Below are 57671 nucleotides of genomic sequence, written 5' to 3' on the forward strand. Positions count from 1 at the left end.
GCCAGGGAAAGGCATTTGCAGCTCGGCGTTACCGATCAGGCGCGACGCACCGCCCAAGGTGTCGTTGGTGCGCGGGTCCACCGCGCCCAGCGAGGAGCTCTGGTAACCGCGCACAGAACCGATGCCGCCGGCGTAGAAGTTCTTGAAGACCGGGTAGTTCTTGCCGCCGAAGCCGCGGCCGTAGTCAACCTCGCCTTTCAGTGCCAGGGTGATCTTGTTGGTCAGCGGCTTGTACCACTGGGTTTCGTAGACGGCGCGCCAGTACTTCGACTCGCCGATCGCATCCACTTCCAGGTTGATGCGCTGCATATAACCCAGGGTCGGCGTCATGGCGGAGTCGCGGCTGTCGCGCGCCCATGCGGCTGTCAGCGGCACCGAGTAAGCGTTGACCGAACCGACACCATTGGCCGGGCCGCCCAGGTCGCGCACGTACTGCTTGAAGTAGGTCGGCGACGAATCATCGGTTTCCACGTTCGACTTCTCCAGGCCGATACCGAAGAAGACGGTATCCTGCTCGGAGAACGGCACGCCGAAGCTCACCCGGCCGCCGGTCTGCTTGATGGTGTACAGGCCGGTGTTGACTGCCGGCGGGCGGAAGGTGCGCAGGTAAAGTTCGTAGCTGCGCGAAATGCCGTCCGGCGTGAAGTATGGGTTGGTGTGCGAGAACGCGATGGTGCGGCTGTATTTCGAGGTATTCAGTTCCAGGCCGACGGTGTTGCCCGAGCCGGCGAAGTTGGCCTGCTGGATCGCTGCGTTGAAGGTGAACTTTTCCGCCTGCGAGAACGCGCCGCCGATCTGGAAGTTGCCGGTCGGGCGCTCGACCACGGACAGGTTGATGTCCACCTGGTCGGAAGTGCCCTGCGCTTCCGGCGTGTCGACCGTGACGTCCTTGAAGTAGCCGGTGCGGTCGACGCGGTCGCGCGAAGCCTTGATCTTGGAAGCGTCGTACCAGCTCGACTCGAACTGGCGGAACTCGCGGCGGATCACCTCGTCGCGGGTGGTGGTATTGCCCGAAATATTAATGTGGCGCACATAGGCGCGCTTGCCCGGGTCGATGAAGAAGGTGAACGCGACTTCGCGCTTGGCCTGGTCGATTTCCGGGTTGGCATTGACGTTGGCGAAGGCGAAACCGAAAGTGCCCAGGCGGTCGGTGATCAGCTTGTTGGTGGCGGTCAGCAGCTTGCCGGAGTACAGCTTGCCCTTCTGCAGCAGCACCAGCTGGCGCAGCTCGTCTTCGCGGCCGAACATTTCGCCTTCGAACTTGATGTCGGAGACGGTGTATTTCTCACCCTCGGTAATATTGATGGTGATGTAGATGTCCTTCTTGTCCGGGGTAATCGAGACTTGGGTGGAATCCACATTCATCTCGATATAGCCGTGATCCAGGTACCAGGACTTCAGGGTCTCGATATCGCCATTCAGCTTGGTCTTGGAATACTGGTCGGACTTGGTATACCAGCTGAACCAGCCGCCGGTATTCAGGGCGATCTGCTCTTTCAGCTCCTTGTCGCTGAAAGCCTTGTTGCCGACGATATTGATCTGCTTGATGCGCGCCACTTCGCCTTCATCGACTTCGAAATCGATGCTGACGCGGTTACGCTCCATCGGCGTCACAGTGGTGGTGATTTTCACGCCGTACAGGCCGCGCGACAGGTACTGGCGCTTCAATTCCTGCTCGGCGCGGTCGACCGACGCCTTGTCGAAGGTCTTGGCTTCACCGACGCCGATATCCTTCAGCGCCTTGACCAGCATGTCCTTCTCGAATTCGTGGGTGCCCTTGAAATCAACCTTGGCGATGGCCGGGCGTTCTTCCACGATCACCACCAGCACATTGCCGTCGCGCTCCAGCTTCACATCCTTGAAAATCCCGGTCGCGTACAGGGCCTTGATGGTGGCTACGGATTTGTCGTCACTGAAGGTTTCGCCCACGCGCACCGGCAGGTAGCTGAACACGGTACCGGCTTCGGTACGCTGGATGCCTTCGACGCGGATATCCTTGACGACGAACGGCTCGGCGGCGATTGCGCTGCCGGAGCAGATAGCCAGGACGGCTGCGCCTACCAGGGTGCGGCGGAATTGAGGAGCGATACGATCAGTGTGTAATTTCATCGGCAAATCGAAAAAAATTAAAGCAGCCGGGCCAGGTCGTTAAATATCGCCAGCGCCATTAACGACACCAGCAAACCCAGTCCAATACGCTGCGCCATTTCGCCAAAGCGCTCGGAAACGGGGCGCCCGGTCAAAACTTCCAGCGAATAATACAGCAAATGCCCCCCATCCAGCATAGGAATTGGCAGCAAATTCATAATGCCCAAGCTCACGCTGATAAAGGCGACGAAGGCAATAAACGGCTCGGCTCCCATTTTCGCCGTTTCACCGGCGTATTCTGCAATGGTCAGCGGGCCGGTAATATTCTTCAGCGAGACTTCGCCCAGGATCATGCGGCCCAGGATCCTGAAGGTCATCGTGCAGATTTCCTTTACCTGGCGCACGGCCTTGGCGGTCGCCTCGATCGGGCCGTAATGCACCACCATCGTATCAACTGCACCCACCAGTTCGGCCTTGATCTTACCGACTGTTACATGGCCTTTGCTGTTTGCCTGCCTGTCTTCCACCGCATCCGGGGTCAGCTCCAGCTGCAGCTGGCGGCCCTCGCGCAGCACGGTGACCGCCAGTTTGCGGCCCGGGGAACGCAGCACCTCGGCCACGAAGCCGCGCGCATCCTCGACCGGCTGGCCATCGACAGCGACAATCACGTCGCCTTTCAGCATGCCGGCGCGACGGGCGGCGCCGCCCTCCTCCATGCGGCCGATGACGGGCGGCGGACGCATCAGGTCCAGGCCGATCGCGGACGGAACATCGTCCTCCAGGTTCACGCTGGCGGCAGCATCGGGCGGCAGGGAAAAGTGCACATGGCCGGAGCCGGGGCGCTCGACCACCAGATTCAGGCTTTCCTTATGGATGGCGGACTGGATGACGGCCCAGCGCAGCTCGGACCAGCCCTGCACCGCTTCGCCATTGACGAACTTGACCAGGTCACCCCGGTGCAAGCCTACGGCGGCAGCGGCAGTCGCCTTGGCCGGCTCGGCGATGCGGGCAGTCGGCTCGCGCACGCCGCTCATATACAAGCCGGCATACAGCGCGATAGCAAGGAGGAAGTTGGCGAGCGGGCCGGCGGCCACGATGGCAAAGCGTTTCCAGACGCTCTGGCGGGTAAATTCGCGCGCCAGGTCGCCGGCAGGCAGGCCGGATATATCGCTTTCGCGCGCATCCAGCATCTTGACGTAGCCGCCCAGCGGGATGGCCGACAAGGCCCATTCGGTCTGGTCCTTGCCGAACTTGCGCATCCAGACGATGCGGCCCATGCCGACCGAGAAGCGCAGCACCTTGACGCCGCACCAGCGCGCCACCAGGTAGTGCCCAAACTCGTGGATGATGATCAGGGAGCCAAGGCAGACGACCGTGGCGAGGATGGTGCGGAAGGTGTCCATGGGCTTCTGGGATGCTTATCCGGCGATAATCCGTTCTGCGGCGGCCCGCGCCAGCGCGTCCTGCGCCATCACGGCCTCGATGCTGCTTGCCGCGCCATGCGGCAGTTCATCCATGACCTGGGCAATGACCCGGTCGATGCGGCGAAAGCCGATGCGTTCGTCGAGGAAGGCTTGCACCGCCACTTCATTGGCCGCATTCAGCAAGGCCGGGGCGGTGCCGCCCGCCCGCAGTGCTTCGAACGCCAGGGCCAGGCAAGGGAAGCGGTTGAAATCGGGCTTCTCGAATTGCAGGGTGCCGACCTGGGTCAGGTCCAGCTGCGCCACGCCGGAGGCGACGCGCTCGGGGTACGCCAGGGCGTGCGCGATCGGGGTGCGCATGTCGGGGTTGCCCAGTTCCGCCAGCACGGAGCCGTCGTTGTAGGACACCATCGAGTGGATGACCGATTGCGGGTGGATCACCACTTCGATCTGTTCGGCCGGTGCGCCGAACAGCCAGTGAGCCTCGATCACTTCCAGGCCCTTGTTCATCATGGTCGCGGAATCGACCGAGATCTTGCGGCCCATGACCCACTTTGGATGCTTGCAGGCTTCGTCCGGGGTAACGTTTTCCAGGGAGGCGACGTCGCGCTTGAGGAAGGGGCCGCCGGACGCCGTCAGCAGGATCTTCGTGACGCCGGCCGCCGCCGGCACGCGGCCATAGCCTTGCGGCAGGCATTGGAAAATCGCATTGTGCTCGGAGTCGATCGGCAGCAGCACGGCGCCGCTTTCGGCCACGGCGTCCATGAACAACTGGCCGGACATGACCAGCGCTTCCTTGTTGGCCAGCATGACCTTCTTGCCTGCGCGGGCGGCGGCCAGAGTCGGCGCCAGGCCGGCGGCGCCGACGATGGCCGCCATCACGGCATCGGTTTCGGCGGCAGAGGAAACGGCGCACAACGCCGCTTCGCCCCACTCCACTTCGGTGCGGCAGCCGGCGGCGCGCAGCAAGGCGCCCAGCTGGGCGGCGGCGGCGGCGCTGCCCACCACGGCGCGTGCCGGGCGGAACTGGATGCACTGGGCTGCCAGTTCTTCGACGCGGCTATGCGCGGTCAGCGCGTAGACGGAATAACGGTCCGGATGGCGCGCGATGACGTCCAGCGTGGAGACGCCGATCGAGCCGGTGGCGCCGAGAAGGGTAATGCGTTGCATGGAATTCCTTAGAACAGCCTAGGGGTGATCAACGCAGCGATGGGCAGCACCGGCACCAGCGCGTCGATACGGTCAAGCACGCCGCCGTGGCCAGGCAGCAGGTTGCTGCTGTCCTTCATGCCGGCGCGGCGCTTGAGCATGGATTCGAACAAATCGCCGACGATGGAAGCGGCGACGATTAGCACCAGCACGGCCAGCATGATGCCCCAGCCCATGCGCTCGGCCAGGCGCACCGCGAAGGTGTCTTGCAGCAGCGGCACGGACGGCGCCAGCAGCACGGTGCCGACAGCCAGCAGCAGTACGGCGACCAGGCCGCCTACCGCGCCTTCCCACGATTTGCCCGGGGAAATGGTCGGCGCCAGCTTGTGCTTGCCGAGCGCCTTACCCGAGAAGTAGGCGAAGATGTCGGCCGCCCACACGATGGCCATAACCGACAGCAGGTAGACCGGACCGCGTGCGAACAGCAGCAGGATGGCGACGAAGCAGGACACCAGGGTCACCGCATACACCATGCTCAGCATGGTGTTGCCCATGCCTTCGGCGGGCGGCAGGCCCAGTTTCAGCGCGGGTGCAAAGCGGATCAGCCAGATGGCGGCGCCGATGGCCAGCCAGAACGTGGCCTGCCCGAGTCCTGCGTTAAAGAAGAAGGTGTACACGAACGCCGCCGCCCATGCCGCCGCCACCACAATCGCGGCGCGGTTCTTGAACAGGCGGAAGGCTTCCCACACGGCAGCGGCAAAGAAGACGGCCACCGCCACGTTCACCGCCGGCTGGTAGCCGGAGAACAGGACTGGCAACAGTACCGCCAGCAGCAGGACGGCGGTAATCACGCGGGTTTTCAGCATTGTTATGAGCTCTTATTAGCTTTTCTTAGCTACCTGGTCGCCAGTGCGGCCAAAGCGGCGTTCGCGGCCCTGGTAGGAGGCAATCGCCTCGTCCAGGCGTTCGGCATTGAAGTCGGGCCAGTAGGTGTCGGTGAAGTGCAATTCCGTGTAGGCCAGTTGCCACAGCAGGAAATTGGAGATGCGTTCCTCACCGCCGGTGCGGATGAACAGGTCCGGCTCCGGGGCATACGCCATCGACAGGTAGGGCGCCAGCTGCTCTTCCGAAAAATCGGTCGTGCCCGGATGCTCGGCCACCATCTTGCCGATTGCCTGCATGATATCCCAGCGCCCGCCATAGTTGGCGCACACGGTGACGGTCATGCGGGTGTTGTTGGCGGTCTTGCGCTCGGCATTGGCGATCATGTCCTGCAGCTTCTGGTCGAAGCGCGACAGGTCGCCCACCACTTTCAGGCGGATATTGTTCGCATGCATCTTCGACACCTCGCGCTCCAGGGCGGTCACGAAGAGCTTCATCAGCAGTGAAACCTCCTCTTCCGGCCGGCGCCAGTTCTCGGAGCTGAACGCAAAGACGGTCAGGTACTCGATGCCCCGCGCGGCGCAGGCCTCCACTACGGTGCGTACCGCCTCCACGCCTTTGACGTGGCCTGCCACGCGCGGCAGGAAACGCTTGGTTGCCCAGCGTCCGTTGCCGTCCATGATGATCGCCAGGTGGCGCGGCACCTTGGGCGCATCAGGAACTGCGGTTGTCGAACTCGAATATTTCATAGGTGCGTAAACTAAAAATCCGGGGAGGCAGGGGCAATGCCCCTATCCTCCCCGGTTTCGGGACCTTAAACGGTCAGGACTTCTTTCTCTTTTTCGGCGACGGTCTTGTCGATGTCGGCGATGAACTTGTCGGTCAGCTTCTGCACTTCGTCAGCTGCGCGGCGCTCTTCGTCCTCCGAAATAGCCTTGTCCTTCACCAGCTTTTTCAAGCCTTCGTTGGCATCGCGGCGGATGTTGCGCACGGCGACCTTGGCGTCTTCGCCTTCGCCCTTGCACAGCTTGACCATTTCCTTGCGGCGCTCTTCGTTCAGCGGCGGGGTCGGCACGCGGATCATGTCGCCTTGCGAGGCCGGGTTCAGGCCCAGGTCGGAATCGCGGATCGCTTTTTCAATGACGGCGCCCATTTTCTTCTCGAAAGGGGCTACGCCGATGGTGCGCGCGTCGACCAGGGTCAGGTTGGCAACCTGGTTCAGCGGGGTCGGGTTGCCGTAGTAGTCAACCATCACATGGTCCAGGATGCCCACGTGGGCGCGGCCAGTGCGCACTTTGGCCAGGTCGGCCTTGAGCGTTTCCAGCGACTTGACCATGCGGTCCTGGGTATTCTTTTTAATGTCAGCGATAGACATTGCTGCTCTCCTGTTGCAATTACTTGAAATATTTTAAACGTGAACCAGTGTACCCTCTTCCTCGCCCATAATCACGTTCATCAACGCGCCTGGCTTGGTAATCGAGAATACTTTGATCGGCAGTTTCTGGTCGCGGCACAGCGCAAAGGCAGTGGCGTCCATGACTTGCAGGTGCTTGGCGATCGCTTCGTCGAAGCTGATCTTGTGATACATGGTGGCGTTCGGGTCCTTCTTCGGATCGGCGGTGTAGATGCCGTCGACCTTGGTTGCCTTCAGCACGATTTCCGCGCTCACTTCCGAACCGCGCAGCGCCGCTGCAGTATCGGTGGTAAAGAACGGGTTGCCGGTGCCGGCGGCGAAGATGACGACCTTGCCCTCTTCCAGGTATTGCAGCGCTTTCGGGCGCACATAAGGCTCGACCACCTGCTCGATGCCGATGGCCGACATCACGCGCGCGGTCACGCCCACATGCTTCATGGCGTCGGCCAGGGCCAGTGCGTTCATCACGGTGGCCAGCATGCCCATGTAGTCGGCGGTGGCACGGTCCATGCCCTGGGCGCCAGGCGCCACGCCACGGAAGATGTTGCCGCCGCCAATGACGACCGCCAGTTCAACGCCCAGCTTTGCGACTTCGGCGACGTCCGCCACCATGCGTTCGATGGTGCCGCGGTTGATGCCGTACGGGTCATCGCCCATCAGGGCTTCGCCGGACAATTTCAGGAGGACGCGCTTGAAGGCTGGTTTTGACATGAGCTGGGGCTCCTTTTAAATGTTTTGTTCGGTGTGGCTTCGGCGGCAATGATAACGGAAATGCCATTGTCCACCGTTTGATTCGTGATTGAAAGCCTTAAAAAAGCCTTAACAACCCAAAACCGGCAAACCGGTGTCTACCCCACAGGGTCAGACACCCACCCGCAACTGCCGCGTAGCAAGTGTCAGACCCTGCGGGTCTGACACTGGTTTACCGGTTTTGGCTGAAGCAGGCTTAAAAAAACGGGCCTTGCGGCCCGTTTTCTTGATTATGCGCCTTTGGAGGCAGCCATCTGGGCTGCGACTTCCGCCGCGAAATCGTCAACTTTCTTTTCAATGCCTTCGCCAACCACGTACATGGTGAAGCCCTTAACGGTGGTGTTAGCGGCTTTCAGCATCTGCTCGACGGACTGCTTGTCGTTCTTCACGAAAGCCTGGTTCATCAGCGATACTTCTTTCAGGTACTTGGCAACAGCGCCATCGATGCGCTTGGCAACGATGTCAGCTGGCTGGGCTGGCTTGCCGGCAGCAACAGCGGCAGCAGCGTCTTCGTCCGACTTGGCCTGGGCAACCGAACGCTCTTTGGCGATCAGGTCAGCAGGAACTTGCTCGGAGGACAGGGCAACCGGCTTCATTGCTGCGATGTGCATCGCCACGTCCTTACCAACTTGCTCGTCGGCGCCGTCGAACTCGACGATTACACCGATCTTGGTGCCGTGCAGGTATGCAGCCAGCTTGCCGGTGGTTTCGAAACGCTGGAAGCGACGGATCGACATGTTTTCGCCGATCTTGCCAACCAGGGCAGCGCGCACTTCTTCCAGGGTCTGGCCATTGCCAGCTGGCAGGGCCAGCAGGGCAGCAACGTCAGCCGGGTTGTTTTCAGCAGCCAGCTTGGCAGCCAGGGCAGCCAGGGCCAGGAAGTCGTCGTTCTTGGCCACGAAGTCGGTCTCGGAGTTCACTTCGACCAGGGCGCCGATGTTGCCGGCGATGTGGGAAGCAACCACGCCTTCAGCGGTGATACGTGCGGAAGCCTTGGCAGCCTTGCCGCCCAGCTTAACGCGCAGCAGCTCTTCTGCTTTGTCCATGTCGCCGCCGGCTTCGGTCAGCGCTTTTTTGCATTCCATCATTGGCGCGTCGGTCTTAGCGCGCAGTTCACCTACCATTGCTGCAGTAATTGCTGCCATGTGATTCTCCTGTATTCGGTTGGGGATTCAGTCCGGGGCGGCGCCAAGGGCAGCCTGCTCATCCGGGTAATTCTGTTTAAAAAAAAGGGGGAGCTGGTGGGCCACCCCTTTCTCAAGCTGAAGCCGTCTTGCGACGGCCAGGCAATTAAGCCTGCTCGTTAACTTCTACGAACTCGTCGCCAGCTGCAGTCTTGATGGATTCCAGGACTTCAGTGGTAGCGTTTGCACGACCTTCCAGGATCGCGTCTGCCACGCCGCGGGCGTACAGGGTGATCGCTTTGGAGGAGTCGTCGTTACCAGGGATAACGTGGGTCACGCCTTCTGGGGAGTGGTTGGTATCGACCACGCCGATCACTGGGATGCCCAGCTTGGCGGCTTCGGTGATCGCGCCTTTGTGGTAGCCAACGTCAACCACGAAGATTGCGTCAGGAACACCGCCCATATCCTTGATACCGCCGATCGACTTCTGCAGCTTTTCCAGTTCGCGACGGAACAGCAGAGCGTCTTTCTTGGTCAGCTTTTCAACGGAACCGTCTTCGATCGACGCTTCCATGTCTTTCAGGCGCTTGATCGAGGTCTTGATGGTCTTGAAGTTGGTCAGCATGCCGCCCAGCCAACGCTGGTCAACAAACGGAACACCTGCGCGCTGAGCTTCAGCAGCGATGATGTCGCGAGCCTGGCGCTTGGTGCCAACCATCAGGATGGTGCCACGGGAAGCGGAGATTTGACGGATGGTTTTCATCGCGTCCTGGTACATGGCCAGGGTCTTTTCCAGGTTGATGATGTGAATCTTGTTGCGGTGGCCGAAGATGAACGGAGCCATCTTTGGGTTCCAGAAACGGGTTTGGTGACCGAAGTGGACGCCGGCTTCCAGCATTTCACGCATCGTTACAGACATTATTTACTCCAGGGTTGGGTCTGGAATCCTCCCAGTCACCCTTGCGGGCACCCTTGTTGGGGGGATTCGGGTTTATAAAATGAGAAAATTTACTACTATTGCAAGACGCTAGGTCAGGCAACCATAAATTTTAGCGTATCGGTGGGGGCTCACGCAAGCGTGTTGCAGCCTTCCGCACAGTGCGCCGGGCGGAATTTTAGTGCAAACTTGATAATAAATACAAAGTTTTGCGAAATATTTGTGTTTTTTTGTCGCGAACGTGTCGATCCGGGCCGCGCTGGCGCGTCGTGCCTATACCAACCCACCCAAACCTGGAGACTACTGAAATGACTACGAATACCATCAAGCTGCACCGCGTACTGCGCGCCTCCCCTGACCGCATCTACAAGGCATGGACCACCGCCGCAGCCTTCAACAAATGGCTGCCACCGAACGGCTATGTGGGCGAGGTGCATGAAATGAACCCGAACGTCGGCGGCAGGTACCGCATGTCCTTCGTCGACCTGGGCACCGGCTTCACCCATTCGTTTGGCGGTGAATACCTGGAACTGCATCCTGGCGAGAAAATCCGCTACACGGCCCAATTCGACGATGCGAACCTGCCGGGACAGATGCAGACCACCGTCATCCTGCGCGAGGTGTCCTGCGGCACCGAGGTCGACATCACGCAGGAAGGCGTGCCGGCCGTGATTCCTGCCGAGCAGTGCTACCTGGGCTGGCAGCAGTCCCTGGCCTTGCTGGCTTTGCTGGTCGAACAATAAGGAGGCGGCCATGGGTACTCCATCCTCCTACTTCCCGTCGATCGAAACAAAGTACGGTAAGCCGGTCGAGCATTGGCTCAAGCTGCTCAAGGGCATGAAAGGCATGAAGCACATGGACATGGTGGCGGCGCTGAAGGCCGACCACGGCATGGGCCACGGCCATGCCAACGCCCTGGTCGCGCATTTCAAGGCGGAAAGCAGCAAAGCTTGATCCGCAACTAGACGGTGGGTGGGTAGCGTCGCCAACATGGGGCATCACTTCGAGGTGCCCTCATGCACTTGGTTGACATCACTCCCCTACCCGCCGCACATGAAATCATGGAGCCGGCTACCAAACAGTCTATAGATTCCTGTGACGCGCGCGCTGAAGCACGTGAAGCGGCGGCACGTGAGCGCGAGCTTATGCGACAGAAGAACTTTAATCGGCTTGATGGCGCAATTGCAAGCCTTAAGGGAACAGTAGTCACCACTGGCATAATCGCCACCCTGAGCACTGTTTTTGGTGTTGCGGCCTTTAATGCCGCCCTTATGCGGAATGTATTTGCCGCTATCGAGCTAGGACAAAAATCATCTCCGGCACAGGTCAAGATGCGGGCCGATGTCGATGAAATAAAAAGGCAGCTCGCCGAAGCGCGAGCTGCCACTGAACGCTGACCGTATTATTTGCTGACGGTCAGGGTGTAATTGCCGGAGCCGCTGTACGAGTACACGGTGATGCGATAGTAGGCCAGGGCCGCGGCGTAGTTGATCGCTTCGGTCGACGTCGGGCTGGTCGACGAAGCTACCTGCACCCATGCGCTGCCATTCCATTTCTCCAGCTTCAGCTCAAAGTCGGCATTCGACGGGCCGGACAGGTTGGCCTTGATCGTGCCGCCGTTGTAATAGAAGTATGGCGATGGATGGATGGCGGAAGCATTGGCGCCGGACAGGTAGCCGCTGTACACCTCGCCGCCACCGGTGCCGTCGCCCTTCACCACATCAAACGAGATGGTCTGTGCGGCAGGGCTGATGTTGGCCAGGCCGAAGTTGGAGCCGGCGCCATTCCACCAGCGCGAGTTGGTGCCGCGGCTGGCGTAGTTGTTCGGGACGGTGTCGTAGAAGGCCTTGTAGATCGCGCCGTCGTACAGGTCGGTCGCGTCGCCACGGTTGGCGCGGTATTCCGGATCGCGGCGGCCATCGGCGTGTTCCATCTGCACGTACGGATGCCACTCGTCCGTGTTGGTGCCTGCCGGGTCGACGTGCCACACGGCCAGGCCGGAACCCGGCTGGTTCGTGTTCTGGTTGGACTTGTGGATCGCCTCGATGTAGAACGCTTCATCCATCTTGGCAGGATTGGTCCAACGATACAGGCCGTGCGAGCCGGAGGTGTGGCTCAGGCGCCCTTTCGGAGCGTTGGCGTTCAGCGCCGGATTCAGCTCGGTCACCGTATCCCAACCCGCCAGGTAGCGGAAGAAGCCGTTCGGTTGCACCGGACGATACTGGCTTTGCGCACCGATGCTGCCGTAACCCATGATGCAATAGCTGGCGGCCGAGCCTTCCGAGCTGCCGTCATAGTCGTACAGGTCGGGCCAGCCCATGACCAGGTGACCGGTTTCGTGCGAGAAGGTGCCGATCGACAGGCTGCTGCCCATGTTCGTGATCTGGTAGTAGCCGGTGCAGACGCCGTCCGCGCAGAACTGGTTGCTCAGCCAGCCCATGTGCGGCCACAGCCCCTTGGACCAGGCGCTGTCCGCGCCGCCGGCGTAGAAGAAGTTCAGGCCGCGGATGCGCTTGTTGGCGTCCACGCTCAGCGTCGAGAAGTTGAAGCCTTGTTTGAACTCAAGCCAGTTCAGCGCTTCGCGGATCAGTTCCTGCGAGCGCACGCCAGAGTTCAGGCTGCTGTCGGCGTAGTACGATTTGTTGTACTTGGCACGGTAGTACAGGGTTGTGGTATTGGTGTAATCAAGCTTGCCGCCCGAGACGGACTGGAAATAGCCGCGGATCGACTGCGCATTGCCGAAGCCGGTATATGGCATGTCGTTCAGGAAGGAATTGACCTGGGTTTGGGTGATCGTGCCCGGCACGTCCGGGAAATCGATGATCACGGTCAAGCCTTTGACCTGGCCGGTCACGGCCGCCAGGGCCTGCGGCGCGCTGGCCGAAGCGACCGCGGACTTGCGGGCCGTTTCCACGGTGCGGCCGGTCATCTGCTGGAACTTCTCCTTGGCCTTGCGGGCGCGCGCTTCCTGGCTCAGGCCTTGCTGCTTTTCGCCGCCAGGGGCAGCGAAGCTGCGTTTCTGGGCGTTCGTCGCCAGCACGCCGGTGGAGACCAGTTCGTCGCCGGCGGCATTCACCTTCGCATAGCACAGGCCTTTCTTGGCGGCGTCGTAGACGACCAGCGAGCCGTCGTCGGTACGCTGTTCGGCATAGTAATCGTTACCGTCCAGGTGCACGCGCAACTTCTCGCCGTTCGGTTGCTTGAACTCGTAAACGCTGTCTTTGTAGGGGATACCAGCCTGTGCCAACAGGCTGGTTAACAACATAATTGCTGCAGTTGCTACTTTCAAACGCATTTCAATCTCTCCGTTTCTTGTTGTAAAGAAAGGAAAGTAAATCACGCACGATTGTGCAAGTCTTGATGAATTTGTAAGGCGATCGTGCAGAAATCGGCACAATCGCCTAAGCCCATCAGGTCACCGAAAATGCCACCGGGCTGGCCAGCGAGGTATAGCCGTCGTTGTACAGGAGCCAGGCGGCATAGCTGCCCGCCGCCAGGCCGGAAGTGGCAAACGCCGCCGTGCCGGCGCCCGTGGTGACGTATTGCCAGGACAGCGACGCGGTCGCACCGGGCGTCACACCGCTACGGTAGATCCCGATCCAGTTCTTGCTGTTTACCTGCGCGGCCGGCACGGAGTAAGCAAAACTGATGGGCGTGCCGCGCGCTACCGATGCCGCGCTGGCCGACAAGGTCGCCCGCGGACCCGCCGCGGTGCGCCCCAGCACCGGGTCCGTCCGGCTTGCCAGGCCATTCTCGACGCGGCCGGCCATGCGGCGCAGGTATTGCGCGTCAAAATCGCAGCTTACGCTCAGGTCATACCAGCCGTAGCTGGCGCCAACCGGCACGTTTACCGTCGCTTGCTGGCCGGCCGCCACCGTGTGGCTGGTCGCTGCGCGGCCGTAGGCGTTGTCGGCCAGGCGGAAGGTGGCGGCGCGGCCGCCCTCCAGGTTGGACAACACAACATCGACCGACATCGTTGCCGCATTTGCGTTCAGCCACACCTCCGGGCGGGCGCCGCCGGTCGCAATGGCCAGCGCCAGCACGCCGCCAAACTCGCGCTGGAAGCCATTCGGCCCGACAACGCTCAGGTGATAGTTTGCCGTGGTCCAGTTCCAGACTTCCCGCTCAATTCTCTTGCCCGCCTCCACGGTGTAATACCAGGGGCCGTCGCTGCGGGCCTGGGAGTAGACGATAAATGCGCTGCCGGCCGCGCCCTGGTTGAAGAAGGACAGTTCCACCTGCTTCGACGAGGCTACGCGGGCGGTCGCAGCGAAGGCGTAAGGCAAGGCACAGGAATAGCGCGGGCTGCCGCCTTCCTGTGCAGGCAGGGTCTGCACCGCAGGCGGCTGCGGGTACGGCTTGCCCGACACCAGCTGGTAGGTGGTCGATTTCGGCACAGTCGACGGCCAGCTTGCGTTCGGCGTCTTGAAATCGAAGGCCGAGGTCAGGTCGCCGCACACGGTACGGCGCCACGGGGAAATATGCTCGCAGGCGATGCTGGCGCGCTGCTTGCCAAGGCTCGCCACCAGCCACTCTTCCAGGAAACGCAGCTTGGAAGTATGGTCGAACAGTTGCGAACAGACGCGCCCGCCCTTGCTCCAGGGGGAAACCACCAGCATCGGCACGCGCGGGCCAAGGCCTACCGGCACGCCGTTGTAGTTCTCGTACTGGCCGTTGTCGGCCAGCGTGCTGCGGCCCATGCCGGGATTCAGGGGCGCCATGTGCGAAGGCATATGGTCGAAGAAGCCGTCGTTCTCGTCGTAGGTGAGCAGGAAGACGGTTTTCGACCAGACATCCGGATTGGCAACCAGCGCAGCCAGCAGGCGTGCCGTCAGGTTTTCGCCCGCATTCGGCGAGTTTGGCGAGTGCTCGGTGTAGTCGTTCGGCGCCACGATCCAGGACACGCGCGGCAAGCGGTTATTGCGCACGTCTTCGGCAAAGGAGTTCACCAGCCAGTCGCCCTTGGTGCCACGCGCATTGCTTTCCGTGGAGCCCGGCGCGATGACACGGCCTTTCTGGTACAGCGGGCTGCTTTCCGACAGCCGCGTGCCGTCCGCATTGACACGGAAATTGCGGAAGTACGCCAAGTAGTTGTCGCCGTAGTTGTCCCATTCCTGGTACACCTTCCAGCTCACGCTGTTGGCCTCGAGGATCTCTGCATAAGTGCGCCAGTTCGGCGCGCTGGCCGTCACGGACGGGGTGACGTTGTCGTACTTCGGATCGTTGTTGTAGTAGCCGGCCGAGTCGATGTTGTACAGGCTGCCCATCGCGCCCAGCCAGTTCTGGTTGGTGCCGGTCAGCGAATACATGCGGTTCGGGTCGGTAGCGCCGAAGATCGAGCAATGATAGTCGTCGCAAATGGTGAAGGCGTCGGCCAGCGCGTAATAGAACGGCAGGTCGCCACGATCGAAATAGCCCATGCTCTGGGCGGTTTTCTGCTTGACCCAGGCATCCCAGCCTTGCCAGGTCGCCTGCGAACTCTTCCAGCTGTGGTTGGTGCCAAGCGACAGCGCGCTGGTGTTCTTGGCGTCGAAGTGGAACGGCAGCACATAGCCACCGGTGCCGTTGGGCTGGTACCAGACCGGCTTCCCGCCCGGCAAGGTGATGGCGCGCGGGTCGTTGAAGCCGCGCACGCCGGCCAGCGTGCCGAAATAATGGTCGAAGGAGCGGTTCTCCTGCATGAAGATGACCACGTGCTGCACATCGGCCAGGGTGCCGGTGGCGCTGTAGGCGGGAACCGCCAGTGCTTGCCTGATCAGGTCGGGAAAGAAAGTGCTGGCGGCGCCGGCAGAGGCCATGCCAAGGAATTTACGGCGGCTGGTGGACATCGATTTTCCTTATAGGTCTGGTTGTAGGGGTCCAGCGATGCTAAGGTGCAATTGTGACAATCGCATGTCAGCTGTCATCCGTGCGCCACGTGTTGCTCGATTCCCGCCACCGGCCGCTGCAAATCGGCATAGCGCATCCGCCGGGCGCGCGCTGAGGCTGTCGTTTATAATCTTGCTGATAACGCCCCCGAGTGGCGTACCCTGTACAGAACAGCAAGATCCCATGACTATCAATATCAAGACTCCCGAGGACATCGCAGGCATGCGCGAGGCTGGCCGTCTCGGCTCCGAAGTGCTCGACTACATCACCCCTTTCGTCAAGGCCGGCGTCACCACCGGTGAACTGGACCGCCTGTGCCACGAGTACATGACCAATGTGCAGGGCACCGTTCCGGCGCCGCTGAACTACTGCCCGCCGGGCTACACGCCCTACCCTAAAGCCATCTGCACCTCGGTCAACGACGTGATCTGCCACGGCATCCCGGGCGACAAGGTGTTGAAGGATGGCGACGTGGTCAACCTCGACATCACCGTCATCACCAAGGACGGCTACCACGGCGACAACAGCCGCATGTTCTTCATCGGCAAGCCGTCGATCCTGGCCAAGCGCCTGTCGGACGTGACGTTCGAGTGCATGTGGCTGGGCATCGAGCAGGTCAAGCCGGGCGCCACCCTGGGCGATATCGGCCATGCCATCCAGGTGCACGCCGAGAAGCATGGCTACAGCGTGGTGCGCGAATTCTGCGGCCACGGCATCGGCAAGGTCTTCCACGAAGAGCCGCAGATCCTCCACTACGGCAAGCCGGGCACCGGCCCTGTGCTGGAAGCGGGCATGGTGTTCACCATTGAACCGATGATCAACGCCGGCCGCCGCGAAATCAAGGAAATGCCTGACGGCTGGACCATCAAGACCAAGGACCGCAGCCTGTCCGCGCAATGGGAACATACCCTGGTGGTCACCGAAACCGGTTACGAAGTGCTGACCCTGTCCGCCGGCAGCCCGCAACCGCCTGCCTTTGTCACCGAAAAAGCCGTAGCCTGAACACGCATGCCGCACGCCGCGATGAAGAAGGACCTGCGGGAACAGCTCAAGGCCCGGCTCAAATCGGACCGCCAGCGCATCATTGCCAACTTCCATGAAGACGGCATGCCGGAGAAGCTGTTGCGCAACCTGCGCAGCAGCGTCGATGACGTCCTCACGCAAGCGTGGGCGGCCAGCCGCTTGCCGCCGCAGGCTGCGCTGGTGGCGGTCGGCGGCTACGGCCGCGGCGAGCTTTTCCCGTACTCCGATGTCGACGTCCTGATCCTGCTGCACGCGGCGCCGGACGACGCCGCGCGCGGCAAGCTGGAGGAGTTCGTCCAGCTGCTGTGGGACCTGGGCCTGGACGTGGGCCACAGCATCCGCACCATCGACGAGTGCCTGGCCGAATCGAAGGCCGACATCACCGTACAGACCAGCCTGCTGGAGGCGCGCATCATCACCGGCAACATGGTGCTGTTCGCCCAGCTGCAGGACGCCTACAACAAGGCCATGGACCCGCGCGCCTTCTTCGAGGCCAAGACCATCGAAATGCGCCAGCGCCACGCCAAATACGAGGACACGCCCTTCAGCCTGGAGCCGAACGTCAAGGAGAGCCCGGGCGGCCTGCGCGACCTGCACGTGATCCTGTGGATGGCCAAGGCCGCCGGCCTGGCCAACTCCTGGCGCACGCTGGCCGTGCGCGGCCTGATCACCCAGACCGAGGCGCGCCAGCTGATGGAGAAGGAGCGCGCCTTCAAGGATATCCGCGTGCGTCTGCACCTGGTGGCCGGCCGCCGCGAAGACCGCCTGGTGTTCGACGTGCAGACCGCCGTGGCTGAGACCCTGGGGCTGAAAGCCACCGGCAGCGGCGTCCACATGCGCCGCGCCAGCGAATACCTGATGCAGCGCTACTACTGGGCCGCCAAGACCGTGGTGCAGCTCAACACCATCCTGCTGCAGAACATCGAGTCCTACCTGTTCCCGCACGATGCCGATCCGGTACGCATCAACGAGCGCTTCAGCGAAGTGAACGGCATGATCGACATGAACGACGACGATACGTTTGAAAAGACGCCGTCGGCCATCATGGAGATCTTCGTGCTGCTGTGCGAACGCCCTGCCCTGAAAGGCATGACGGCGCGCACCATGCGCGCGCTGTGGCACGAACGCTTCAAGATCGATGCCGCCTTCCGCGCCGATCCGGTCAACAAGGCCTACTTCCTGCGTATCCTGCAGGCGCCGCAAGGCATCATCCACAATATGCGCCGGATGAACGAGCTGTCCATCCTGGGCCGCTACCTGCCAAGCTTCCGCAAGATCACGGGCCAGATGCAGCACGACCTGTTCCACGTCTATACGGTGGACCAGCACATCATGATGGTGCTGCGCAATATGCGCCGCTTCACCATGACCGAGCACGCGCACGAGTACCCGTTCTGCTCGCAACTGATGGCGAACTTCCCGCAGCCATGGCTGCTGTACGTGGCCGCGCTGTTCCACGACATCGCCAAGGGCCGCGGCGGCGACCACTCCAAGCTGGGCGTGGCCGACGTGCAGCAGTTCTGCCAGGAGCACGGCATGAGCGCAGAAGACACCGAACTGGTGTCCTTCCTGGTCGAACAGCACCTGACCATGTCGCATGTGGCGCAGAAGCAGGACATGTCCGATCCGGACGTGATCCAGGCCTTCGCGAAAACCGCAGGGGACGAACGCCACCTGACCGCGCTCTACCTGCTGACAGTGGCCGACATCCGCGGCACCAGCCCGAAGGTGTGGAATGCCTGGAAGGGCAAGCTGCTGGAAGACCTGTACAAGATGACGCTGCGCGTGCTGGGCGGCGAGCCGCACTCCGCTGACCGCGAACTGAAGAACCGCCAGCAGGAAGCGCTGTCCACCCTGCGCCTGTACGGCCTGCCGTCCGACGCCCACGAGGCGCTGTGGAAACAGCTGGACCTGGCCTACTTCCTGCGCCACGATGCCAGCGATATCGCCTGGCAGACGCGCGCGCTGTGGGACCGCCTGGACAGCGAACAGCCGGTGGTGAAAGCCCGCCTGGCGCCGATCGGCGAAGGCTTGCAGGTAGCCGTGTATATCAAGGACCAGCCGGACCTGTTCGCGCGCATCTGCTCCTACTTCGACCGCAAGAATTTCAGCATCCTCGATGCTAAAATCCATACCACGAAGCACGGCTATGCGCTCGACACCTTCCTGGTCACCGAGCAGAATTTCGCCAAAAGCTACCGCGACATCATCAACCTGATCGAGCATGAGTTGTGCGAGCTGCTGGTGAGCCAAGGACCGCTGACGGCGCCCAGCAAGGGACGCCTGTCGCGCCTGTCGCGCACCTTCCCGATCCAGCCGACGGTGGACCTGCGGCCCGACGAACGGGGCCAGTACTACCTGCTGTCCGTGGCGGCCAACGACCGCACCGGCCTGCTGTACTCGATCGCCAACGTGCTGACCAAATACAAGATCAACCTGCATACGGCCAAGATCATGACTCTCGGCGAACGCGTGGAAGACGTGTTCATCGTCGACGGCCCTGCCCTGGCCAATGCCCGTACCCAGCTCCAGCTGGAAACCGACTTACTCGAAGTACTGAAAATCTGATGTCCGAAGAATTGTTACGCCTTTCCAAACGCATGTCCGAACTGGGCCTGTGCTCCCGCCGCGAAGCCGACGAATGGATCGCCAAGGGCTGGGTGCGCGTGGATGGCAAAGTAGTGTCCGAACTGGGCACCAAGGTTTATCCAAGCCAGAAAGTCACCGTGGAGCGCCAGGCCGCCGCCGAACAGGCGCGCCGCGTCACTATCCTGATCAACAAGCCGGTCGGCTATGTCTCCGGCCAGGCCGAAGACGGCTACCAGCCCGCCGTGGTGCTGATCAAACCGGAAAACCGCTGGGCCGAAGACCGCTCGCCGGAACGCTTCGACCGCAACCAGCTGCGCAGCCTGGTGCCGGCCGGCCGCCTCGACATCGACTCGGTCGGCCTGCTGGTCCTGACCCAGGATGGCCGCGTGGCCAAGCAGCTGATTGGCGAAAGCACCAACGTTGACAAGGAGTACCTGGTCCGCGTCGAGTACACCAGGCCCGGCCGCCTGCCTGACAGCGATTTGCAGCGCCTGAACCACGGCCTGTGGATGGATGGCAAAGCGCTGTTGCCGGCAAAGGTACGCTGGCAGAACGACGATCAGCTCAGCTTCACCCTGCGCGAAGGCAAGAAGCGCCAGATCCGCCGCATGTGCGAGATGGTGGGCTTGCGCGTGATAGGCTTGAAGCGCGTGCGCATCGGTCGTGTCAAACTTGGAAACTTGCCAGAAGGGCAATGGCGCTACCTGTCCCCGGACGAGCGCTTCTGAGTCGGCATCGACGCAACAGAAAAGCAGCATTCATTGCCGTTTAGCAAGCGGAAGGCGGAAGAACGCGGTAAAGTACTGGCGTCTTCTCCTAAAAATCGAGAACCTGAGCTGTGAACGATCCAATGCCAAACGACTTCCGCAAGGGACCGCCCCGTCCACAAGACGCGGTGGAGCCGATTGCTGCGGGGTCGCATCCACACGACATCGTCGACCCCGACGAAATTGGCGACGCCCTGGCGGCGCTGGCCGACGCGGGCGATGCGATTTCCATCTACCACCGGGACAATGCCGAAGCGGTGATGGCCCGCCTGCTGTCGGTCGACCCTGAACTGCCGCACTTTGTCATCCAGCTCAACGAAGGTTCGACCCTGCCGCCCGGCGAATGCATTTTCGTGGCCTGGCTGGGCGGCGCCAAGTTCCAGTTCAAGCTGGACGACCCGCACTGGAATGCCTTGCCGGAGCAGCCGACGCTGATCCCGGCGCAATTCCCCGAACGCTGCCAGGTCCTCAACCGCCGCTCGGCGCCACGCCTGGAAACCCCGCTCGGCACCTACCACACCGCTTCCTTCGTCTTGAATGGCAAGCCGTACGAAATGCAGTTGTACGACTTTGCGGTGGGCGGCGTCGGCATGCGCTGCTCGCCGCGCGATGCGGTCGGACTGCACGTCGGCCGCAAGCTGCAGCGCGTGCGCCTCGACATGGGGCCCGGCTCGGTGCTGATCTGCGACCTGGAAATCCGCCTGGCGCGCCATTTCCGCTCCTTCCTGCTCGGCGAGCAGGTGCAAATCGGCTGCCAGTTCCAGAACCTGTCGCCAATGATGCAGGACGAACTGCACCGCATCCTCGAACGCCTCAGCACCGGCCGCGGCCAGCGCTAAACCTTAGCCGGCAAGCGGCAGGCACACCGTCACACACAAACCCATGCTGCCGGCGGCATCCAGCGCGATGCTGCCGCCGTGCTGGCGTGCCACGGCCAGTGCGATCGCCAGGCCCAGGCCACTGCCCGAATGGGCTTGCGCCTGGCGCGGATCGCGGAAAAAGCGGTCAAACACGCGCTCGCGCAATTCCGGCGCAATGCCAGGTCCCTGGTCGGAAATGCGCAGCACGGCGCAACCATCGGCGCGCCGCACGTCCGCCATGACCTTGCCGCGCTGCGGGCTGTACTTGATGGCGTTATCCAGCAGGTTGTCGACCAGCGACACCAGTCCTTCCCTGCGTCCGTTCAGGTAGAGCCCATCGTCGCCACTCATCTCCAGCTCAACATCCTGGGCGTCGGCAATGCCGGCCAGCGCTGCCATCCGCTCCTGCACCAGCGCATCAAAGCAGACCTGCTCTTCCTGGTCGCAGCCCGTCGCATCACTGCGCATCAGGCGCAACAGCTGGCTGACCAGTCGTGTGGCGCGCGCATTGCCGCTGACGATGCCGTCGAGGAGTTCCTGCTGGCGCGGATCGCCGGCCTGCCGCTGCAAGGCTTCCACGTTCACGCGCATGGCGGCCAACGGCGTACGCAGCTCGTGCGCGGCGTCTGCGATAAAGGCACGCTCGCGTTCCGCACTGTCGCTGACCCGCGCCAGCAAGGCATTGATCCGGCTGAACATGGCGACCAACTCGCGCGGGCGTCCATCGACGGGCAAGGGGCGCAAGTCCTGCGGGCCGCGCGTCGCCAGATCCGCCATGGCCCTGGTCCATGGGCCCTGGGCCAGGCGAATCGACAGCCAGGCCGGCAAGATCAGGAAAGGAAAGCTGATCAACAAGGGCAGCAAAAGCGTGCCGCGCGAGGCCAGCCTTAAGAAAATGTTGACGCCATCGGCAGGCATGATGCTGGTGATGCGCACGTACGAGCGCGGCGACCGCACCGTGCGCGCGCGCCATGTGCTGCCGCCGCTTTCAAACAGCGGGAGCTCGCCGGGCGCAGCGGCTTTTGCCCCCGCCGGCACCTCAACCGAGCGGTACAGGATGCCTTCGCTGTTTTCGACGATGAAGCTGGGGCCAGGAAAGGCGGCAATGTCGACGCCAGCCATCTCGCGCAGCGCCACTTCCACTTTGCGTATCGACTCCCGCATCTTCGCCGGTTCGGCCAGCTGGTTCTCTGCGACCGTGAAAATGGCGTCGTAGGTCGATTCAAGCTCCAGCGTGACCTTATCCCGGGTTGCGTCATGCACCACGTATAGCAGCGCAAGAAGCCACAGCAGGCACAGGACGAACATCTGCGCCACCAGCAGGCGCGCCACCATGCTGTGCGCTGCGAGCCGTTGCCAACACCTGCGGATCACCGGCCCGCCTCGCGCTGGTCGATCACATAGCCGACCCCGCGCACGGTGCGTATCAGGCCTTCCCCCACCTTGCGGCGCAGGTTGGCCATATGAACGTCCAATGAATTGCTGGCGTTCGCCTGCGCACCCGGCAAGGCCTGCTCCTCCAGGCTGCGCCTGGTCACCACGCGGTCGGCACGCATCATCAGGATGCGCAGCAGTTCGTATTCGCTGCCGGTCAGGTCGGCCAGGCGCCCATTGACGGTAACGCGCCGCGTCGGCGCATGCAGCGCGATGCCGCGCAACTCCAGCGTTTCGCCGTCAAATCCATAGCTGCGGCGAGCCAGCGCGCGTACCCGCGACAGCAACTCCGCCAGTTCGAACGGTTTGACCAGGTAGTCGTCGGCGCCGGTATCCAGGCCAAGCAGGCGCTCCGACAATGCGTCCCGCGCACTAAGGATCAGGATCGGCACGCCCTCCCGCCCCCGCCGCAGGCTGGCCACCAGGCTCATACCGTCGCCGTCCGGCAGCCCCAGGTCCAGCAACAGCAGGTCGAAGCCACGCTGCTCGATCTGGCGCTGCGCATCGGCCAGCTGGCGTACCCAGGTCACTTCCATTCCCTGGTCGGTCAACGCAATGCGGATGCCGTTACCAAGGTCCATATCGTCTTCAATCAGAAGGATCTTCATGCCCGCCATTCTAAACACAGCCAGCTGAAGGAATCATGAAGACGCGCTTTATCCATTCTTCATGGAGCGCTGGGAAACTGCCGCCTCCATCACTTTTTTCAAAACAAGTCATGAAATTTTCAGTCTCGGTTTTCATTCTCGCCTGCTGCGCCAATGTGTATGCACAGGAGAACACGCTTACACTCGGTGGCGGCCTGGCCGCGGTTCCGCGCTACGCGGGCTCGGAGCAAATGCAGCTCGCGCCCGTCATCGTCATCGACTACCAGATGGCCAACGGCCTTTATGCCAGCAGCATGCGCGGCCTGGGTTACGGCACCGCGCTGGGCGCCCTTTCGCTCGATGCCGCGCTGGGCGTGCGCGGGGAGCGCCTTGAAAAGAACGAGTCCAGCGCTATCGGCAGCCGAGGCAGCAGCGAATTGCGGGGTATGGGCGACATCAAGGCCAGCGCCACGGCCAACCTGCGCGCCGGTTACAGCATCGTGCCGGGGCTGGTACTGGGCGCCAGCGCTTCGCTGCCCCTATCGCATAAGGAGAACGGCAAAACCGCCGGATTGGCGATCACCGGCGTGCTGCACGAAGACAAGAGCGACAAAGTCGCCCTGTCCCTGGGCGCGAACTTTGCCGATCAAAAGTATATGCAGACCTACCACGGCGTAACCGCGTCACAGGCCTTGCGCACGGGTCACAAACCGTTCTCGCCCAAGGCGGGCATGTACGAAGCGGTCCTCAATTTCGCCTGGGAGCACCGGGTCGATCCGCGCTGGACCCTCACCGGCATGCTGGGTTCAAGCACTCTGGTGCGCGAAGCGGCGCGTAGCCCGATCACGCGGCGCAATACGGCCCCTACGGCGGCCTTCTACGCCAGCTATCGCTACTAGGGCGCGGTCAGAGGATGTCCAGCGGGGTTGCACGCCGTGGCGGCGCGAAGGACTTGTCCAGCCGGGCCAGGTCTTCCTGGTCCAGCCTCAGCGTCATGGCCGCCGCGTTGGCGCGCACGTGCCCGTCGCTGGACGCTTTCGGGATCGGCATCACGCCGTCCTGCCGCAGCAGCCATGCCAGCGCGATCTGCGCAGGCGTCGCCTGGTGCCGCGCAGCGACGGCCTGCAGCGCCGGTTCGGCCAGCAAACGTTCCTGCTCCTTGCGGCTGGACTCCAGCGGCGAGTACGCCATCAGCAGGATGCCCCGCTCCTGGCACCAGGGCAGCAAATCCCATTCGATGCCGCGGCGGCGCAGGTTGTACAGGACCTGGTTGGCTTCGATCGCATCGCCGCCGGCCAGTGCGGTGGCGGCCTTCATTTGCGCCAGGTCGAAGTTGCTGACGCCGAATTCGTGGATCTTGCCGGCCTGTTTCAATGCGACCAGTCCTTCCAGCGTTTCGGCAAACGGTACGCTGCCCTGCCAATGCAGCAGGTACAGGTCGATGTGATCGACCTTCATGCGCTTCAGGCTGTTCTCACAGGCCGCCACCACGCCTTTGCGCGATGCATTCTGCGGCAGCACTTTGCTGACCAGGTAAGCCTCGCTGCGGCGGCCGGAAATCGCTTCCCCCACCACCTTCTCGGCGCCGCCGTCGGCGTACATTTCCGCCGTATCGATCACCGTCATGCCGAGGTCCAGCCCAAGCTGCAGGGCCCGTACTTCCGCCGCCTTGTCGGCAGCACGCTCGCCCATATTCCACGTGCCCTGCCCGATTCGAGATAGCGTCATGGCTACACTCCGAAAGTGTTGCGTCAAGCCTCGATGGCGCTGGCCGATTTCGCCGACCAGCGATACAGTCCCACTACAACGGATGCAGCCACTGCCAGCGCGATCAGCATCGTGGTCGCCTCGCTCATGCTGTTGGCGATGGCCAGCGGTTCACCCTTATTGGTCAGTACGATCAGGCCCGCCAGCGCCACGTTGAACAGGCTTTCTCCGACGATGAAGCCGGACATCACCAGCACGCCAAGGCGGGAAGCCGCTTCGCCATGCTTCCTGCCGCGCACCGCTTTTTCGAAGAAGTAGCCGGCGATTGCGCCCACCACCACCGGCGAGGTCACCGCCGAGGGCAGGTAGATCGCCAGGCCGACGCCTAGCGGCGCGCAGCTGTATTTGCGGTTGCTGGATTTTTTCAGGATGAAGTCGATTGCTACAAGCGCCAGGCCGATCAGGGCGCCATAGCCGATCAGGTCCCATTTCAGGTCGCCGCCGATCACGCCTTTGGCCAGCGTGGAAATCAGGGTCGCCTGAGGAGCGGCCAGCGGCTGGTCGGAAATGGCGTTCGCGTTGGGCGCGCCGGCAAACCCGTTGGCATGGTTCAGCAGTTCCAGCACCGGTGGCACCACGCAGGAGCCTGCGAACACGCCGATGATCAGGGCGACCTGCTGCTTCCATGGGGTTGCGCCGACCAGTTGGCCGGTCTTCAGGTCCTGCAGGTTGTCGTTACCGATCACGGCGACAGCCAGCACCACGGTAGTGACGAACAGTGCGTAAGCGATCAGCGCCTGCGCGGTATCCGGGCCCATGATTTCGCGGCCCACCCAGCCCACGGTCGTTGCTGCGCCGAGGATGGACAGGATGGCCAGGCCCGATACCGGCGAATTGGAAGAACCGATCAGGCCGGCCATGTAGCCGCAAACCGCCGCAGCCAGCATGCCGGCAATGAGGATATAGCCAATGCCAACGGCCACCAGCGGGGTCGAAATGGAGGACAGCGGGCCACCGGACAGGAAAGACGACAGCAGCCAGCCGGCGGGCACCATCGACAGCAGGGTTACCAGGCCGACGATGAAGAGCGGCAGATCCTTGTCCTCACGCGGCACGTCGGCGCCGCCAGACTTGGCGCGGCGCGCAGCTTCCATGGCCGACTTCAGGCCGCCCACCACCGGCTTGGCCAGGGTCGCCAGCGTCACGATGGCGGCGGCGCCAATGGTGCCGGCGCCGATCATGCGCACCTGGGTACTCCAGATGCCCAGCGCGTGGTCGGCCAGCGAAGCGCCGGGAGCGGCCGGGTTGGCCATGGTCAGCACGGGCACCAGGACGCCCCATGCAATCACCAGGCCCACCAGCATGGCCATGCCGACCGCGATCCCCATCAGGTGGCCTGCGCCCACCAGGGCCAGCGAGCTCGATGCACCGAGGCCGGTGGCGCCGTTGCCGAACTTGACGAAATGCGCCACTTCAGCGGCGACCAGCTTGGCTGCGCCGAGGAAGGCGAAGATGGCGGAAGCCACCGCGCCCCAGATCACCGCCCACAGGCCTGCCTTGCCTTCCTGCGCGCCGGCGCGCGACTGGGTGCCGACTTTCAGCACTTCCGCCGCGGCCACGCCTTCCGGGTATGGCAGGCTGGACTGCGACACCAGTGCGCGGCGCAGCGGCATGGTGTACATCACGCCCAGCACGCCGCCAATGGCGCAGGCGCCGAAGGTCGGCCAGAATGGAATCTTGGCCCACCAGCCGATCATCAGCAGGCCAGGCAGCACGAAAATCACCGAAGCCAGCGTCCCTGCTGCCGAAGCGATGGTCTGCACGATATTGTTTTCCTGGATCGTCGCATCCTTGAATGCGCTGAGCAGGGCCATGGAGATCACGGCGGCGGGAATCGAGGTGGCGAAGGTCAGGCCGACCTTCAGGCCAAGATAGACCTGGGCGGCAGTGAAGACCAGGGTAATGAGGATGCCGAGGGCGATGCCGCGGACACTGAATTCGAGCGGGTTATTCTGCGACTGGTTGCTCATCTGGGTAATCCGTTGTGTTGATAAGAATACAAAGTGGCCGGGATATTACGCCAGATTCGCGGCGCCGCCAAACAAATCAGTCGTCGTCGCCGGGATCGAGGTCGGGGAACAACACCGATGTAAAGCCGAACTTGGAGAAGTCGCGGATCCGTGCTGGATAGAGGATGCCCAGCAAATGGTCCACCTCATGCTGCACCACGCGGGCATGGAAGCCGTCCGCATCGCGCACGATGCGCTCGCCGAACTGGTCGTAGCCCTCGTAATGCAGGCGGGTATAGCGCGGCACGCTGCCGCGCAGGCCCGGCACCGACAGGCAGCCTTCGAAGCCCTCCTCCATCTCGTCGCCGAGCGGCGTCAAGACGGGGTTGATCAGCACCGTTTCCGGCACTTGCGGCGCGTCGGGATAGCGCGCATTGGCTTTGAAACCGTAGATCACCAGTTGCAGGTTGACGCCGATCTGCGGCGCGGCCAGGCCGGCGCCATTGGCCGCGTGCATGGTGTCGAACATGTCGACGATCAGGGCATGCAGCTCCTTGCTATTGAATTCGCGCACCGGCTCGGCCACGCGCAGCAGCCTTGGGTCGCCCATCTTCAGGATTTCACGCACTGTCACTTGGAGCCCTCCAGTTGCTTCAGGAATTCACGCAGGCCAGCACCGGTCTCGCCATGGCGCAGTCCCATGGCGACGGTAGCCTTCAGGTAACCAAGCTTCGAGCCACAGTCGTAACGGTCGCCGTCATACCGGTAAGCCAGGACGCGCTCTTCCTTGAGCATTGCCGCGATCGCGTCGGTGAGCTGGATTTCGCCTCCGGCGCCGGCGCCGACACGCTCCAGGTGGTCGAAAATGCGGTTGGTCAGCACATAGCGCCCCACCACGGCCAGCGTGCTCGGGGCGGCCTCCGGTTCGGGCTTCTCGACGATTCCCGACACCATTTCCAGCTTGTCGACAAAGGGCTGCGCACTCACAATGCCGTACTGGCGGGTGTCAGCCCGGGGCACATCCTGCACCGCCAGCAGGCTGACGCACTCTTGCTCGAAGCATTGCGTCATCTGGGCCAGCACCGGCTTGTGGCCATTCGCATCCATGAAGTCATCGGCCAGCAGTACGGCAAATGGTTCATCTCCCACAATCGGACGGGCGCATAACACGGCATGGCCCAGGCCAAGGGGTTCGGCCTGGCGCGTGTAAATGCATGTGACGTTGGGCGGCAGGACGCCGCGTACCACATCCAGCAATTTTTCCTTGCCGCTGGCCTCCAGCTCCGACTCGAGCTCGTAAGCCTTGTCGAAATGGTCCTCGATTGCGCGCTTGTTGCGGCCAGTGACGAAGACCAGTTCCGTGATGCCGGCAGCCACCGCCTCCTCCACCGCGTACTGGATCAGTGGCTTGTCGACGATGGGCAGCATTTCCTTTGGCTGGGCTTTGGTGGCAGGCAGGAAACGGCTGCCCAGGCCGGCGACCGGGAACACCGCCTTGCGGATGCGGCGCGCCATCATTGACCTAACAGGGCCAGCAGGCCCGCCTCGTCAAGAATCGTCACGCCCAGTTCTTCGGCCTTGGCCAGCTTGCTGCCGGCCTCCGCGCCGGCGACAACGTAGGAGGTTTTCTTCGACACCGAACCGGACACCTTGCCGCCGGCGGCTTCGATCAGGGCTTGGGCCTGGTCGCGGCTCATGGTGGGCAGCGTGCCGGTCAGGACGAAGGTCTTGCCGCTCATGGCGCCTTCCGCCTCGGCTACTTGCGGCAGTTGTGCCAGCAATTGCTCGCGCAGTTCGTGCAGGGCAACCAGCGAGTCGCGGTTGGCCTGCTCGCGCATCCACCCTTCCAGCGCCTCCGCCACGTTGGCCGGCAGGCCGAAGACGTTGAAGACAGGCAGGTGCGCCAGTGCCAGCAGGGTGGCGCCCGGCTTGACCTGGTCGACCTGCTCGGCAAGCTGTTTGGCGCGCGGCTCGGTCAGCTTCGGGATGCCGATTGCCGCCAGCAGCGCGACCGTTTCCAGCTTCTCGCGCAGCGCGGCTTTGGGCGCATGCTCGCCTTTCGCCGCCACGCCGGCGGCCAGCAAGGCGTCCAGTGCCTGCTGGTTGCGCTCTTCGGCGAAGAAGTCGGCAATCGATTCGGCCACCGTGCTGCCAATATCCGGCAACACGCGCAGCACCGCCACCGGCGCCTTGCGGATCAGTTCCAGCTTGCCCAGCCAGTCGGCCAGCGTCTTGGCCGTCGATTCGCCGACGTGGCGAATGCCCAGCGCGAACAACAGGCGCTCGAGCGGCGGATTCTTGCTCGCTGCAATGGCGTCCAGCAGGTTTTCAGCCCACTTGGTCGGGACTTTGCCCTGGGCCACGGTTTCCGGCGTGCTGCCGTCACGTTCGTCGGCCAGGCGCTTCATCTTCAGCAGGTCTTCCAGCGACAGGCGGTACAGGTCCGCCACGCCGTGCACCAGGTTGCACTCGACCAGGTTGTCGATATAGCGGTCGCCCAGGCCTTCGATATCCATCATGCGGCGGCCGCAGAAGTGGCGAATCGCCTCCTTGCGCTGGGCGGAGCAGAACAGGCCGCCGGAACAGCGCGCCACGGCTTCATCAGCCGCGCGCAGCACGTGGGAACCGCACACCGGGCATTGCGCCGGCAGCGTCCACATCGCAGGCTCCGGCATCGGGCGCTTGTCCAGCACCACCGAGAGCACTTCCGGGATCACATCGCCCGCGCGGCGCACGATCACCGTATCGCCTACGCGCACGTCCTTGCGGCGCACTTCGTCCTCGTTGTGCAAGGTGGCGTTGGTGACAGTGACCCCGCCGACAAAGACCGGCGCCAGGCGCGCCACCGGCGTAATGGCGCCGGTACGGCCAACCTGCACTTCGATCGCCTGCACGGTGGTCAGCGCTTCTTCGGCCGGGAATTTGTGGGCCAGCGCGAAGCGCGGCGCACGCGACACGAAGCCCAGGGCACGCTGGTCCTCGAAGCGGTTGGTCTTGTACACCACGCCATCGATCTCGTAAGGCAGCGATGGCCGGGCCTTCCCGATGCGTTCGTAGTAGCCCAGCAAGCCATCCTTGCCGCGCACGACGTCGCGCTCGGCGCACACCGGCAGTCCCAGGTCGGCATACCAGTCCAGCAGCGCGCTGTGCGTGGCCGGCAGGTCGGCGCCAGTCAGCTCGCCGATGCCGTAAGCATAGAAGCTGAGCTTGCGCTGGGCCGTGATGCGCGAATCGAGCTGGCGCAGGGCTCCGGCGGCGGCATTGCGCGGGTTGACGAATTCCTTCTGGCCAAGTTCCCGCTGGCGCGCATTCAGGGCGGCGAAATCGGCCTTGAACATCAGCACTTCGCCGCGTACTTCCAGCACCGGCGGCGGCGCATCGGTCTTCAGCCGCAGCGGGATCCCTTTGATGGTGCGGATATTGGCGGTGACGTCCTCGCCCGTGTAGCCGTCGCCGCGCGTTGCGGCTTGCACGAAGACGCCGTCTTCATAGCGCAAGTTGATTGCCAGGCCGTCGAACTTGACTTCCGTGGCGAATTCGACCGCTTGTACCGCGTCGAGGCCTTCGCGCACGCGGCGGTCGAAGTTCTCGATATCCTCCTCGTTGAAGCCGTTGTTGAGCGACAGCATCGGCACCGCGTGCGTCACGGCGGCGAATTCCGCCAGCGGCGGCGCGCCAACGCGCAGGGTGGGCGAATCGGGCGCCTGCAACTCGGGGTGGGCCGCTTCGATGGTCTGCAGTTCAACGAACAGCTTGTCGTACTCGGCGTCCGGAATGGTCGGCGCATCGAGCACGTGATAGGCGTGCAGGTGGCGGTTCAGTTCCGCGGCCAGCCAGGCTGCGCGTTCGGCAGGGTTTGTATGTTGGGTGTCGCTCATGCTCAGTTACCCGGTGAATTAGCTGAACAGGCGCAGTGCGCGGGTGGAACCGGCCGGGATATCCGATGCCGCCATGTCGTCGTAGAACTCCCTGACCTGGCCTGCGATGCTGGCCAGGGTTTCGTCGGCCAGCGGCTGGTTGGCATCGTCGACGATGGTCGCGTCCAGGCGCGCCATCAGGTTCTTGGCGCAGCCGATCATCGAGCCGAAGCCGTCGCGTGCGGGTGCGACGCAAGGCACGTCCAGCAACAGCGTCAGGCGCGAAGTGGTTTCTTCGGCCAGCGTCACATTGGTCGACAGGGAGAACAGGTAACCGCCCTCGCCGTCCGGCATTGCATAACGGCCGTCGGGACGCACGTCGAAGCCAAGTTTTTCCAGCGCGCCCAGCAAGGTCGCGATATTCCACGGCGCGCCGTTGGAAGCGAGGTTGACGCCCAGTTGCGCGTCGTGGTTGGCGACGAAGCGATGCAGGTTCTTCGCATCCTGCATCACCTCGATCATGTCGGGGATTTGCGGCTCGGCGCCGATTTCATCGGATACGCTGCGCAGGCGGCTCACCAGCTCGGAGTATTCCAGTTCGTTCAAAGCGGTGCTGCGGCTGGCCAGCTGCACGCCGCCTTGCAGCCTGGTGTAGACCACGCCATGGCGCACCGGTTCCCAGTCGCCGCTCACGGCCAGGCCGATGAAGTGGATGGGCTTGTTGCCCACAAAGCGCAGCTTCTGCAAGGCCGGCAGCAGCTTTTCGCCGCGCGCGGGGGCTTCCAGCTCCAGCGGCAGCAGACAATCGATCAGCGGGTCGACCAGGCAGGTGGCCAGTTCTTCCGCAGGCACGCCGGCATCGGCCGTACGCACCGGCAGCGGCGTTTCATTGCTGTCAGGCGCAATGCTCGGCGCCGCCATATTGCCGACATGGCCGCCGGCGTGTTCCGGCACGCCATAGGCGCCGGAACCGGCATCTGGCATCGGCACGTCATCGAGGTGGAAACGCGGCTCGGCACGCACGCCGCCATCGGTGCGCATCAGGACATCGTCATGCTGGCCGTCGAAGGCGCGCTCAACGCGCTTTTTCAGCTTGTACTCCTGCCACTTGTTGTAGCTAATGACGCCAACGACGAACACGCCGCCGGCGGCAATCAAACTCATTTGAAAATCTGTAATCATGCGGCTTGAGCCTCTGTAGCAAATGATGCGGCGGATTCCATGTCCACCGCCACGATGCGCGACACGCCTTGTTCCTGCATCGTCACACCGATCAGTTGATTGGCCATCTCCATCGCAATCTTGTTGTGCGAAATGAAGAGGAATTGGGTCTGTTCGGACATGCGCTTGACCATGCGGCAGAAGCGCTCGGTATTGGCATCGTCCAACGGCGCGTCCACCTCGTCCAGGAGGCAGAATGGCGCGGGATTCAAACGGAACATCGAGAACACCAGCGCCGTTGCAGTCAGCGCTTTTTCGCCGCCGGACAGCAGGTGGATGGTGGCGTTCTTCTTGCCTGGCGGTTGCGCCATGACCTGCACGCCGGAGTCGAGGATTTCCTCGCCGGTCATGATCAGCTTTGCCTGGCCGCCGCCGAACAGGATCGGGAACAGCTCGGAGAAGCTCTGGTTGACGCGGTCGAAGGTGTCCTGCAGCAGGTCGCGCGTTTCCTTGTCGATCTTGGTGATCGCATCTTCCAGCGTTGCAATCGCTTCATTGAGGTCGCGGTTTTGCGCGTCCAGGAAGTTCTTGCGTTCCGACGCCGTGGCCAGTTCGTCCAGCGCGGCCAGGTTGACGGCGCCCAGCGCGGCGATGGCGTTGGTCAGGCGCGTCACCTCGCCCTGCAGGTAGGACGCCTTCATGTCAGGGTGCAGCTTCTCGGCCAGCGCCGCTTCGTCTGCCTGCACCTCGGCCAGCTGCTGCGCGAACTGCTCCTGGTTCAGGCGAGCGGCCTGCTCCTTCAACTGCATTTCGGTGATCCTGTCGCGCTGCGGCTGCAGGCTGCGCTCCGATTGCATGCGCGAGTCTTCGAACTGGCGCAGTTGCTGGGTGATCTGGTCGAGCTCATGGCGGGCGTCGGCCAGCGCGCGTTCCTGCTGCGTGCGGCGGTCCAGCAGGTCCTGCAAGCCCTCGTTGGCGGTCCCCGCTTCCAGGCCTTCCAGTTCCAGTTTGCCCGCTTGCAGGCTTTCCGTTACTTGCGCCACCTGCGCGGTGGCGGTGGCGATGCTGCGGCGCAGTTCATCGATGCGGTTGCGGCCCGACTTTTCGGCGAATTGCGCCTCCTGCGCCTTGCGTTCCAGCTCGCGCAGCGCTTCGCGGGCGTCAGCTAAGCGCTGCTCCTTGTGCATGAAAGCGGTCTGGCCGTCCTCATGCTCGCCTTGCAGGTTGCCCAGCTCCATGTCGAGCTGCTCGAACTTCTCTTCGGATTCGAGTTTGACCTGCATCTGCTCTTCCTCCTGCGCGGCGATTTCGGCCAGGTCGCTCTCGATCTGGTTGCTGCGCTGGTTGAAGCGGGCTTCGATTTCGGACAGCTTGACCACTTCCAGCTGCAAGGTATGCACGCTGGCAGTCAGGCTTTGCACCTTGGCGCGCAGCTCTGTCAGCAGCCGGCTATGGTTGCCCAGCGCAGCGTCGGCGCGCACGGCCCTGCCGCGCGCCTCTTCGGCCAGCATCGATTGCGCGCGCAGCTGCTTGGAGATGTTGTCGATCTCGTGTTGGCGGCCCAGCATGCCGGCTTGCTCGTCGTCTGCGGCGTAGAAACGCACCGACGACTGCGTGATGATGTGGCCCTGCTTCGTTACAAAGCAGCCGCCGGCCGGCAAGGTGGCGCGCGCCGCGAATGCGCTGGCGTTGTCGTCTGCCAGGAAGACGTTGTGCAGCCAGTCCTGCAGCACGCCGCGCAGGCCAGGATCATTCAGTTTCAGCAAATCGAGGAACGGACGCAGCGCAGCGCCAGCCGGCGCTGCCGCGCCTGAGCTGCCGGCAACGGCGGGCGCGTACAAAGCCAGCTTGGCCGGCGGTGCATCGCTGAAGAAGTGCTTGGCCCATTCGATATTGGAAACCTGCAGCGCCGAAGTGCGTTCGCGCAGCACAGCTTCCAGCGCAGTCTCCCAGCCCTCTTCGATGTCGAGCTTCTGCCACAGGCGCGGCAGCTCGTTCAGTTCATGCTTTTGCAGCCATGGCGTGATTTTGCCTTCGGTCTGCACGCGCTCCTGGAGCTGGCGCAGCGCATTCAGGCGCGCTTCCAGCTGGTGGGTCGCGGCGGACTCGGACTGCACGGCAGCCTGCGCGGCCTGGCGCTCTTCCTCGAGCTTGGGCTGCTGCTCCAGCGCATCCTCGAGCATCATGTTCTGCTCTTCCAGCGACTGCTGCTTTTCTTCGAGCTGCATCTTCAGGTTCGACAGGTGCGAGGAATCGGGCATCGCCAGCCCGCCCTTCTCCTGCTGCAGGCGCTCCTTGCGCATCGCCAGGCCGGCCAGGATGTTGGAGGCATTGCGCTGGTGCGCCGATTCGAGCTCCAGCTGCTGCTGCGCCTGCATGATGCGGGCGCGCGACTCGCTGCTCCTGGTTTGCGCCTCGCGCCACTCCTGCTCCAATACCGGCAGCAATTCGCCCTTCTGTTCCGCCAGCATGCGTGCTTGCTCCACGCGCGCCGACAATTCCTCCAGGGTGATTTCCGCCTCGGCGACCTGGCCGCTGTATTCTTCCGCCTGTTGCGCCCACTGGTCGCGCTGCGAGGTCAGGGTGCCTAGCTGCTGCTGCAAACGGGTGCGCGACTCGATCACGAACTTGATCTGTGCTTCCAGGCTGCCGATTTCGGCATTGGTCTGGTACAGGTGGCCCTGCGCCTGGTGCAGGCGGTCGCCGACAGCGAAGTGCGCCTGGCGCATCTGCTCCAGTGTCAACTCCACATTGCGCAGCTTTGCGGTCTGTTCCTCGAGGTCGTTCTGCGCCTGTTCCATCTCGCGGAAGCACTTCGCCTGTTCGGCCTGCGCCTCGTTCTTGCGCAGCAGCCAAAGCAGCTTCTGCTTTTCCTCCTGGTCGGACTGGAGCTGGTGGAACTTGGTCGCCACTGCCGCCTGGCCTTCCAGCTTCTCCAGGTTGTTATTCAGCTCGCGCAGGATGTCTTCGACGCGCAGCAGGTTTTCGCGCGTGTCGTGCAGGCGGTTTTCCGTCTCGCGGCGGCGTTCCTTGTACTTTGATACACCGGCCGCCTCTTCCAGGAACACGCGCAGTTCTTCCGGGCGCGACTCGATGATGCGCGAGATCATGCCCTGGCCGATAATCGCATATGCGCGCGGCCCAAGGCCGGTACCGAGGAAAATATCCGTGATATCGCGCCGGCGCACGGGCTGGCCGTTGATGTAATAGGTAGAGGTGCCGTCGCGCGTAAGCGTGCGCTTGACCGCGATTTCGGCGTACTGGCCCCATTGGCCGGACGCCTTGCCCTCGTTGTTGTCGAACACCAGCTCCACGGAAGCCCGGCCGGCGGGCTTGCGATGGGTGGAACCGTTGAAAATCACGTCCTGCATCGACTCGCCGCGCAGCTCGGACGCCTTCGATTCGCCCAGCACCCAGCGCACTGCGTCGATAATATTGGACTTGCCGCAACCGTTTGGACCAACCACGCCGACCAGCTGTCCGGGTACCTGGAAATTGGTGGGATCGACGAACGACTTAAATCCCGACAATTTAATGGAAGATAGACGCACGTTTTATCTGTACTTCGCCCGCTGGGACGTGTTAAAAAAGTGGCTAATCATACCATTATCCCTGTATAGCAAGAACAAAATGAAGACCAGAACCGCCATCCTGTTTGTATGCATGGGTAACATTTGTCGCTCACCGACCGCGGAGGGTGTATTCCGGGCCCGCGCCCAGGCCGCCGGCCTCGATTTGCACATCGATTCGGCCGGCACCCACGCATACCATATTGGCAACCCGCCCGACCCGCGCTCGGCCAGCCATGCCGCCGCCCGCGGCTATGACCTGAGCACCCAGCGCGCCCGCAAGGTGGCCGCCGAAGACTTCGAACGCTTCGATTACGTGCTGGCGATGGACCACGACAACCTGGAATTGCTGCTGCGCGCCTGCCCTGCGCAACACCGCCACAAGGTCAGGCTGCTCATGGAATACGCCTCGCGCTCCGGTTCGGACGTGGTGCCCGACCCGTACTACGGCGGCGCCAATGGCTTCAATACGGTGCTGGACTACATAGAGGACGCTTCGGACGGCCTGCTGGCCGTCCTGCGCAAGACTTAAGCGGAGGTGCCGTTGGCAGGCAGGTCGTGGTGGTCGTCGTTGACAGCCGCGACGCCGCCCATTGCCACCGACAGCGCGGCCGCCACCACCCCCTCGGTGCGGATCAGGCGCACAGTCCCCTTGCGGAACTGATCGGCCATCGCCTCGCCGGTGATCGAGAACGCTTCCTGGCGCCCCGTGGTCGAGAAGATATACAGCGTCTTCAGAGGACTGATCCAGGCCAATTTGACTTTGCGCTGGCTGCCGTCTTCCTGGTCGAATTCCAGCCACATGCCGCGCGTCAGGCTGTCCACTTCGATACTGGCGTCGTCGTCCGGCGGCGGCGCCTCCTCGGCCCTCACTTCGGCCACGGCCTGCAGCTGCATGCGGCGCTCGGCATCCCTCTTCGCCACTTCCATGGCGATCTCGACCTGCCGCTCAGGCGACATCTCTAGCGGCGCACGCACGATCGAGGCGTGGCACTCGGCCAGCTCGGCGAAGAACTGCAGGCGGTCCGGCTCCTGCCACTTGATGACGTCCAGCCATTTGTTCAGCGTGGACAGCAAGGTAGGCAGCTTGGCAATCAGCTTCTTGCGCTCGTCCTGGGTGATTTTTGGACGTACGCTCCAGATCAGGTCATCCATGGTCTGGGTGGCGTTGTTCACCGCGCCGGGCTTCTCGCCTTCTACGCTATAGGCGATGGTCAGCACCGACACCCATTTGTTTTCCAGGAAGGCTTCCACGATGGCCACCACTTCGCCGGTGCCGATGCGCAGTGCCACGGCATCCTTGGCCGACTTGGCGGCCACCGACATCTTTTCCTGCTTCAGCGCTTTGGCGATCGGCTCCGCCATGGCGGCAGCCGCCGCTGCCTCCTCCGCCTTGATGGAAGCTTCCAGCTCGTTCACCGCTTCGGTGAAGACGGTCAGTTCTTCCTGGTGGTCCTGGCTGACCTTTTCCACGCTGCGCTGCATGGCCTTGTACAGCGGATCATCAGGGTCCTTGTGCTGCTCCCAGCCCATGCGCGACAGCAGGTCGATCATGCGGCGTGCAGGGTGCGCCTCCTGGAAGAAGAAGTTCTTGTCGACCAGCGCGGCCTTCAGCACAGGAATCTGCAGGAAGCGAATCAGGTCGCGAATCTCAGGCGAAATGCTCTGGTCGCGGAACACGGTGTCGAACACCGCCGACAGCAGGTCAATCGTCCCTTCGTCGGCGCGCGTCAGGCTGCCCGCTGGCGCCTGCTCCTTGATCTGCGGCAGGAGGAAGACATTGCCCATCGAGCCACCGCCCGCAGCAAATCCCGGTGCCGGCATCGCGCCGCCGCCAGCCTGTACGGGACCTGCGGCGAAACCGGGTGCCAGTCCAACGCCCATGCCAGGCGCCGGCATGGCGACGCTGTCGGCAGTGGCGAACACGGCACCTGCCGGTACGCCGCGCTGCAACTGCGCCAGGAAATTCATCAGCGGCTCCTTGGCGCTCAACAGGGAGGCGCGCTGGGCCGCCTCATTGTTGGCGCCACCGTGGAAGCCCTGCGCCGGCCCCTGCACCCAGCCGCCTGCCGGCACGGCCACGCCGCCCTGCACGCCCGGCACTGCAACGCCAGACAGCATTGCGCCCGTGGCAGCAGCCGGTGCCACGACGCCACCGCTTTCCAGGGGCATGCCCGCCATTGCGGTACCAACTGCCATCGGCATGCCGCCGCCGGACACTACGCCGCCGGCAGGAATGACCATGCCGCCCATGGCCGGGACGCCGGGCACGCCGGCCATCATTGGCGCGCCGCCCGCTGCAACGCCAGGCATCATGCCAACGCCGCCGGCCATCGTCATCCCGGGCGCAGCGCCAGCCGCAAATCCTGGTGCCGGCATCGCCTGTCCCGGCGCCGCCATTGGCGCCGCCCCCATGCCCGGCGCGGCAACGCCAGGTGCCGCGGCAGCGCCGGAATCCGCCGTATGCGCCGGCGCGCCATACAGCCCCGGCGTGACACTCAAGGTAGGCAGCGAAAGATCGAGGTCGCCTAATTGCTCAAAGCCGCTCGGAGCTGGCTTGCCGCCGCCGGGCGCATCGCCCGCGCCCGAGAAGAACTGGCGCAATTGCTCCGCCAGCGCGGCTTGCTGGTTTTTCTTGCGCGAAGGCGCTTGCGACGCGTCGTGCGAATCGGCGCGGCGCGTCTTGTGCTTTTCGACCGAGCCTGGCCCCACGCCCTTGCGCTCGAGGGCGGAACTCAGCTCCTCGAGCATGGCGCCGAAATCGAAGAATCCCTCCGGACGCAGGAAAGGATTGATCAGATCATGCGCCTCATCATCCTTGATGAAGTCGATCCACGCCTGCTGGAACGCACCCAGGAACACCTCCGGACGGAAAGGATTCTGGTTGATGCGCAGGATATCGCGGTCCAGCAGGAACGCCAGGCGCACATTGAGCGTAGCGAGGCCATCGGCGTACTTGACTTCAAAGGCCTTGCTGAAACTGCCCAAAGTGACCTTGGTGTCCATTTCTTCCATGGATACCAGGGACAGCGACTCTGCCATCTTGCGCACTGGCGCCTTCTGGCCAGGTGCCAGTTGCGCAATTTCCAGGCGCAGGTCGTTCTCAAGCTGTTTGGCGAAAATACCAAGGAAGGCGTAGTGATCGGTGCGCAGGCGGTTACCGGCACGCAAGCGCGCTTGCAAGGTTTTCACGTCGACAGCGTGGTCCGCATCGACCAGCTCGGCAGCCCAGTGGGTCGACAGCTCGACGAACTGTTCACTAATGTGCTTATTGACCAGACTTATCAGATTTTCCAGCAAGGCATGCCGCGGCGTAACCGCTTTTTTTGGCGCCGAAGAAGTTGGGTTTTCTGGAAGCATGGTCTGACCTGGCTTTGGTGGTTATTCACATTGTCGCAGATTCTTTCCGCCTGGCAATAGGTAAACCAAAAGAATCCGTAAATATTTACGGCAATGTGGTCAAACAGTTGAGTTTGCACCACAATGGTGCAAGGCTAAATCCTACACGCCAGTCAGTTGTATTCCGATTCACCTTTACTATTGCACAAAGCATGATGAAGTTCCGATCCTTCAGAAAGGAACTGTCATGAAATCCAGGCAAAAATCCAGCAAGCAAAGTTCGAGTTCGGGCACGCGCCAAAGCGCCGACCAGGGGTCGCGTTCGGGCGCACAGCCGGGCAGCCAGCAGTCCGATGCCGGCCGCCAGAGCAAGACCGACAAGAAGACCCCCGCCAGCCGTAGCGGCAATCGCTAAATGACCGGCGGCGCACGAAGGGCCCGGGAGCATGCTTCCGGGCCCTTGTCGCTGCGGCTGCGCCGCTTCAGATATTCGTTACGCGCTTGCCCTTGGGCGGCTTGAAGTCGGCCACTTCATTGACCAGGCCCACCTTGGCCGCATCCTGGGCCGTCAGGTGCAAGTCGGAATAGGCGTGGATATTCCAATGTTCATCCGTCAGTTGCACGTGCTTGCGCAGGATCGATTCGGTGCGGGCATCGTCAGCCTGCAAGCCCTCGACAATGATGCGCAGCGCATCGGGCCGCGCACCGTGCGGCGCGCTGGCGTGCGATTTGTGCACCATGAAACGCGCCGTCTCGCTGGCATAGCGCTCTTCGCCGGACAGGAACAGGATCACGGCAATCGAAGCCACCGCGCCGCCGTTGTAGGTAATGATCTTGATCGGCAAGTTGCGCAGGTAATTGTGCAGGCACAGGCCGTCGCTCACGTAGCCGCCGTTGGACTGGATCAGGATGTGGGCCTTTTCTATGCCGTCCTCGGTCATATCCGCCACCGCGTCGAACACGCGGTGCACCATATCGCTGTTCACGTCGCCGGACAGGGTGAACCAGGCCTCCGTATCGCGCTTTTGCTTTTCTTCGCTCATGGTCGCTCCACTCTGTAAATGGATGTCCGCTCATTCTAGCGCAGGCGCTCGCGAAAGGGCGTCAAGATTGACTTTATTGCCCTCCTGTCATATAGTCGCAAGTCTTGATCGGGAGAGACCAGCAGCGGCTGGCGCCGAAGGGGCATTACCCAGAAACTCTCAGGCAAAAGGACCGGACAAGGGCCCGCAAGGGCTAAAACTCTGGAGAGCGGCCCGCCAAGGCGCAGGGCCCACCGAAGGGGCGTGCGGGAATACCTTCCCGTTATCTCTCAGGTACCAAGGACAGAGGGGTAGGCGTATTCATGTTTACGTTTATTAACCCCTATTCTCTGCCCTGAGGTATCAATGACGCTCAAAGCAACCCCACTCAACAACGCTCATCGTGCCCTCGGCGCCCGCATGGTCGACTTCGGCGGCTGGGACATGCCGGTCAACTACGGCTCCCAGATCGAAGAGCACCATGCCGTGCGCACCGACGTCGGCATGTTCGACGTGGCCCATATGTGCGTGGTTGACATCAAGGGTGCCAACGTACGTTCCTTCCTGCGCGGCCTGGTCGCCAACAATGTCGACAAGCTGCGGGTATCGGGCAAGGCCCTGTACTCCTGCATGCTGACCCCGGAAGGCACTGTCATCGACGACCTGATCATCTACTTCATCAACGAAGAATGGTTCCGCCTGGTGGTCAACGCCGGCACCGCGGAAAAAGACATCGCGTGGATGAACAAGCAGAATGAAGCCACCGGCGCCGGCCTGGCCATCACCCAGCGCCGCGATGGCGCCAATGCTATGGCCCTGATCGCCGTGCAAGGCCCGAACGCCCGCGCCAAGGTATGGGAAGTGATCCCGCAAGCCAAGGAAGCGACCGCGGAAATGAAGCCCTTCAACGTGGCCCTGGTGCCAGGCACCGCCTTCGGCGAAGCCATGGTTGCCCGCACCGGCTACACCGGTGAAGACGGTTTCGAAATCGGCGTGGCGGCGGAACAGGCGGAAAAGCTGTGGAACGCCCTGAACGCAGCCGGCGTCAAGCCTGCTGGCCTGGGCGCGCGCGACACCCTGCGCCTGGAAGCGGGCATGAACCTGTACGGCCAGGACATGGACGAAACCGTGAACCCGCTCGACGCAGGCCTGGCATGGACCATCGACCTGGTCTCCGAGCGCGACTTCATCGGCAAGGCAGCGCTGCAAGCGAAAGGCCAGAACGCACAATTCGTCGGCCTGATCCTGCGCGAAAAAGGCGGCGTGCTGCGCGCCCACCAGAAAGTCATCGCCGCTTCCGGCGAAACCGGCGAGATCACTTCCGGCACCTTCTCCCCGACCATGCAGCAGGCGATCGCATTGGCGCGCGTGCCGATGGGCGTGAACGTGGGCGACACCGTGCACGTGGAGATCCGCGACAAGAAGCTGGCCGCCACCGTGGTGAAGCTGCCTTTCGTCCGTAACGGTAAAATCCTGGTTGCTTGAGCCAGAATTTGAGCAGAAACAAACAATAAACCTTAGCCTTGGAGCCAACATGAGCAACATTCCAGCAGACCTGAAGTACACCGAGTCCCACGAGTGGGTACGCGCTGAAGCGGACGGCACCGTGACCGTCGGCATCACCGAATTCGCGCAAGACGCCCTGGGCGACATCGTGTTCGTCGAGCTGCCAAAAGTAGGCGCATCGTTCACCGCCGGCGACGACGCCGCAGTGGTGGAGTCGGTGAAAGCCGCTTCCGACATCTACGCCCCGGTATCGGGCGAAGTGGTCGCCGTGAACGACGCCGTGGTCGGCGCACCTGAATCGATCAACGCCGACGCCTACGCGAACTGGCTGTTCAAGATCAAGCCTAGCGACGCCAACGCCATCAACGGCCTGCTGGACGCCGCTGCTTACGGCAACGTAGCGCACTAATTACTGCATTATCGGGCCCGCTGTGTGCGGGCCCTTTTCACATTCTGGCCAAGAGATTTCCCACCATGACCCGCACCAGCCTGACCCAACTTGAAGCCCGCGATGCATTCATCGCCCGCCACATCGGCCCGGAAGCCGCAGAACAGCAGCAAATGCTGGACGTGCTCGGCTACGCAAGCCGCGCCGCCCTGATCGACGCCATCGTCCCGCCAGGCATCCGCAACAAGAGCGCCCTGCCCCTGGGCCAATTCTTCCAGCCGCTGCCGGAAAACGAAGCGCTGGCCAAGCTGAAAGGCATCGCCTCCAAGAACAAGGTGCTGAAATCCCTGATCGGCCAGGGTTACTACAACGCCCACACCCCGGGCGTGATCCTGCGTAACATCTTCGAAAACCCAGCCTGGTACACCGCTTACACGCCGTACCAGCCAGAGATCTCCCAGGGCCGCCTGGAAGCGATCCTGAACTTCCAGCAGGTGCTGATCGACCTGACCGGCATGGCCATCGCCAACTCGTCCATGCTCGACGAAGGCACCGCCGCTGCCGAAGCCATGACCCTGATCCAGCGCGTCGGCAAGTCCAAGTCAAACACCTTCTACGTCGCCAACGACGTGCTGCCGCAAACCCTGGAAGTGGTGCAGACCCGCGCCGAACCGCTGGGCATCACCGTCAAGACCTTCGACCCGTCCGAGCTGGCCGGCGTGACTGACGCTTTCGGCGTGCTGCTGCAATACCCGGGCGTGAACGGCGTTGTGCGCGACTACCGCGCCGCCGTTGAAACCGTAAAGGCCAGCGGCGCCATGGTGATCGTTGCCGCCGACCTGCTGGCACTGACCATGCTGACGCCGCCGGGCGAATGGGGCGCCGACGTTGTCGTCGGCAACTCGCAGCGCTTCGGCGTACCGCTGGGCTTTGGCGGCCCGCACGCCGGCTACATGGCGACCCGCGACGAATACAAGCGCTCCATGCCAGGCCGCCTGGTTGGCGTAACCGTCGACCAGAACGGCAACAAGGCTTACCGCCTGGCCCTGCAAACCCGCGAACAGCACATCCGCCGCGAAAAGGCGACCTCCAACATCTGTACCGCACAGGTGCTGCTGGCCGTGATGGCGTCCATGTACGCCGTCTACCATGGTCCTAAAGGCCTGAAGCAGATCGCCGAACGCACCCACCGCTACACCGGTATCCTGGCCGCCAACCTGAAGTCCCTGGGTTACTCGGTCAACGAATCGTTCTTCGACACCCTGACCGTCGCCACCGACAAGGCTGACGCGCTGCACGCAGCCGCCGTTGCCGCCGGCATCAACCTGCGCAAGATCGACGCCAAGCACGTCGGCGTGTCGCTGGACGAAACTGTTGACCGCGACACCCTGGCGGCACTGTGGAACGTGTTCAGCGGCGGCAAGGCTGCGCCTGACTTCGACGCCGTTGAAGCAGCCGTCGACCGCAACTTCCCTGAAGCGCTGGTGCGTACTTCCGCCTACCTGGAGCATCCGACCTTCAACCGCTACCACAGCGAAACCGAAATGCTGCGCTACCTGCGTTCCCTGGCCGACAAGGACCTGGCGCTGGACCGCACCATGATCCCGCTGGGCTCCTGCACCATGAAGCTGAACGCCACCAGCGAAATGATTCCGGTGACCTGGCCGGAGTTTTCGTCGATCCACCCGTTCGCGCCAAACGACCAGACCGTCGGCTACCGCGAAATGATCGCCCAGCTGGAAGAGATGCTGTGCGCCGTGACCGGCTACGCCGCCGTTTCCCTGCAGCCTAACGCCGGTTCGCAAGGCGAATACGCAGGCCTGCTGGTGATCAAGAAGTACCATGAATCGCGCGGGGAAGGCCACCGCAACATCTGCCTGATCCCATCCTCGGCACACGGCACCAACCCTGCTTCCGCCGCCATGGTCGGCATGCAGGTGGTGGTGACCGCCTGCGACGACAAGGGCAACGTGGACCTGGCCGACCTGAAAGCCAAGGCCGAACAGCACTCCAAGAACCTGGCCTGCGTGATGGTGACCTACCCATCGACCCACGGCGTGTTCGAAGACGGCATCACCGAACTGTGCGAAATCATCCACGGCCACGGCGGCCAGGTGTACGTGGACGGCGCCAACATGAACGCACTGGTTGGCGTGGCCGGCCCAGGCGCGTTCGGCGGCGACGTATCGCACCTGAACCTGCACAAGACCTTCTGCATCCCGCACGGCGGTGGCGGCCCAGGCGTCGGCCCGATCGGCGTTGGCGCGCACCTGGCCAAGTTCCTGCCGAACCAGCGCTCCAACGGCTATGTGCGCAGCGAAGACGGCATCGGCTCGATCTCGGCAGCGCCGTTCGGCTCAGCATCGATCCTGCCGATCTCCTGGATGTATATCGCCATGATGGGCGGCGAAGGCCTGACCGCGGCAACCGAAACCGCGATCCTGAACGCCAACTACGTTGCGCGCCGCCTGGCGCCGCACTTCCCAGTGCTGTACTCGGGCCACGACGGCCTGGTTGCACACGAGTGCATCCTGGACCTGCGCCCACTGACCGACGCCACCGGCATCAGCAACGAAGACGTGGCCAAGCGCCTGATGGACTTCGGCTTCCACGCACCGACCATGAGCTTCCCTGTTCCAGGCACGCTGATGATCGAGCCGACCGAGTCCGAATCGAAGGTTGAACTGGACCGCTTCATCGACGCCATGATCGCCATCCGCGCCGAAATCGCTAAGGTGGAATCGGGCGAATTCGACAAGCTGGACAACCCGCTGAAATTCGCCCCGCACACGGCCGAAGTGCTGCTGGCCGACAAGTGGGGCCGCAAGTACAGCCGCGAAGTAGCAGCCTACCCGGTACCGTCGCTGCGCAAGCAGAAGTACTGGCCGCCAGTTGGCCGCGCCGACAACGTGTACGGCGACCGCAACCTGTTCTGCGCCTGCATTCCGGTCAGCGACTACGCATAACCGTACGCTTGCCTGAAACGCAAAACGCCGGTACCGTAAGGTGCCGGCGTTTTTTAATGGAACCTGAATGAAGCTATCTCACAAAGCAGCCCTGTTTTCCGGACTCGGCTTCCCCGGCCTTGGCCAGTTCATTGTACTGAAGCGCCCGGGGCGCGGCCTGCTGTTCATGCTGCCGGCGCTGGCGGTGTTCTGCTGGCTGATGTATGGCTTATGGAAAGCCACCGCGGTTTTGATGGAAGAAGCCTTGAGCGGTACTTTACCGCCCGACCCGATCCTCATCACCCAGCGCCTGGCCAAAGCCAGCATCACGCCCGGCACCTCCACGGCAGGCTGGATCCTGCTGGCCTGCTGGATCGCCAGCATCGTCGACGCATTCCTGACGCGCGACAAGCATTAAGCTACGCTGCGCGCCCCCCGTGCGGCGCGCTGCACATCCTGCGCCTCGTCATCCCAGACCGCTGCCTGGGTAATTTCTTCCGCTCCTACCTGGGCCCCATCGGAATTAAAGCGCAGCCAGGCCAGCGCACCGCCTGGCGTCACGCCGATTGCATGCACGCCGTCCTGGTTGGGCGCCGCCATCAAGGCCGCCATGACCAGCGTCGTCGCGATCGGCACCGGCATACTCCAATGACCGCCCTGCTTCCTGCAAACCAGCCACAGGCCGCCGGCGCCGTCGCCATACGCCAGGTGTTCGCCGCTTGTGGTGGATTCGCTCCATACCAGGCAGGCCCCGCCGATGTTCGCAACCGGCTGCGGGACCGACTGTCCGCCGCGATAGACGACGATGCTCTCGCCCGCCACGAACACATCCGGCACGTTCGGCACATTGGAAGGCGCCAAGTGCAGGCTGGCCGCACGGCGCGGCAGGCCCTGGTAGTCGATTGCAATGCCCCATGCAGCGGCACGTGCGAAGCTATTGAAGCGCAAGGTGCGCCCGCAAGGCGTGTCGCTCAGTCGCCAGGCACCTGGGACGCGGTAACTGCCAATTGCCGTTGCCAGCGATTCCTCGTCTTCCTGTTCCTCCCAGGCGGTCAAAGGGCCTTTCATCGCCGCGTTGAAATACCAGGTACTCGCCGCAGTCATCAGGACCATCGGTACGGCACCCGACTGCAGCAGGCCGAACGAAATGCGTGTCACATCATCCCGCACTTCCGGAACGTGGCGCGGCGCCATTCCGCGCATGGCCTCGACCCAGCCCGCTTCGTCCAGATGATTGGAGATGCCTACGGCCACATGCAAGGTCGGGCTGCCGCCGCTGGCCCATGGGGCGACTGCCAGCGCCAGCGCAATCGTTCCATCCGGCGCCTGCTGCACATCCAAAGCTTGCACCTTGCCCGGCTGGTTCAAAGGCAGCATGCCGCTCAGGTCGGTCTGCGACCAGCGCCCGAATGGCGTGCGGCGGAACATATAGAGCGAGCGGTTGGCGCCAACCGTAAACACCAGCGGCAAGCCGGAACCATCGCGCACCACGAACAGCGGCGAGCGCGCCATTGCAGGCGCCGCGCAAGGGCTGGAACGGTAGCCGGATTCGTACAGCGGCACCAGTTCCTGCCGCACCAGCGCGGGCAGATCGCGGCCTGCAGTCACCTGGCTGCGCCAGTAGGCCATGTCCGCCGGCTGCGAAGGATCATAACGGTCGAACACCGCGTTGTATGCGCGCAGCAGGCGCTCTTTCACGTCCAGCTCCGCCAGTTCCGGGCGCGCCAGCAGGTGCAGCGCCAGTTCAGCGCGGCCGCGCACGGCCTCGCCCTGGCAGCTGTACAAGGTAGTCCACGACAGCGCCTCGCTCGCCATCGGTTCGCGTTGCAGCACAATGCGCGCAATGCGCGCAGCAGCAAAACTCAAGGCGCCCGACGCACTGGCGCCGCCCCACTTTCGGACCTGCGCCACCGGCACAGATGTCATCAGAACAGACATGCTTCATTCCCCCAGTTCAATTTCTATGTCACCAGACTCGTTGATGCGCAAGTCACGGCAGCCCAGCTTGCGCCCTGGGGCCAGGCCCTCGGCAACGGCGGCGAACATGTCGCCGGTAGCCGTTGCCAGGAAACCGGCAATATCCTGTTGAACCGAGGCCAGGCTGGCAGCATTGCCTTCCCACCACAGGTTGACGCGCTGCACATTCAGCAGATGCGGCAGCGGGTCCGACACCACGTAAATACCCGTGGTTCCGGCGTCGGTGGCCGGCACACCCTTGCGCGCCAGCGCGGCCACCCCGACCCGGCCATTCTCGGCCCGCCATTGCAGGCGTAGCGACCATTGCAGCGTGGCGCGCGCCCAGGCCTTGCCCATATAGCTGCGCTGGCGCGACAGTGGCAACTCCTGCTTCACGCTGTCCCACTCATAGCGGCCCAGCACACTGCTGATATCGATAGTCGGACGCTGCACGCCATCGGGACCGGCCTGGCGGCCCATGGTCACCGTGCATTGCAAGTCCTGCTCCGACTCGCGGTCGTGCAAGGTACGGTTGGCTTCCTGCCAGTTCAGCAGTACGTGGTCGCGGTAGGTCCAGCCATTGCCGTTGCGGATAAAACGGGCACGTTCGCCATTGTTCAGGGTCGCCTCGACACCCGACTTCTCGTTCTGGCATTGCTGTGGATTGACCTGGGCCACGCCATCACGCGACGCAACATAATCCGGCAGGGAATCGAGGCGGCGCTGCAGCTTTTCGACTACCATGGGGTAAATGTATTGGCGCAGGAAGCTCTCGCGCCCGATCACCGCGCGGCGCATTGCCGTTCTCTTGAGCACCGCCGGCGCCACGGTGCGCAGCCAGTTGCCGACTGCCGTAATAAAGAACTCCTTCAACGGACCGTTGTCGCACGGCAAATGAGATCTATCCACATCACACAGAGCGGCCTGCAGCACAAGGCCGCCATATTCGTTCACTGCGGCCGTGAACTCGAGGCGCCAGCCTGCGACCGATTGGCGCAGGATGTCGCGCCGGCCGTATGCGTTGTAAAAACGCAAATTCCCAGATGCAAGGGTCAACGTCAGTTGAGCCGTCGTTGGTGCTGCGGAGTCATAGCGGATCTCAACCGGACGCAGCTCAGCCCGGTCCTCGCCCTCCCCGCCCAGGGCCAGGCTGCCCACTTCCATACTGCCGTAACGTATGTCGTTAGGAAACTCTCCGGCGGCTCGCATGGCGTCAATAGTGCTCTCGAGCAACTTTCCGGAGGTGAACCAGCTTGCGCAAAGCTGTTGCACCGAAGTCGTAGTGTCGGAGCCGATTTCAAAAAATACCGCTTTCGTTGTGACCATTTTTGCTTTTAAGAATGTTAAGATTTGGCCGTTTGGCAATGACAGCACTGTAAGAAAAAAAGTCTTCCCTCGCCTTCCGGAAATCTTCCGAAGGCCGGAAGGAAACCTTCCGGACCGGAAGAAAAGCTCCGGAAGGTTTCTAAGTCATTGATTTATAAGAGACAGAAGAAAAGAAGGTTGCACAAGCCATGGAGTTCCAATTCGGCGACTGGTTAGTCAGCCCGGAAGCCAATTTCGTCAGCAACGGGGATCTGAAGACGCCGTTGGAGCCGCGCGTCATGGCGGTGCTGCGCTATCTTTGCCGCCATCCAGGCGCGGTGATTCCAGCGGAAGAGATCCTGCAGGCTTGCTGGGGAAGCAGTGAACTAGGCGACAACCCGGTGCACAAGGCCATCACCCAGTTGCGCCGTGCATTCGGCGATTCGAGTACCGAGCCGCGTTATATCGAGACGATTCGAAAGCGTGGCTACCGGGCGATTGCGCCTGTAATCACTTTCGCCGCCCCTCCCGCCACGACGTGGGAAGGTGGTTCGCCATTCCGCGGCTTGGAAGCATTCCAGGAAAACCATGCCGCAATTTTCTTCGGGCGAGTGCAAGCCACTGCCCAGTTGCGCGAATTGGTCCTGACCCAGGCCGCCCATGGCTGCCCGATGGCGCTGGTACTCGGCCCTTCCGGCTCTGGGAAGACTTCGCTAGTCCGCGCCGGCCTGCTGCCAACATTAATGGTAGATGCCATTCGTTCCGACGAACCAGTGGGACTGTGCTGCACCGTGTACCTCGACTGCGCCGATCTCGGCAGTGGCACCTTGTTCCAGGCTTTGGCCGGAGCTCTGATTGACGCGGAGATCAACGGGGAGCCCTTATTCCCAGGCGCCAGTGCCGACGGCCTCGGGCAGCAATTAGCCTCCGATGCTGGCGCCGTCGCTTCGGAATTGCGCAAGCGTGCATGCCTTCGCACCCAAGTCGGCGTGTTGATTGACCGCCTTGAAGCCGTTTTCCGCGCACCACCAAACGAAGTCGCCTGCTTCATGGAAGTGATCGAAACACTGGCCAAGTCGAATTGCCTGCTCATGTTGATGGGATGTCGCAACGATTTCTATCCAGAAGTAATGGCGCAGCCAGTCTTGCTCACCCTGAAATCACGTGGCGGTCACTTTGATGTTTTACCACCTGACGGCGCTGACATTGCCCAGATCGTCCGGCAACCAACGTATGTTGCAGGACTTACTTTTGAAAAAGACAAAGCGACTGGTGCCAGCTTAGATGATGTTCTTTGCGATGCGGCGCGTGGCAATCCGGATATGCTGCCCCTTCTGCAGTACACACTGAACGAACTTTACAGACAGCGCGGTGACGATGGCACACTCAGGTTCGACGTTTATCGCCAGTTGGGTGGAATCGAAGGTGCTGTTGGCGTGCGTGCAGAACAAGTCGTTTCAGGTCTCAGTTCGCCGGAGATAGCGGCCTTACCACGCGTTTTATCACTCTTGGTGAATGTAGGCGAGGATCATACGGCGGTGACATCTCGCAGGTGTCCCCTTTCGATGTTGCGCAGTGACGACGAGAAGGGGCTTGTAAGAGTGATGATCGAAGCCCGACTGTTCGTAAGTGAGCTTGCAGGCGATGTCCCAAGCTTCGGCGTAGCCCATGAGGCACTCCTCCGTCGATGGCCGCGTGTTGCGAGTTGGATTGAGCAATTCCACAGCTCAATCAAGCTCCGAACCCAATTAACAAATGAAGCCAAACGCTGGTCAGACGCCGGAAGGGCGAGGGACCTTCTGATCCCTGCTGGCAGCCAGGTTGAGAAAGCGAAACAATTGCTTGCATTAAGCGACTTTTCGATCACTCCGATTGAAGCGGAATTTATACGCGCTTCAGTCTCAAGAGCACAGCGTGGCGAGCGGATTCGGATTGGCATCACAGCACTTATTTCCATCCTTGCCGTTGTTTCCGCAGTGTTAGGATTTACTGCGCGAAAGGCCAAAGGAGCAGCCGAACAACATCGAGTTGAAGCGGAAGCATTAATGGGCTATATGCTCGGTGAATTTGCCGAAAAACTCCGCCCGCTTGGAAGGCTGGACCTTCTCGATAGCGTTAGTGTTAAAGCATTAAGCTACTTGTCGTCCACCGACTCACTCCTGGCGAGCCCAACTGCTATGAATCAACGTGCAAAGGCTCTTCAAGTAATTGCGGAAGTGAATACTGCTCGCTCGAACCCTGAAAAAGCGCACGAAGCATTGCTAGCTGCTCGCAAGATTCTTCGGTTACAGGATGACGGTAACGTAACAGATAAGACGCTACTTAAAGATTTAGGCGCGAACGCATTTTGGCTTAGCCAGTATTACACTGCTCGACGCGAATGGGATGAGGCACTTCACCATGCAAACGATTACTTATCCGTTAGCGAAAGAATGGTGAGAGCTCATCCTGAAGACCCAGAAACATGGCTGGAACTCTCGTACGCCTATAACGGGATAGGAAGCACACAGGTTCAAGCTGGGCGGAACGAGCTCGCATCTCATGCCTTTGAAAAATCGATAGTTCTTAAGAGAAAAGTACTGGAGACGACACCGGAAAACGTCAAGGCGAAGGCGGATCTGGCCAATTCATTGTCATGGCTTGCAGATGCAAAGAAATCTTTGGGACAATTAAATGAGGCTGTTTCTTTGTGCAGAGAAGAAGAGTACCTTATAACCTCAGTCCACAAACTCTTTCCTAACGATGGCTTTTGGACATACCGGCTCGCAAACGCATTGTGGCACCGTGCAATTTTAGAGATGTCACTTGGACTGGACGCCGACGCGATTACTCATCTTGAGCGTGCGGAAGAGTTGTTGAATGCCTTAACTATCCAAGATCCTAGCAATCAGAAGTGGAAGCTCAATCTCGGATACGTTCAGGTTCACATTATCGCGATGAAGTCTCAACTGCCGCCGCTGGCTCAGGCAAAACAATTGGAGGAAATTCATACGCGCTGGCAAGCGGAGATTGCGAAAGACCCCAAGAACAGCCGTTTGCTCGGTTTACTGGGAACAATCGCAATCCATTTGGCGCCCCTTCGAGTTCAGCTGGACCCATCAAACGATGCAGCGATGACACTCGAAGCCTACATAGAACGGGAGCGAGTCGCGCTTCTAGCGAACACTCAGGATGCTGGCGCAAGTTCACGGCTGTCTGAACTGCTGGCCATAAAAGGAGAGTTGCAGGCCTCCATGAAAAAGGCCGATGACGCCAACAAAACTTGCTCTGAAGCAATATCAATCCTTCAACCGTTCGCAAAAGATTCCAGTAACCCATCTATCCTAGCCCCTTATCTGAGAAGTGCAACCTGTGCTGGCGATCATGCAGCAATAGATACAGCCAGATCAAAGCTGAAGAGAATGGCTTTTAACAATTCTCGTTATGCCAAATACTTAACTAACCGTTGAGAAAGGAAACTATGAAAAACACAGTTACGGAAGAGGTCCCGACCACTTTCCTTAATGTACAGGTCATCGCGATACCAAACATCAAAGGTGACGGGACCGTCAGCTACGACACGACCTTTATTCCTGAGCGATTGACAGTCACTGAAGTCGATACGGTGATCAATTACCAGCTTATTAGCCCGACGCCTGCAGACGTTAAGTTTAAAGACCTCACTATCAAGCCCGATGGCTATAACCAATTTAGCGAACCCAGCATCAGCGAGAGCGGAAAGATAGTCACATTCAGCGATGCCAACACGGTTGCTACGACCTTTAACGTTAAGATCAAGTTCACAAACAAGGATAATCAGGAATTTCTTGTCGACCCAGAAGTTGATAACGATCCGCGACCACCGATGACTGGGTTGCTTGCGGCTCATTGCGAGTTAGAGCCAGAAGCGGACAACGATCCTCGCGCATAAGACGTTCGGAGGTGTCAGAGCATGAAAGCTGAGCATCATTTTCGTCGCTCTGCTGGCTCTGCACCTCAAGTGCGAAGTTCCGCTGCCTGAAGCCTCTTCCGTTCAATCCTGCCCCAAGCAAGCGTCGGAAACCCGGCAATTAAAGCTCCACATATTGTAGGGTTTTCACTTTGAACGTCAGTAAGAGATCTTCCACGACAATCTCGGCGAATTGAAGAAACCGCTGGACGTTGTTCGAAGCGAAAAAACTCATTGCGCGGAAACAATGTTTTAATCCATAATTTATTTGCACTGCGTCACTTTGACGTATACGTTGATGAGATTCATACGCAGATTTCCCGTATCTAACTCAAGGAGAACTAAATGTTTTTGACGTCCGATGAGAGCAACAAAGAGACTTCTAATGAGATTTCAGATCTCGATGCCTGTGAGCAGGAGCGCGTTGCTGGAGGCCCAGAAGTTGAGAACGATCCTGGCCAGCCCTGAATCTCTTGCGTGGCACATCCGCTAAATTGAACCATTAAGGAGAAGAGATGTCTTACGAATTAACTGAACTGCGCCCTGAGTCTTCTATTGAGCTATATGAATTGAATGACGACGAAGTGGAGCATGTTGCAGGCGGCCCGGAAGTAGAGAACGATCCTGGTCAGTGAAATGCATTTCAAGCGTTAGTGTCAAGTTTAGTTTGCGCTTTTACAGGTCCCAAAGCCCATATCAGATTATAGAAAAAGGAGAAAGAAGTATGAATGCAACCCCACGCCAATCCGATGTTGTTGAGCTCGATGATCACGAATTGCTCCATGTGGCGGGCGGACCTGAAGTAGGGAACGATCCCGGTCATTCTCTACATAATAGAGGCTTCGCATCGACCCTGTTGTTGCCGGAAGAAGGGAATGATCCAGGCCATGACTAACTAACGCGTAATTCTGCGGAGCGAGGTGGCGACTTTGACTCCAGAATAAGGCATTCGATCTCGCCATTGAACTGCCAAAATGTGCTGCCATCATCTAGCTAAGTTGCGGGACATGCAGCAAGTTTCGAGCCTGTCAGAATTTTAGTGTGAATCTGGGGTCATGAAATAATACCGAAAGGGATTGTCCATGACCGACGTAATGACCACTAAAAAACCAAAAACCAAGAAGCAGTACCCGTTTCCTGTTGAACTGATTGACCAGTTGCTGGCCCAGGTCGAGAACAAGGATGCCGAATCGATTCTCGGGGAGTCAGGCTTGGCCGGCCAGCTCAAAAAGATGCTGGCCGAGCGCATGCTGACAGCCGAATTGACCCACCACCTCGCCACCGAAGGCGACGCCAAGAACCACCGTAACGGCAAGAGCCGCAAAACCGTTTTGGCACCGGGCGGCGAGCTGGAATTGGAGATCCCACGTGACCGTCTTTCCAGCTTTGAGCCAAAGCTCGTCGGCAAGCACCAGCGCCGCATGCCGGGCTTCGATGACCACGTCATCGGCATGTATGCTCGCGGCATGACCGTGCGCGAGATTCAGGCGCATTTGTTGGAACTGTACGGCACCGAAGTGTCGCCAGACCTGATTTCGACCATCACCGACGAGGTCATGGATGAAGTGGCGCAATGGCAGCAGCGGCCGCTGGAGACGATGTACCCGATCGTCTACTTCGATGCACTGCGGCTGAAGATCCGCGATGAAGGCACCGTCAAGAACAAGGCCGTATATTTGGCGCTGGGTATCCGCGCCGATGGCCGGGTAATCCCCCCATTTTTGATGCGCGCCAGAAGTAGGGGTTAGTCGGCGAGAGCGAGCTTCTGTTTTGGTGTTATCCCGCCCAGGCCCATGTTGGGGCGCTCGTGATTGTAAGTCCAGAGCCAGCCGGTGGCAAAGTCCTGGATCTCGTCGAGCGATTCAAACAGGTGCTGCGCAAGCCAGTCGTAGCGTACGGTGCGGTTATAGCGCTCGATGTAAGCGTTCTGCTGCGGCTGTCCAGGCTGGATAAACGCAATCTCAATGCCATGCTTCTTTGCCCATTGCGCCGTAACGCCGCTTATGTACTCCGGGCCGTTATCACAGCGTATCGCTCGAGGCTTGCCACGCCACTCAATGACTTGGTCCAGCGCCCGCACAACGCGTTCCGATGGCAGCGAGAAGTCCACGTCGATAGCCAGTCCTTCTCGGTTGTAATCGTCGATCACGTTGAACAATCTGATACTGCGACCGTCGGCAAGTTGGTCATGCATGAAGTCCATCGACCAGGTCTGGTTGATGGCCGTCGGCACGGACAACGGCACTGGCTTTTCCCTCATGATGCGCTGTCGTGGCTTGATGCGCAGATTCAGCTCCAGCTCGCGATAGATTCGATACACACGCTTGTGGTTCCAGCCGAAGCCCTTCACGTTGCGCAGGAACAGGAAGCACAAACCGAAGCCCCAGTTGCGCTGGTTGTTCGTCAGGCGAACCAGCCAATCGGCTATGACCTCATTCTCGGCATTGAGCTTTGCTTGATAACGGTAGCAAGTCTGGCTGATGCCGAAGGCCACACAGGCGCTCTTGACGGTCATGCGGCCGGCTTCGACGTAGTGTCGTGCCATCTCACGTCGGCGAGATGGCTTCACCACTTTTTTGCCAGCGCCTCCGCAACAATCTCCGCCTTCAGGCGCTCCTCCGCGTACATCTTCTTCAACCGACGATTTTCCTCCTCCAGCTCCTTCATTCGGGCCATCAGGGAGGCGTCCATGCCGCCGAACTTGGAACGCCATTTGTAGAACGTGGCACTGCTCATGCCATGCTCGCGGCACAGCTCAGGAACTGGGGCACCGGCCTCGGCCTGCTTCAGGATGGCGATGATCTGGCTTTCAGTAAAACGGGACGTCTTCATGCGGTAGAACCTTCAATTTCAAAGTTAGAAAATTCTACTTCCTGCGGCGATCATTTGGTGGGGGGATTACCGCCGCAAGGAAGTGCTGGGACTATGGATCGAACAAACCGAAGGCGCCAAGTTCTGGCTGAAGGTCTTCAACGAGCTGCGCAACCGTGGATTGGAAGACATTCTGATTGCGGTCGTCGATGGCCTGCGCGGCTTCCCTGAAGCGATTGAGGCCGTGTATCCGCAGGCGCAAATCCAGACCTGCATCGTGCACCTGATTCGCAACTCGATGACGCTGGCGTCCTGGAAGGATCGCAAGGAGCTTGCAGCTGCGCTCAAGCCGATCTACCAGGCAGCGAACGCTGACGCCGCAGCGGCGGCGTTAGACGCCTTTGCAGACGGCCCGTGGGGGCAGCGCTTCCCGACCGTGCCGGCGATGTGGCGGCGCCAATGGGAGCAGGTGACTCCGTTCTTCTCGTACCCACCGGAAGTACGTTCGATTATCTACACCACGAATGCCATTGAGAGCCTGCACATGCGGTTGCGGAAGATCGTGAAGAACCGTGGCCACTTCCCGAGCGACGAGGCAGCGACCAAATTGCTGTACCTGGCCTTGCGCAATATCGAAAAAGATTGGAAGATGCCGCAACGGACCTGGAAGATGGCCGCCAACCAGTTTGCCATTCTGTTTGGTGAACGCTTCACCAACGCGATTAACTAACTACGAACCGCGACCCCGGCACACAAAATTCCTGACAGGTCCCAAGTTTCAGCTTAGCTTAGCAAACGTCGTGTCAGCCCTTCAAAGCTCCAAACCGTAATCGCGGCATGAGATAGAAATACCTCAGTCGCCTCGCAGACTCCGCAATAAATGAATCGTCCTCTCTTCCGCGAAGAAGCCATCGCAAACAAGTCGCGCAAACTGCATGGATCAATCCTACTCACGCGCACTTGGTCAAACACCGTGCTCGCAATTTTCCTCAGCGTGCTGGTTGCCAGCCTGATCGCCTTTGCCCTCTTCTTCGGATTCGCCCGAAAGGCAACGGTGACCGGCATCGTTGTGCCGAACAAAGGCGTCAACCGAATCCTTTCACCACAACCAGGCTTGATTGCTAGGCTCAATGTAACTGAAGGTCAGGAGGTAAAGGTCGGCGACGCGCTAGTCACAATCTCCAGCGAACGTAGCGCCGAGAACGGCGCCGTGCAGGCAACCGTGAAAGAAAGCATAGAAGTTCGTATGGAGAAACTGCGGCGTGAGCTCGATCAAGTAGGTGGCCAATCATCTAACAAGCAGCGCGAACTAACAAGCAAACTCGCCAGCGTGACTGCGAGCTTGAAACAGCTAGTGTTGGCGCCGACTGAATTTTGACCCACCCTGCCGATTGAATTTTGACCCAGGGCGGGACGCTGCTTTGGGAGCCGGCGTCTGTGGATAAGTGTACCAAAGACAGGGGGGATTCGCGGTGGGCGCAGCCCGCCGTGAATCCCCCCTTAGTCAGTTCAATAGTTAATTAACGGAGTAAACGATTTATATCGTTATACATCCTGTCTTCAAAGCTACACCGGAAAGTCCGCCTTCCCGGCCTTCTGTTTTTGCTCCCGCGCCTTGATCCGCCCCTTGGCCGCCATACTGCTGTGCTGGAAGCGGTAGGAGTCGTTGCCAGTCTCCACGATGTGGCAGTGGTGCGTCAGCCGGTCTAGCAGCGCCGTGGTCATCTTAGCGTCGCCGAACACGGCGGACCATTCAGCAAAGCTCAGATTCGTCGTGATGGCCACGCTGGTATGTTCGTACAGCTTCGAGAGCAGGTGGAACAGCAGCGCGCCGCCGGCCTGGCTGAACGGCAGATACCCCAGTTCGTCGAGGATGACCAGGTCGATCCGCATCAACGACTGTGTCAGCCGACCGGCCTTGCCTTCCCGCTTCTCGCGCTCCAACGCATTGACCAGATCGACCGTCGAGTAGAAGCGCACCCGCTTGCCCATTGAGGCAATGCCCGCCACCGCGATGGCCGTCGCCAAATGCGTCTTGCCGGTGCCGGGGCCACCGATGAACACTGCGTTCTGCGCCGTATCGGTGAAGGCCAGCGTGGCCAGTTGCCGCACCAGGGCCTCATCGACCCTGGATGCCGCGAAGTCGAAGCCGGCCAAGTCGCGGTGCACGGGGAATTTGGCGGCGTTCATCTGATGGTTCACCGAACGCATGGCGCGGTCCGTGTGCTCGGCGCGCAGCAGGTGCTCAATCAGCCATTTGGACGACGACACGGCGTGCTCTCCTTGCGCCACCAGATCGGTCCAAGCGTCGGCCATGCCGTGCAGGCGCAGGCCCTTCAATTCCTTGATCAGGTCACGCATGGTTCACCTCCGCGCTGCTGCCAGCCGTCTCGCGCAGGCTGTCATAGCGGCTGGTGTTGGCTACCGGCGCCTCCTTCAATACCAGGCTGGTCTCGGCATGTGCCGGCGGCGGGGCGGCACTCAGGCGGGCCAGCACATTCTCGACGTGCTCGACACTGAGCACGCCGGACTCGATCACCAGCTCCACCGCCACCAGCACTGCCGGCAGGCCGGCGCCGGGCACGGCCGCCAGCACCTGCGCCATGAGCCGGTCGCCGCCGGCGTGGCGCAGCAAGCCTTGCCGCAGCCGCTGCAGCGGCGCGGGCATGTCGGCAAAGGGGGCGCCGTTGCGCAACGCACCGGGCTTGCGCTGCACTAGCGGGATGTAGTGCTGCCAGTCGTAGCACACCTGCTTGCGATCGACGATGCGTTCATGGGTGGCGACCAGCGCATCGCCGGCCACCACGCACACGCGGGTCGGGTACAGCCTTGTGCTCACCATCTGCCCGGCCAGCTCGCACGGCACTGAATAACGGTTGCGGTGCACGGTGACCAGGCAGGTGGACGACACCCGCGCCGCCTTTTCCACGTAGCCGTCGAACGGCGTGGGCATGGGCATCAGGTGGGCCTGCTCCTGTTCCAGCATGTCGGCCACGCTCAGCGCCTCGTACTCCGGGTGCTGCAATTCTCCCCACAGCGTCCGGCAGCGCTCTCCGAGCCAAGCGTTCAATTCAGCGAGGGAAGCGAACTGGCGGTCTTGGGCTTCGATCCAGATCCGGCGCCGGCTATCCTGCACGTTCTTCTCCACTACGCCCTTTTCCCAGCCTGAGGCCACGTTGCAGAAATCGGGCTCAAACAGGTAGTGCGCGCACATGACGGTGAAGCGCGTGTTGACCACGCGGCCCTTGCCTTTCTGGACCTTGTCGACCGCCGTC

The 57671-nt window shown here is 61.6% G+C and carries 46 protein-coding genes, 2 pseudogenes and 2 riboswitches (2 of these 50 cut by a window edge); of the genes and pseudogenes, 21 read left to right on the forward strand and 27 right to left on the reverse strand.

Annotation, left to right across the window (positions count from 1 at the left end; all coding sequences use genetic code 11):
• The 9 genes from bamA to rpsB form a co-directional block, all read right to left on the reverse strand.
• On the reverse strand, positions 1 to 2109 hold the 5' portion of the coding sequence (gene bamA / locus ACWBU6_RS17710) for an outer membrane protein assembly factor BamA (protein WP_452644729.1). It extends 225 nt beyond the left edge of the window; only the first 2109 of its 2334 coding nucleotides appear in the window; the start codon lies at positions 2107 to 2109; the stop codon falls past the left edge of the window.
• 17 nt (positions 2110 to 2126) lie between these two features.
• The gene (gene rseP, locus ACWBU6_RS17715) at positions 2127 to 3491 is read right to left on the reverse strand and encodes an RIP metalloprotease RseP (RefSeq protein ID WP_452644730.1); all 1365 of its coding nucleotides are present in this window, start codon (positions 3489 to 3491) and stop codon (positions 2127 to 2129) included.
• Between the two features lie 15 nt (positions 3492 to 3506).
• Positions 3507 to 4679 (reverse strand): 1-deoxy-D-xylulose-5-phosphate reductoisomerase, encoded by a 1173-nt coding sequence (ispC, locus tag ACWBU6_RS17720; RefSeq protein ID WP_452644731.1) that lies wholly within the window; start codon positions 4677 to 4679, stop codon positions 3507 to 3509.
• An 8-nt stretch (positions 4680 to 4687) separates the two neighbouring features.
• On the reverse strand, positions 4688 to 5524 hold the full coding sequence (locus ACWBU6_RS17725) for a phosphatidate cytidylyltransferase (protein WP_452644732.1): 837 nt from the start codon (positions 5522 to 5524) through the stop codon (positions 4688 to 4690).
• A 15-nt stretch (positions 5525 to 5539) separates the two neighbouring features.
• On the reverse strand, positions 5540 to 6289 hold the full coding sequence (gene uppS, locus ACWBU6_RS17730) for a polyprenyl diphosphate synthase (RefSeq protein WP_452644733.1): 750 nt from the start codon (positions 6287 to 6289) through the stop codon (positions 5540 to 5542).
• Between the two features lie 65 nt (positions 6290 to 6354).
• Positions 6355 to 6915, reverse strand: a complete 561-nt coding sequence (frr, locus tag ACWBU6_RS17735) for a ribosome recycling factor (RefSeq protein WP_057262710.1) — start codon at positions 6913 to 6915, stop codon at positions 6355 to 6357.
• 33 nt (positions 6916 to 6948) lie between these two features.
• Positions 6949 to 7665 carry a UMP kinase gene (pyrH, locus tag ACWBU6_RS17740; protein WP_130312126.1) on the reverse strand — a complete coding sequence of 239 codons (717 nt, stop codon included), beginning with the start codon at positions 7663 to 7665 and terminating at the stop codon, positions 6949 to 6951.
• Positions 7666 to 7934: 269 nt separating this feature from the next.
• Positions 7935 to 8849 (reverse strand): translation elongation factor Ts, encoded by a 915-nt coding sequence (tsf, locus tag ACWBU6_RS17745; RefSeq protein ID WP_452644734.1) that lies wholly within the window; start codon positions 8847 to 8849, stop codon positions 7935 to 7937.
• Positions 8850 to 8994: 145 nt separating this feature from the next.
• Positions 8995 to 9747 (reverse strand): 30S ribosomal protein S2, encoded by a 753-nt coding sequence (gene rpsB, locus ACWBU6_RS17750; RefSeq protein ID WP_130312122.1) that lies wholly within the window; start codon positions 9745 to 9747, stop codon positions 8995 to 8997.
• 326 nt (positions 9748 to 10073) lie between these two features.
• Here rpsB and ACWBU6_RS17755 point away from each other — a divergent pair, with 326 nt between their 5' ends.
• From ACWBU6_RS17755 to ACWBU6_RS17765, 3 genes are all read left to right on the forward strand, one after another.
• A complete protein-coding gene (locus tag ACWBU6_RS17755) occupies positions 10074 to 10508 on the forward strand; it encodes an SRPBCC family protein (RefSeq protein WP_452644735.1) in 435 nt (144 codons plus the stop codon).
• A 10-nt stretch (positions 10509 to 10518) separates the two neighbouring features.
• Positions 10519 to 10719, forward strand: coding sequence for a DUF4287 domain-containing protein (locus ACWBU6_RS17760; protein WP_452644736.1), 201 nt, complete (start codon positions 10519 to 10521; stop codon positions 10717 to 10719).
• Between the two features lie 62 nt (positions 10720 to 10781).
• Positions 10782 to 11162, forward strand: a complete 381-nt coding sequence (locus ACWBU6_RS17765) for a hypothetical protein (RefSeq protein ID WP_452644737.1) — start codon at positions 10782 to 10784, stop codon at positions 11160 to 11162.
• A gap of 5 nt (positions 11163 to 11167) precedes the next feature.
• On the opposite strand, the gene ACWBU6_RS17770 is transcribed toward ACWBU6_RS17765, so the two are convergent.
• Positions 11168 to 13030: a M6 family metalloprotease domain-containing protein gene (locus tag ACWBU6_RS17770; protein ID WP_452644738.1), complete on the reverse strand. Its 1863-nt coding sequence runs from the start codon at positions 13028 to 13030 to the stop codon at positions 11168 to 11170.
• 145 nt (positions 13031 to 13175) lie between these two features.
• Positions 13176 to 15593, reverse strand: a complete 2418-nt coding sequence (locus ACWBU6_RS17775; protein ID WP_452644739.1) for a phosphocholine-specific phospholipase C — start codon at positions 15591 to 15593, stop codon at positions 13176 to 13178.
• A gap of 223 nt (positions 15594 to 15816) precedes the next feature.
• On the opposite strand from ACWBU6_RS17775, the gene map reads away from it, so the two are divergent.
• The 4 genes from map to ACWBU6_RS17795 all read left to right on the forward strand — a co-directional run bounded on the left by map (position 15817) and on the right by ACWBU6_RS17795 (position 20851).
• Positions 15817 to 16635, forward strand: coding sequence for a type I methionyl aminopeptidase (gene map / locus ACWBU6_RS17780; RefSeq protein ID WP_452644740.1), 819 nt, complete (start codon positions 15817 to 15819; stop codon positions 16633 to 16635).
• 6 nt (positions 16636 to 16641) lie between these two features.
• Positions 16642 to 19224, forward strand: a complete 2583-nt coding sequence (locus ACWBU6_RS17785; protein WP_452644741.1) for a [protein-PII] uridylyltransferase — start codon at positions 16642 to 16644, stop codon at positions 19222 to 19224.
• On the forward strand, positions 19224 to 19973 hold the full coding sequence (locus ACWBU6_RS17790; RefSeq protein ID WP_452644742.1) for a pseudouridine synthase: 750 nt from the start codon (positions 19224 to 19226) through the stop codon (positions 19971 to 19973). Before ACWBU6_RS17785 ends, ACWBU6_RS17790 begins: the two co-directional genes overlap by 1 nt.
• 122 nt (positions 19974 to 20095) lie before the next feature.
• The gene (locus ACWBU6_RS17795) at positions 20096 to 20851 is read left to right on the forward strand and encodes a flagellar brake protein (RefSeq protein ID WP_452644743.1); all 756 of its coding nucleotides are present in this window, start codon (positions 20096 to 20098) and stop codon (positions 20849 to 20851) included.
• 3 nt (positions 20852 to 20854) lie between these two features.
• Here the strand turns inward: ACWBU6_RS17795 and ACWBU6_RS17800 are convergent, their stop codons facing one another.
• Together ACWBU6_RS17800 and ACWBU6_RS17805 are read right to left on the reverse strand one after the other, a co-directional pair.
• Entirely contained in the window at positions 20855 to 22246 is a 1392-nt protein-coding gene (locus tag ACWBU6_RS17800; protein WP_452644744.1) for a sensor histidine kinase, read from the reverse strand.
• On the reverse strand, positions 22243 to 22914 hold the full coding sequence (locus ACWBU6_RS17805; protein ID WP_452644745.1) for a response regulator: 672 nt from the start codon (positions 22912 to 22914) through the stop codon (positions 22243 to 22245). The genes ACWBU6_RS17800 and ACWBU6_RS17805 overlap by 4 nt, the downstream gene beginning before the upstream one ends.
• A gap of 110 nt (positions 22915 to 23024) precedes the next feature.
• On the opposite strand from ACWBU6_RS17805, the gene ACWBU6_RS17810 reads away from it, so the two are divergent.
• Positions 23025 to 23792: a MipA/OmpV family protein gene (locus tag ACWBU6_RS17810; RefSeq protein ID WP_452644746.1), complete on the forward strand. Its 768-nt coding sequence runs from the start codon at positions 23025 to 23027 to the stop codon at positions 23790 to 23792.
• A 7-nt stretch (positions 23793 to 23799) separates the two neighbouring features.
• Here the strand turns inward: ACWBU6_RS17810 and ACWBU6_RS17815 are convergent, their stop codons facing one another.
• From ACWBU6_RS17815 to smc, 7 genes are all read right to left on the reverse strand, one after another.
• Positions 23800 to 24621: an aldo/keto reductase gene (locus tag ACWBU6_RS17815; RefSeq protein WP_452644747.1), complete on the reverse strand. Its 822-nt coding sequence runs from the start codon at positions 24619 to 24621 to the stop codon at positions 23800 to 23802.
• 23 nt (positions 24622 to 24644) lie between these two features.
• Positions 24645 to 26630 (reverse strand): OPT family oligopeptide transporter, encoded by a 1986-nt coding sequence (locus ACWBU6_RS17820; protein ID WP_452644748.1) that lies wholly within the window; start codon positions 26628 to 26630, stop codon positions 24645 to 24647.
• A gap of 76 nt (positions 26631 to 26706) precedes the next feature.
• A complete protein-coding gene (def, locus tag ACWBU6_RS17825; protein WP_452644749.1) occupies positions 26707 to 27243 on the reverse strand; it encodes a peptide deformylase in 537 nt (178 codons plus the stop codon).
• Positions 27240 to 28127, reverse strand: coding sequence for a UTP--glucose-1-phosphate uridylyltransferase GalU (gene galU, locus ACWBU6_RS17830; RefSeq protein ID WP_452644750.1), 888 nt, complete (start codon positions 28125 to 28127; stop codon positions 27240 to 27242). The genes def and galU overlap by 4 nt, the downstream gene beginning before the upstream one ends.
• The gene (gene ligA / locus ACWBU6_RS17835) at positions 28124 to 30487 is read right to left on the reverse strand and encodes an NAD-dependent DNA ligase LigA (RefSeq protein WP_452644751.1); all 2364 of its coding nucleotides are present in this window, start codon (positions 30485 to 30487) and stop codon (positions 28124 to 28126) included. Before ligA ends, galU begins: the two co-directional genes overlap by 4 nt.
• 18 nt (positions 30488 to 30505) lie before the next feature.
• Positions 30506 to 31630 (reverse strand): cell division protein ZipA C-terminal FtsZ-binding domain-containing protein, encoded by a 1125-nt coding sequence (locus tag ACWBU6_RS17840; RefSeq protein ID WP_452644752.1) that lies wholly within the window; start codon positions 31628 to 31630, stop codon positions 30506 to 30508.
• 14 nt (positions 31631 to 31644) lie between these two features.
• The gene (smc, locus tag ACWBU6_RS17845) at positions 31645 to 35178 is read right to left on the reverse strand and encodes a chromosome segregation protein SMC (protein ID WP_452644753.1); all 3534 of its coding nucleotides are present in this window, start codon (positions 35176 to 35178) and stop codon (positions 31645 to 31647) included.
• 79 nt (positions 35179 to 35257) lie between these two features.
• On the opposite strand from smc, the gene ACWBU6_RS17850 reads away from it, so the two are divergent.
• A complete protein-coding gene (locus tag ACWBU6_RS17850) occupies positions 35258 to 35728 on the forward strand; it encodes a low molecular weight protein-tyrosine-phosphatase (RefSeq protein ID WP_452644754.1) in 471 nt (156 codons plus the stop codon).
• On the opposite strand, the gene ACWBU6_RS17855 is transcribed toward ACWBU6_RS17850, so the two are convergent.
• The gene (locus tag ACWBU6_RS17855) at positions 35725 to 38556 is read right to left on the reverse strand and encodes a DUF1631 family protein (RefSeq protein ID WP_452644755.1); all 2832 of its coding nucleotides are present in this window, start codon (positions 38554 to 38556) and stop codon (positions 35725 to 35727) included. The two genes, ACWBU6_RS17850 and ACWBU6_RS17855, sit on opposite strands and share 4 nt — an antisense overlap.
• 226 nt (positions 38557 to 38782) lie before the next feature.
• Between ACWBU6_RS17855 and ACWBU6_RS17860 the strand changes: the two genes are divergently transcribed.
• The gene (locus tag ACWBU6_RS17860; RefSeq protein WP_452644756.1) at positions 38783 to 38950 is read left to right on the forward strand and encodes a hypothetical protein; all 168 of its coding nucleotides are present in this window, start codon (positions 38783 to 38785) and stop codon (positions 38948 to 38950) included.
• Between the two features lie 67 nt (positions 38951 to 39017).
• On the opposite strand, the gene ACWBU6_RS17865 is transcribed toward ACWBU6_RS17860, so the two are convergent.
• Positions 39018 to 39578, reverse strand: a complete 561-nt coding sequence (locus ACWBU6_RS17865) for an ATP-dependent Clp protease proteolytic subunit (RefSeq protein WP_452644757.1) — start codon at positions 39576 to 39578, stop codon at positions 39018 to 39020.
• 99 nt (positions 39579 to 39677) lie between these two features.
• A riboswitch (glycine riboswitch) is annotated at positions 39678 to 39763 on the forward strand.
• 6 nt (positions 39764 to 39769) lie between these two features.
• Positions 39770 to 39874: riboswitch (glycine riboswitch) on the forward strand.
• A 49-nt stretch (positions 39875 to 39923) separates the two neighbouring features.
• On the opposite strand from ACWBU6_RS17865, the gene gcvT reads away from it, so the two are divergent.
• From gcvT to ACWBU6_RS17885, 4 genes are all read left to right on the forward strand, one after another.
• A complete protein-coding gene (gene gcvT, locus ACWBU6_RS17870; protein WP_452644758.1) occupies positions 39924 to 41042 on the forward strand; it encodes a glycine cleavage system aminomethyltransferase GcvT in 1119 nt (372 codons plus the stop codon).
• Positions 41043 to 41091: 49 nt separating this feature from the next.
• The gene (gene gcvH / locus ACWBU6_RS17875; RefSeq protein WP_426335924.1) at positions 41092 to 41472 is read left to right on the forward strand and encodes a glycine cleavage system protein GcvH; all 381 of its coding nucleotides are present in this window, start codon (positions 41092 to 41094) and stop codon (positions 41470 to 41472) included.
• Positions 41473 to 41537: 65 nt separating this feature from the next.
• Positions 41538 to 44417: an aminomethyl-transferring glycine dehydrogenase gene (gcvP, locus tag ACWBU6_RS17880; RefSeq protein WP_452644759.1), complete on the forward strand. Its 2880-nt coding sequence runs from the start codon at positions 41538 to 41540 to the stop codon at positions 44415 to 44417.
• Between the two features lie 67 nt (positions 44418 to 44484).
• A complete protein-coding gene (locus tag ACWBU6_RS17885; RefSeq protein WP_452644760.1) occupies positions 44485 to 44814 on the forward strand; it encodes a hypothetical protein in 330 nt (109 codons plus the stop codon).
• Here the strand turns inward: ACWBU6_RS17885 and ACWBU6_RS17890 are convergent.
• Together ACWBU6_RS17890 and ACWBU6_RS17895 are read right to left on the reverse strand one after the other, a co-directional pair.
• Positions 44811 to 46334 carry a hypothetical protein gene (locus tag ACWBU6_RS17890; protein ID WP_452644761.1) on the reverse strand — a complete coding sequence of 508 codons (1524 nt, stop codon included), beginning with the start codon at positions 46332 to 46334 and terminating at the stop codon, positions 44811 to 44813. The two genes, ACWBU6_RS17885 and ACWBU6_RS17890, sit on opposite strands and share 4 nt — an antisense overlap.
• A 3-nt stretch (positions 46335 to 46337) precedes the next feature.
• Entirely contained in the window at positions 46338 to 47678 is a 1341-nt protein-coding gene (locus ACWBU6_RS17895; RefSeq protein WP_452644762.1) for a hypothetical protein, read from the reverse strand.
• 188 nt (positions 47679 to 47866) lie between these two features.
• Here ACWBU6_RS17895 and ACWBU6_RS17900 point away from each other — a divergent pair, with 188 nt between their 5' ends.
• The 5 genes and pseudogenes from ACWBU6_RS17900 to ACWBU6_RS17920 all read left to right on the forward strand — a co-directional run.
• On the forward strand, positions 47867 to 51106 hold the full coding sequence (locus tag ACWBU6_RS17900; protein ID WP_452644763.1) for an nSTAND1 domain-containing NTPase: 3240 nt from the start codon (positions 47867 to 47869) through the stop codon (positions 51104 to 51106).
• Positions 51107 to 51117: 11 nt separating this feature from the next.
• Positions 51118 to 51567 (forward strand): hypothetical protein, encoded by a 450-nt coding sequence (locus ACWBU6_RS17905; protein WP_452644764.1) that lies wholly within the window; start codon positions 51118 to 51120, stop codon positions 51565 to 51567.
• 363 nt (positions 51568 to 51930) lie between these two features.
• Entirely contained in the window at positions 51931 to 52053 is a 123-nt protein-coding gene (locus ACWBU6_RS17910) for a hypothetical protein (RefSeq protein ID WP_452644765.1), read from the forward strand.
• Between the two features lie 256 nt (positions 52054 to 52309).
• Positions 52310 to 52480: a hypothetical protein gene (locus ACWBU6_RS17915; protein ID WP_452644766.1), complete on the forward strand. Its 171-nt coding sequence runs from the start codon at positions 52310 to 52312 to the stop codon at positions 52478 to 52480.
• A gap of 187 nt (positions 52481 to 52667) precedes the next feature.
• Positions 52668 to 53288: pseudogene (locus ACWBU6_RS17920) on the forward strand (IS256 family transposase); the annotation flags it as partial.
• Positions 53289 to 53329: 41 nt separating this feature from the next.
• Here the strand turns inward: ACWBU6_RS17920 and ACWBU6_RS17925 are convergent.
• Positions 53330 to 54417, reverse strand: a protein-coding gene (locus ACWBU6_RS17925; protein WP_452644703.1) for an IS3 family transposase whose coding sequence is annotated in 2 segments (ribosomal slippage) — positions 53330 to 54165 and positions 54165 to 54417 — 1089 coding nt in all. Because the reading frame shifts where the segments join, the coding sequence is not laid out codon by codon here.
• 76 nt (positions 54418 to 54493) lie between these two features.
• Here ACWBU6_RS17925 and ACWBU6_RS17930 point away from each other — a divergent pair.
• Positions 54494 to 55126: pseudogene (locus ACWBU6_RS17930) on the forward strand (IS256 family transposase); the annotation flags it as partial.
• A 150-nt stretch (positions 55127 to 55276) separates the two neighbouring features.
• Positions 55277 to 55774, forward strand: a complete 498-nt coding sequence (locus ACWBU6_RS17935) for a biotin/lipoyl-binding protein (protein WP_452644767.1) — start codon at positions 55277 to 55279, stop codon at positions 55772 to 55774.
• A 188-nt stretch (positions 55775 to 55962) separates the two neighbouring features.
• On the opposite strand, the gene istB is transcribed toward ACWBU6_RS17935, so the two are convergent.
• Positions 55963 to 56757, reverse strand: a complete 795-nt coding sequence (gene istB, locus ACWBU6_RS17940) for an IS21-like element helper ATPase IstB (protein ID WP_452644064.1) — start codon at positions 56755 to 56757, stop codon at positions 55963 to 55965.
• Positions 56750 to 57671: the 3' portion of an IS21 family transposase gene (istA, locus tag ACWBU6_RS17945; RefSeq protein ID WP_452644063.1), read on the reverse strand. Its footprint extends 590 nt past the window's final position; the window shows 922 of its 1512 coding nt (coding positions 591–1512); its start codon lies off the right edge, out of view — the gene reads right to left on this strand; its stop codon occupies positions 56750 to 56752. The genes istB and istA overlap by 8 nt, the downstream gene beginning before the upstream one ends.

This window comes from Pseudoduganella sp. HUAS MS19, from assembly GCF_053615455.1.

What these genes read in the sequence shown, in the direction of transcription:
- rseP (WP_452644730.1), bottom strand. Translation starts at nt 3,491, where the DNA reads ATGGACACCTTCCGCACCATCCTCGCCACGGTCGTCTGCCTTGGCTCC.
- ispC (WP_452644731.1), bottom strand. Translation starts at nt 4,679, where the DNA reads ATGCAACGCATTACCCTTCTCGGCGCCACCGGCTCGATCGGCGTCTCC.
- ACWBU6_RS17725 (WP_452644732.1), bottom strand. Translation starts at nt 5,524, where the DNA reads ATGCTGAAAACCCGCGTGATTACCGCCGTCCTGCTGCTGGCGGTACTG.
- uppS (WP_452644733.1), bottom strand. Translation starts at nt 6,289, where the DNA reads ATGAAATATTCGAGTTCGACAACCGCAGTTCCTGATGCGCCCAAGGTG.
- frr (WP_057262710.1), bottom strand. Translation starts at nt 6,915, where the DNA reads ATGTCTATCGCTGACATTAAAAAGAATACCCAGGACCGCATGGTCAAG.
- pyrH (WP_130312126.1), bottom strand. Translation starts at nt 7,665, where the DNA reads ATGTCAAAACCAGCCTTCAAGCGCGTCCTCCTGAAATTGTCCGGCGAA.
- tsf (WP_452644734.1), bottom strand. Translation starts at nt 8,849, where the DNA reads ATGGCAGCAATTACTGCAGCAATGGTAGGTGAACTGCGCGCTAAGACC.
- rpsB (WP_130312122.1), bottom strand. Translation starts at nt 9,747, where the DNA reads ATGTCTGTAACGATGCGTGAAATGCTGGAAGCCGGCGTCCACTTCGGT.
- ACWBU6_RS17755 (WP_452644735.1), top strand. Translation starts at nt 10,074, where the DNA reads ATGACTACGAATACCATCAAGCTGCACCGCGTACTGCGCGCCTCCCCT.
- ACWBU6_RS17760 (WP_452644736.1), top strand. Translation starts at nt 10,519, where the DNA reads ATGGGTACTCCATCCTCCTACTTCCCGTCGATCGAAACAAAGTACGGT.
- ACWBU6_RS17765 (WP_452644737.1), top strand. Translation starts at nt 10,782, where the DNA reads ATGCACTTGGTTGACATCACTCCCCTACCCGCCGCACATGAAATCATG.
- ACWBU6_RS17770 (WP_452644738.1), bottom strand. Translation starts at nt 13,030, where the DNA reads ATGTTGTTAACCAGCCTGTTGGCACAGGCTGGTATCCCCTACAAAGAC.
- ACWBU6_RS17775 (WP_452644739.1), bottom strand. Translation starts at nt 15,593, where the DNA reads ATGTCCACCAGCCGCCGTAAATTCCTTGGCATGGCCTCTGCCGGCGCC.
- map (WP_452644740.1), top strand. Translation starts at nt 15,817, where the DNA reads ATGACTATCAATATCAAGACTCCCGAGGACATCGCAGGCATGCGCGAG.
- ACWBU6_RS17785 (WP_452644741.1), top strand. Translation starts at nt 16,642, where the DNA reads ATGCCGCACGCCGCGATGAAGAAGGACCTGCGGGAACAGCTCAAGGCC.
- ACWBU6_RS17790 (WP_452644742.1), top strand. Translation starts at nt 19,224, where the DNA reads ATGTCCGAAGAATTGTTACGCCTTTCCAAACGCATGTCCGAACTGGGC.
- ACWBU6_RS17795 (WP_452644743.1), top strand. Translation starts at nt 20,096, where the DNA reads ATGCCAAACGACTTCCGCAAGGGACCGCCCCGTCCACAAGACGCGGTG.
- ACWBU6_RS17805 (WP_452644745.1), bottom strand. Translation starts at nt 22,914, where the DNA reads ATGAAGATCCTTCTGATTGAAGACGATATGGACCTTGGTAACGGCATC.
- ACWBU6_RS17810 (WP_452644746.1), top strand. Translation starts at nt 23,025, where the DNA reads ATGAAATTTTCAGTCTCGGTTTTCATTCTCGCCTGCTGCGCCAATGTG.
- ACWBU6_RS17815 (WP_452644747.1), bottom strand. Translation starts at nt 24,621, where the DNA reads ATGACGCTATCTCGAATCGGGCAGGGCACGTGGAATATGGGCGAGCGT.
- ACWBU6_RS17820 (WP_452644748.1), bottom strand. Translation starts at nt 26,630, where the DNA reads ATGAGCAACCAGTCGCAGAATAACCCGCTCGAATTCAGTGTCCGCGGC.
- galU (WP_452644750.1), bottom strand. Translation starts at nt 28,127, where the DNA reads ATGATGGCGCGCCGCATCCGCAAGGCGGTGTTCCCGGTCGCCGGCCTG.
- ligA (WP_452644751.1), bottom strand. Translation starts at nt 30,487, where the DNA reads ATGAGCGACACCCAACATACAAACCCTGCCGAACGCGCAGCCTGGCTG.
- ACWBU6_RS17840 (WP_452644752.1), bottom strand. Translation starts at nt 31,630, where the DNA reads ATGAGTTTGATTGCCGCCGGCGGCGTGTTCGTCGTTGGCGTCATTAGC.
- ACWBU6_RS17850 (WP_452644754.1), top strand. Translation starts at nt 35,258, where the DNA reads ATGAAGACCAGAACCGCCATCCTGTTTGTATGCATGGGTAACATTTGT.
- ACWBU6_RS17855 (WP_452644755.1), bottom strand. Translation starts at nt 38,556, where the DNA reads ATGCTTCCAGAAAACCCAACTTCTTCGGCGCCAAAAAAAGCGGTTACG.
- ACWBU6_RS17860 (WP_452644756.1), top strand. Translation starts at nt 38,783, where the DNA reads ATGAAATCCAGGCAAAAATCCAGCAAGCAAAGTTCGAGTTCGGGCACG.
- ACWBU6_RS17865 (WP_452644757.1), bottom strand. Translation starts at nt 39,578, where the DNA reads ATGAGCGAAGAAAAGCAAAAGCGCGATACGGAGGCCTGGTTCACCCTG.
- gcvT (WP_452644758.1), top strand. Translation starts at nt 39,924, where the DNA reads ATGACGCTCAAAGCAACCCCACTCAACAACGCTCATCGTGCCCTCGGC.
- gcvH (WP_426335924.1), top strand. Translation starts at nt 41,092, where the DNA reads ATGAGCAACATTCCAGCAGACCTGAAGTACACCGAGTCCCACGAGTGG.
- gcvP (WP_452644759.1), top strand. Translation starts at nt 41,538, where the DNA reads ATGACCCGCACCAGCCTGACCCAACTTGAAGCCCGCGATGCATTCATC.
- ACWBU6_RS17885 (WP_452644760.1), top strand. Translation starts at nt 44,485, where the DNA reads ATGAAGCTATCTCACAAAGCAGCCCTGTTTTCCGGACTCGGCTTCCCC.
- ACWBU6_RS17890 (WP_452644761.1), bottom strand. Translation starts at nt 46,334, where the DNA reads ATGTCTGTTCTGATGACATCTGTGCCGGTGGCGCAGGTCCGAAAGTGG.
- ACWBU6_RS17895 (WP_452644762.1), bottom strand. Translation starts at nt 47,678, where the DNA reads ATGGTCACAACGAAAGCGGTATTTTTTGAAATCGGCTCCGACACTACG.
- ACWBU6_RS17900 (WP_452644763.1), top strand. Translation starts at nt 47,867, where the DNA reads ATGGAGTTCCAATTCGGCGACTGGTTAGTCAGCCCGGAAGCCAATTTC.
- ACWBU6_RS17905 (WP_452644764.1), top strand. Translation starts at nt 51,118, where the DNA reads ATGAAAAACACAGTTACGGAAGAGGTCCCGACCACTTTCCTTAATGTA.
- ACWBU6_RS17910 (WP_452644765.1), top strand. Translation starts at nt 51,931, where the DNA reads ATGTTTTTGACGTCCGATGAGAGCAACAAAGAGACTTCTAATGAGATT.
- ACWBU6_RS17915 (WP_452644766.1), top strand. Translation starts at nt 52,310, where the DNA reads ATGAATGCAACCCCACGCCAATCCGATGTTGTTGAGCTCGATGATCAC.
- ACWBU6_RS17935 (WP_452644767.1), top strand. Translation starts at nt 55,277, where the DNA reads ATGAATCGTCCTCTCTTCCGCGAAGAAGCCATCGCAAACAAGTCGCGC.
- istB (WP_452644064.1), bottom strand. Translation starts at nt 56,757, where the DNA reads ATGCGTGACCTGATCAAGGAATTGAAGGGCCTGCGCCTGCACGGCATG.